Origin of the sequence: Microcoleus sp. CAWBG58 (assembly GCF_020883045.1) — a bacterium.
Classification (GTDB): Bacteria; Cyanobacteriota; Cyanobacteriia; order Cyanobacteriales; family Microcoleaceae; genus Microcoleus.
Genome location: NZ_JAHRFA010000037.1, coordinates 1 through 57,312, shown reverse-complemented (window position 1 = coordinate 57,312; position 57,312 = coordinate 1). Strand labels below are relative to the sequence as shown.

Annotated in this window: 57 protein-coding genes and 1 tRNA gene; 35 read left to right on the top strand and 23 right to left on the bottom strand. The window is 45.0% G+C overall.

The genetic code is table 11. From position 1 onward, the window contains the following. Positions 1-296: 296 nt before the first annotated feature. Entirely contained in the window at positions 297-431 is a 135-nt protein-coding gene (locus QZ918_RS17900; protein ID WP_293337254.1) for a hypothetical protein, read from the bottom strand. 172 nt (positions 432-603) lie between these two features. Next, the gene (locus tag QZ918_RS17895; RefSeq protein WP_293148863.1) at positions 604-840 is read right to left on the bottom strand and encodes a 2Fe-2S iron-sulfur cluster-binding protein; all 237 of its coding nucleotides are present in this window, start codon (positions 838-840) and stop codon (positions 604-606) included. A 156-nt stretch (positions 841-996) separates the two neighbouring features. Here QZ918_RS17895 and QZ918_RS17890 point away from each other — a divergent pair, with 156 nt between their 5' ends. Beyond that, positions 997-1,137: a hypothetical protein gene (locus QZ918_RS17890; RefSeq protein WP_293337252.1), complete on the top strand. Its 141-nt coding sequence runs from the start codon at positions 997-999 to the stop codon at positions 1,135-1,137. On the opposite strand, the gene cobQ is transcribed toward QZ918_RS17890, so the two are convergent. The 3 genes from cobQ to QZ918_RS17875 all read right to left on the bottom strand — a co-directional run bounded on the left by cobQ (position 1,134) and on the right by QZ918_RS17875 (position 4,541). Then, complete coding sequence (gene cobQ / locus QZ918_RS17885) at positions 1,134-2,600, bottom strand: cobyric acid synthase CobQ (RefSeq protein WP_293148861.1); 1,467 nt, start codon at positions 2,598-2,600, stop codon at positions 1,134-1,136. The two genes, QZ918_RS17890 and cobQ, sit on opposite strands and share 4 nt — an antisense overlap. A 9-nt stretch (positions 2,601-2,609) precedes the next feature. Beyond that, positions 2,610-2,732 (bottom strand): hypothetical protein, encoded by a 123-nt coding sequence (locus QZ918_RS17880; RefSeq protein ID WP_293337250.1) that lies wholly within the window; start codon positions 2,730-2,732, stop codon positions 2,610-2,612. Between the two features lie 237 nt (positions 2,733-2,969). Then, positions 2,970-4,541 carry a Ycf66 family protein gene (locus tag QZ918_RS17875; RefSeq protein WP_293337248.1) on the bottom strand — a complete coding sequence of 524 codons (1,572 nt, stop codon included), beginning with the start codon at positions 4,539-4,541 and terminating at the stop codon, positions 2,970-2,972. A 500-nt stretch (positions 4,542-5,041) separates the two neighbouring features. Here QZ918_RS17875 and QZ918_RS17870 point away from each other — a divergent pair, with 500 nt between their 5' ends. Together QZ918_RS17870 and QZ918_RS17865 are read left to right on the top strand one after the other, a co-directional pair. Beyond that, complete coding sequence (locus QZ918_RS17870) at positions 5,042-5,224, top strand: QAALIT motif small membrane protein (protein ID WP_293337246.1); 183 nt, start codon at positions 5,042-5,044, stop codon at positions 5,222-5,224. A gap of 490 nt (positions 5,225-5,714) precedes the next feature. Continuing rightward, positions 5,715-6,152, top strand: coding sequence for a DUF6918 family protein (locus tag QZ918_RS17865; protein WP_293148855.1), 438 nt, complete (start codon positions 5,715-5,717; stop codon positions 6,150-6,152). A gap of 38 nt (positions 6,153-6,190) precedes the next feature. Here the strand turns inward: QZ918_RS17865 and QZ918_RS17860 are convergent, their stop codons facing one another. The 4 genes from QZ918_RS17860 to QZ918_RS17845 form a co-directional block, all read right to left on the bottom strand. After that, positions 6,191-6,328, bottom strand: coding sequence for a hypothetical protein (locus QZ918_RS17860; protein ID WP_293337244.1), 138 nt, complete (start codon positions 6,326-6,328; stop codon positions 6,191-6,193). Positions 6,329-6,539: 211 nt separating this feature from the next. Further along, positions 6,540-8,120 (bottom strand): nickel/cobalt transporter, encoded by a 1,581-nt coding sequence (locus QZ918_RS17855; RefSeq protein ID WP_293337242.1) that lies wholly within the window; start codon positions 8,118-8,120, stop codon positions 6,540-6,542. Further along, positions 8,071-9,471, bottom strand: coding sequence for a tetratricopeptide repeat protein (locus tag QZ918_RS17850; RefSeq protein ID WP_293337240.1), 1,401 nt, complete (start codon positions 9,469-9,471; stop codon positions 8,071-8,073). The genes QZ918_RS17855 and QZ918_RS17850 overlap by 50 nt, the downstream gene beginning before the upstream one ends. Before the next feature lie 450 nt (positions 9,472-9,921). Then, the gene (locus tag QZ918_RS17845) at positions 9,922-11,136 is read right to left on the bottom strand and encodes a DUF4331 domain-containing protein (RefSeq protein ID WP_293337238.1); all 1,215 of its coding nucleotides are present in this window, start codon (positions 11,134-11,136) and stop codon (positions 9,922-9,924) included. A gap of 384 nt (positions 11,137-11,520) precedes the next feature. On the opposite strand from QZ918_RS17845, the gene QZ918_RS17840 reads away from it, so the two are divergent. The 3 genes from QZ918_RS17840 (at position 11,521) to QZ918_RS17830 (ending at position 13,425) form a co-directional block, all read left to right on the top strand. Next, positions 11,521-12,087 (top strand): sigma-70 family RNA polymerase sigma factor, encoded by a 567-nt coding sequence (locus QZ918_RS17840; RefSeq protein ID WP_293148847.1) that lies wholly within the window; start codon positions 11,521-11,523, stop codon positions 12,085-12,087. 170 nt (positions 12,088-12,257) lie between these two features. Beyond that, positions 12,258-12,815 (top strand): cupin domain-containing protein, encoded by a 558-nt coding sequence (locus QZ918_RS17835; protein ID WP_293337236.1) that lies wholly within the window; start codon positions 12,258-12,260, stop codon positions 12,813-12,815. 142 nt (positions 12,816-12,957) lie between these two features. Beyond that, entirely contained in the window at positions 12,958-13,425 is a 468-nt protein-coding gene (locus tag QZ918_RS17830; RefSeq protein ID WP_293337234.1) for a hypothetical protein, read from the top strand. Between the two features lie 167 nt (positions 13,426-13,592). On the opposite strand, the gene QZ918_RS17825 is transcribed toward QZ918_RS17830, so the two are convergent. The 4 genes from QZ918_RS17825 to QZ918_RS17810 form a co-directional block, all read right to left on the bottom strand. Beyond that, entirely contained in the window at positions 13,593-13,754 is a 162-nt protein-coding gene (locus tag QZ918_RS17825; RefSeq protein WP_293337274.1) for an NfeD family protein, read from the bottom strand. 67 nt (positions 13,755-13,821) lie between these two features. Then, positions 13,822-14,124: a hypothetical protein gene (locus tag QZ918_RS17820; protein ID WP_293337232.1), complete on the bottom strand. Its 303-nt coding sequence runs from the start codon at positions 14,122-14,124 to the stop codon at positions 13,822-13,824. A gap of 16 nt (positions 14,125-14,140) precedes the next feature. Further along, positions 14,141-14,572 (bottom strand): retropepsin-like aspartic protease, encoded by a 432-nt coding sequence (locus tag QZ918_RS17815; RefSeq protein ID WP_293337230.1) that lies wholly within the window; start codon positions 14,570-14,572, stop codon positions 14,141-14,143. A 36-nt stretch (positions 14,573-14,608) separates the two neighbouring features. After that, positions 14,609-14,923 (bottom strand): hypothetical protein, encoded by a 315-nt coding sequence (locus QZ918_RS17810; protein WP_293337228.1) that lies wholly within the window; start codon positions 14,921-14,923, stop codon positions 14,609-14,611. An 819-nt stretch (positions 14,924-15,742) separates the two neighbouring features. On the opposite strand from QZ918_RS17810, the gene QZ918_RS17805 reads away from it, so the two are divergent. Both QZ918_RS17805 and QZ918_RS17800 read left to right on the top strand, forming a co-directional pair. Continuing rightward, positions 15,743-18,310: a hypothetical protein gene (locus tag QZ918_RS17805; protein WP_293337226.1), complete on the top strand. Its 2,568-nt coding sequence runs from the start codon at positions 15,743-15,745 to the stop codon at positions 18,308-18,310. Further along, a complete protein-coding gene (locus QZ918_RS17800) occupies positions 18,307-19,104 on the top strand; it encodes a CBS domain-containing protein (RefSeq protein ID WP_293337224.1) in 798 nt (265 codons plus the stop codon). Before QZ918_RS17805 ends, QZ918_RS17800 begins: the two co-directional genes overlap by 4 nt. 342 nt (positions 19,105-19,446) lie before the next feature. Here QZ918_RS17800 and QZ918_RS17795 read toward each other — a convergent pair whose 3' ends face one another. From QZ918_RS17795 to QZ918_RS17785, 3 genes are all read right to left on the bottom strand, one after another. Further along, the gene (locus QZ918_RS17795) at positions 19,447-19,989 is read right to left on the bottom strand and encodes an acireductone dioxygenase (RefSeq protein WP_293337222.1); all 543 of its coding nucleotides are present in this window, start codon (positions 19,987-19,989) and stop codon (positions 19,447-19,449) included. Between the two features lie 69 nt (positions 19,990-20,058). Next, the gene (locus tag QZ918_RS17790) at positions 20,059-20,196 is read right to left on the bottom strand and encodes a hypothetical protein (protein ID WP_293148837.1); all 138 of its coding nucleotides are present in this window, start codon (positions 20,194-20,196) and stop codon (positions 20,059-20,061) included. Between the two features lie 169 nt (positions 20,197-20,365). Next, the gene (locus tag QZ918_RS17785; RefSeq protein ID WP_293337220.1) at positions 20,366-21,574 is read right to left on the bottom strand and encodes a NupC/NupG family nucleoside CNT transporter; all 1,209 of its coding nucleotides are present in this window, start codon (positions 21,572-21,574) and stop codon (positions 20,366-20,368) included. Positions 21,575-21,645: 71 nt separating this feature from the next. Here QZ918_RS17785 and der point away from each other — a divergent pair, with 71 nt between their 5' ends. The 6 genes from der to QZ918_RS17755 all read left to right on the top strand — a co-directional run bounded on the left by der (position 21,646) and on the right by QZ918_RS17755 (position 27,100). Then, positions 21,646-23,007, top strand: a complete 1,362-nt coding sequence (gene der, locus QZ918_RS17780) for a ribosome biogenesis GTPase Der (protein WP_293185585.1) — start codon at positions 21,646-21,648, stop codon at positions 23,005-23,007. Between the two features lie 405 nt (positions 23,008-23,412). Beyond that, the gene (locus tag QZ918_RS17775) at positions 23,413-24,408 is read left to right on the top strand and encodes an energy-coupling factor transporter transmembrane component T family protein (protein WP_293337218.1); all 996 of its coding nucleotides are present in this window, start codon (positions 23,413-23,415) and stop codon (positions 24,406-24,408) included. A gap of 336 nt (positions 24,409-24,744) precedes the next feature. Beyond that, on the top strand, positions 24,745-25,182 hold the full coding sequence (gene acpS / locus QZ918_RS17770; protein ID WP_293337216.1) for a holo-ACP synthase: 438 nt from the start codon (positions 24,745-24,747) through the stop codon (positions 25,180-25,182). A gap of 42 nt (positions 25,183-25,224) precedes the next feature. Then, positions 25,225-25,494, top strand: coding sequence for a transcriptional coactivator PipX (gene pipX / locus QZ918_RS17765; protein ID WP_293148828.1), 270 nt, complete (start codon positions 25,225-25,227; stop codon positions 25,492-25,494). 187 nt (positions 25,495-25,681) lie between these two features. Continuing rightward, on the top strand, positions 25,682-26,347 hold the full coding sequence (locus tag QZ918_RS17760) for a YggS family pyridoxal phosphate-dependent enzyme (protein WP_293337214.1): 666 nt from the start codon (positions 25,682-25,684) through the stop codon (positions 26,345-26,347). A 114-nt stretch (positions 26,348-26,461) separates the two neighbouring features. Then, positions 26,462-27,100, top strand: a complete 639-nt coding sequence (locus tag QZ918_RS17755) for a cell division protein SepF (protein WP_293337212.1) — start codon at positions 26,462-26,464, stop codon at positions 27,098-27,100. Between the two features lie 122 nt (positions 27,101-27,222). Here the strand turns inward: QZ918_RS17755 and QZ918_RS17750 are convergent, their stop codons facing one another. Further along, positions 27,223-27,411, bottom strand: a complete 189-nt coding sequence (locus tag QZ918_RS17750) for a hypothetical protein (protein WP_293337210.1) — start codon at positions 27,409-27,411, stop codon at positions 27,223-27,225. Between the two features lie 159 nt (positions 27,412-27,570). Here QZ918_RS17750 and proC point away from each other — a divergent pair, with 159 nt between their 5' ends. Next, on the top strand, positions 27,571-28,416 hold the full coding sequence (gene proC / locus QZ918_RS17745) for a pyrroline-5-carboxylate reductase (protein WP_293337272.1): 846 nt from the start codon (positions 27,571-27,573) through the stop codon (positions 28,414-28,416). A 16-nt stretch (positions 28,417-28,432) separates the two neighbouring features. After that, positions 28,433-29,032, top strand: a complete 600-nt coding sequence (locus QZ918_RS17740) for a hypothetical protein (protein WP_293337208.1) — start codon at positions 28,433-28,435, stop codon at positions 29,030-29,032. 394 nt (positions 29,033-29,426) lie between these two features. Here the strand turns inward: QZ918_RS17740 and plsY are convergent, their stop codons facing one another. From plsY to QZ918_RS17725, 3 genes are all read right to left on the bottom strand, one after another. Continuing rightward, positions 29,427-30,107 carry a glycerol-3-phosphate 1-O-acyltransferase PlsY gene (gene plsY, locus QZ918_RS17735; protein ID WP_293337207.1) on the bottom strand — a complete coding sequence of 227 codons (681 nt, stop codon included), beginning with the start codon at positions 30,105-30,107 and terminating at the stop codon, positions 29,427-29,429. 246 nt (positions 30,108-30,353) lie between these two features. Then, positions 30,354-31,673, bottom strand: coding sequence for a DUF3086 domain-containing protein (locus tag QZ918_RS17730; RefSeq protein WP_293337206.1), 1,320 nt, complete (start codon positions 31,671-31,673; stop codon positions 30,354-30,356). A gap of 59 nt (positions 31,674-31,732) precedes the next feature. Beyond that, the gene (locus QZ918_RS17725; protein WP_293337205.1) at positions 31,733-32,125 is read right to left on the bottom strand and encodes a DUF3119 family protein; all 393 of its coding nucleotides are present in this window, start codon (positions 32,123-32,125) and stop codon (positions 31,733-31,735) included. 416 nt (positions 32,126-32,541) lie between these two features. Between QZ918_RS17725 and QZ918_RS17720 the strand changes: the two genes are divergently transcribed. Continuing rightward, positions 32,542-33,120, top strand: a complete 579-nt coding sequence (locus tag QZ918_RS17720) for an RNA-guided endonuclease InsQ/TnpB family protein (RefSeq protein WP_293337204.1) — start codon at positions 32,542-32,544, stop codon at positions 33,118-33,120. Between the two features lie 37 nt (positions 33,121-33,157). Next, a complete protein-coding gene (locus tag QZ918_RS17715; protein WP_293337202.1) occupies positions 33,158-33,532 on the top strand; it encodes an RNA-guided endonuclease InsQ/TnpB family protein in 375 nt (124 codons plus the stop codon). Positions 33,533-33,568: 36 nt separating this feature from the next. Here the strand turns inward: QZ918_RS17715 and QZ918_RS17710 are convergent, their stop codons facing one another. Further along, positions 33,569-34,363: an MlaE family lipid ABC transporter permease subunit gene (locus QZ918_RS17710; protein WP_293148809.1), complete on the bottom strand. Its 795-nt coding sequence runs from the start codon at positions 34,361-34,363 to the stop codon at positions 33,569-33,571. 184 nt (positions 34,364-34,547) lie between these two features. On the opposite strand from QZ918_RS17710, the gene QZ918_RS17705 reads away from it, so the two are divergent. The 5 genes from QZ918_RS17705 (at position 34,548) to QZ918_RS17685 (ending at position 42,396) form a co-directional block, all read left to right on the top strand. Then, positions 34,548-34,835 carry a hypothetical protein gene (locus QZ918_RS17705; RefSeq protein ID WP_293148807.1) on the top strand — a complete coding sequence of 96 codons (288 nt, stop codon included), beginning with the start codon at positions 34,548-34,550 and terminating at the stop codon, positions 34,833-34,835. A 504-nt stretch (positions 34,836-35,339) separates the two neighbouring features. After that, positions 35,340-35,603, top strand: a complete 264-nt coding sequence (locus QZ918_RS17700) for a hypothetical protein (protein WP_293148805.1) — start codon at positions 35,340-35,342, stop codon at positions 35,601-35,603. Positions 35,604-35,903: 300 nt separating this feature from the next. Next, positions 35,904-36,305, top strand: coding sequence for a CO2 hydration-associated protein CupS (gene cupS, locus QZ918_RS17695; protein WP_194011615.1), 402 nt, complete (start codon positions 35,904-35,906; stop codon positions 36,303-36,305). 204 nt (positions 36,306-36,509) lie between these two features. After that, positions 36,510-41,627, top strand: coding sequence for a PAS domain S-box protein (locus QZ918_RS17690; protein WP_293337200.1), 5,118 nt, complete (start codon positions 36,510-36,512; stop codon positions 41,625-41,627). Positions 41,628-42,168: 541 nt separating this feature from the next. After that, entirely contained in the window at positions 42,169-42,396 is a 228-nt protein-coding gene (locus QZ918_RS17685) for a hypothetical protein (protein WP_293148799.1), read from the top strand. Between the two features lie 42 nt (positions 42,397-42,438). Here QZ918_RS17685 and QZ918_RS17680 read toward each other — a convergent pair whose 3' ends face one another. Continuing rightward, positions 42,439-42,615 (bottom strand): hypothetical protein, encoded by a 177-nt coding sequence (locus tag QZ918_RS17680; RefSeq protein WP_293337198.1) that lies wholly within the window; start codon positions 42,613-42,615, stop codon positions 42,439-42,441. A gap of 154 nt (positions 42,616-42,769) precedes the next feature. Between QZ918_RS17680 and QZ918_RS17675 the strand changes: the two genes are divergently transcribed. From QZ918_RS17675 to QZ918_RS17635, 9 genes are all read left to right on the top strand, one after another. Further along, positions 42,770-43,852, top strand: coding sequence for an amino acid ABC transporter substrate-binding protein (locus QZ918_RS17675; RefSeq protein WP_293337196.1), 1,083 nt, complete (start codon positions 42,770-42,772; stop codon positions 43,850-43,852). 286 nt (positions 43,853-44,138) lie between these two features. After that, positions 44,139-45,353, top strand: coding sequence for an amino acid ABC transporter permease (locus tag QZ918_RS17670; protein ID WP_293337194.1), 1,215 nt, complete (start codon positions 44,139-44,141; stop codon positions 45,351-45,353). Positions 45,354-45,461: 108 nt separating this feature from the next. After that, on the top strand, positions 45,462-46,070 hold the full coding sequence (locus QZ918_RS17665) for a hypothetical protein (protein WP_293337192.1): 609 nt from the start codon (positions 45,462-45,464) through the stop codon (positions 46,068-46,070). 19 nt (positions 46,071-46,089) lie between these two features. Next, positions 46,090-47,322: an amino acid ABC transporter permease gene (locus QZ918_RS17660; RefSeq protein ID WP_293337190.1), complete on the top strand. Its 1,233-nt coding sequence runs from the start codon at positions 46,090-46,092 to the stop codon at positions 47,320-47,322. Between the two features lie 347 nt (positions 47,323-47,669). After that, positions 47,670-48,422, top strand: a complete 753-nt coding sequence (locus QZ918_RS17655; protein ID WP_293337188.1) for an amino acid ABC transporter ATP-binding protein — start codon at positions 47,670-47,672, stop codon at positions 48,420-48,422. 394 nt (positions 48,423-48,816) lie between these two features. Then, the gene (gene uvrC, locus QZ918_RS17650; protein ID WP_293337186.1) at positions 48,817-50,943 is read left to right on the top strand and encodes an excinuclease ABC subunit UvrC; all 2,127 of its coding nucleotides are present in this window, start codon (positions 48,817-48,819) and stop codon (positions 50,941-50,943) included. Positions 50,944-51,239: 296 nt separating this feature from the next. After that, positions 51,240-51,310 (top strand) — tRNA-Gly (locus QZ918_RS17645). Positions 51,311-51,711: 401 nt separating this feature from the next. Next, complete coding sequence (locus tag QZ918_RS17640) at positions 51,712-52,389, top strand: actin-binding WH2 domain-containing protein (protein WP_293337184.1); 678 nt, start codon at positions 51,712-51,714, stop codon at positions 52,387-52,389. Positions 52,390-52,418: 29 nt separating this feature from the next. Continuing rightward, the gene (locus QZ918_RS17635; protein ID WP_293337182.1) at positions 52,419-53,129 is read left to right on the top strand and encodes a hypothetical protein; all 711 of its coding nucleotides are present in this window, start codon (positions 52,419-52,421) and stop codon (positions 53,127-53,129) included. Between the two features lie 169 nt (positions 53,130-53,298). Here the strand turns inward: QZ918_RS17635 and mutS are convergent, their stop codons facing one another. Beyond that, positions 53,299-55,926 carry a DNA mismatch repair protein MutS gene (gene mutS, locus QZ918_RS17630; protein WP_293337180.1) on the bottom strand — a complete coding sequence of 876 codons (2,628 nt, stop codon included), beginning with the start codon at positions 55,924-55,926 and terminating at the stop codon, positions 53,299-53,301. Between the two features lie 104 nt (positions 55,927-56,030). Here mutS and QZ918_RS17625 point away from each other — a divergent pair, with 104 nt between their 5' ends. The 3 genes from QZ918_RS17625 to QZ918_RS17615 all read left to right on the top strand — a co-directional run bounded on the left by QZ918_RS17625 (position 56,031) and on the right by QZ918_RS17615 (position 57,016). After that, positions 56,031-56,216: a hypothetical protein gene (locus QZ918_RS17625; RefSeq protein WP_293337178.1), complete on the top strand. Its 186-nt coding sequence runs from the start codon at positions 56,031-56,033 to the stop codon at positions 56,214-56,216. Between the two features lie 242 nt (positions 56,217-56,458). Next, the gene (locus tag QZ918_RS33125) at positions 56,459-56,659 is read left to right on the top strand and encodes a hypothetical protein (RefSeq protein WP_367275367.1); all 201 of its coding nucleotides are present in this window, start codon (positions 56,459-56,461) and stop codon (positions 56,657-56,659) included. A 141-nt stretch (positions 56,660-56,800) separates the two neighbouring features. Further along, positions 56,801-57,016 carry an acetyltransferase gene (locus tag QZ918_RS17615; protein WP_293337176.1) on the top strand — a complete coding sequence of 72 codons (216 nt, stop codon included), beginning with the start codon at positions 56,801-56,803 and terminating at the stop codon, positions 57,014-57,016. Positions 57,017-57,312 lie beyond the last annotated feature (296 nt).

Sequence of the window (57,312 nt, the reverse complement as noted above, 5' to 3'; positions counted from 1 at the left end):
ATTAGTTTGTAGTGAGGACTTTAGTCCTCAGAAATGCGGACTTAAGTCCGCACTACGAACCGATAAGATTAGTTTGTAGTGAGGACTTTAGTCCTCAGAAATGCGGACTTAAGTCCGCACTACGAACCGATAAGATTAGTTTGTAGTGAGGACTTTAGTCCTCAGAAATGCGGACTTAAGTCCGCACTACGAACGAATCTGTGGGTGACGATTGAAATATTTAAAACTGCGATCGCATTTCTGCACAGTAACACACCCTACTTGACAATTACAAGGCAGTCAGAAACAACGGCGTATCAGTCGCACACCTCGATCGCAATACCGCCATATCTCCCTTCCTCGGCCCAACACTTGACCCCTTCAATATAGCAAAGCTGGCTGGGATACTCTTCTTGAGTATCCACTACGACAGCCTCAACACCTCCATCCATGGAGTTGTTAAAAAATTGTACCTTGCGCCCTTGACTGTCACAGGCTTTGCTACGGCAAGTCGAACATACTAGACGGGGATGTCGATCCCAATATGGCGATAGGATGGAACAGATGGGACAGGGCTTAAATTGTCGATCGCTCATACAAAGATGCCATTAAAAAATATATCGATTACCAAGTCGGATCGACATACACATTAATTGTAACTTGCTTTTTCCCCGAAGGTATGCCGGAAATACAAGCACAAATCGCCTCCCCGTCATCAATTTCTACTTCACAAGCATGACAAGAACCCATCATACAACCAGTAGGAATAGAAACCCCTGCACGTTTGGCTACATCTAGCAAAAGCTCTCCCGCTTCTGCTTCGACTGTCACATTATCTGGCAAAAAAACAATCTTTATCATTTAATTTTCCCTTTTGATATAACACCATTTTTACCAAGTTTAGCTCCCCAAAAAATTGAGTTTTATTCACACGAACTATCAAGAACAGGTGCGTCGCTCTGAGATTTTTGGTACTTAGTTAGGTTTTTTTCATCGCGACGCACCCTACGACTTTTTATGGGAATTATCAAGCTTTTTCATGGATACGCACCCTACGACTTTCTGGTTAAAAAAAATGTCATTCAATTTATAACCTCCGCTCTAACAAACAACTGTCAACTGTCAACTGTCAACTGTCAACTGTCAACTGTCAACTAACCTAAAATATGCTTGATATCCAAATGCTTTTCCACTGTATCTGCTAGAGTTTCTAATAGAGTTTCTCTATGTTCTCGGTAATTCGGAATACCTGTGGGCAATGCACGGAGTCCCCGCTGTTGGCGCAAGTGATTTAACCAAGCCCGCCGCCAAGCTCCATTGTCAAATATGCCGTGCAGGTACGTCCCCCAAACTGATTGAGAAGTGTTGACAATTCCTAAAGTTGGATCGTCAAATAACGGTTGAGTCAAATCTGACTCTATCATCTGGGTTCTTCCTTGATGAATTTCGTAACCGGAAACTGGTAAACCCGGTTGAGGATAGTTAGATGTTACGATCCGCTGGCGGGCAATTTTGTTTGGTGCGATCGCAGTTTTCAAAGGCAATAACCCCAATCCTTTGAACTCTCCCTTTTCTCCCTCAAGGCCTTCTCTATCAGTAATACTTTCTCCCAGCATCTGAAAGCCACCACACACTCCCATCACTGTACCGCCAGCTACTAAGTAATTTTTAATCGCTTCTGCCATGCCTGTTTGGCGCAGCACCTGCAAATCTGAAATTGTAGTTTTAGATCCTGGTAAAATCACGGCGTCTGGATGGCCTAACGGGTCTTTGGGGCTGATATATTTGACAGTGACAGTGGTTTCCGATTCCAGGGGGTCAAAGTCGGTAAAATTGGAAATTCGGGGCAGCCGGATGACAGAAATATTCAAGTCGGTTTGAGAATTGGGAGAACGCCGATCGAGTAAATCGAGGGAATCTTCCGAGGGAAACACTTCATCTATCCAAGGAATCACCCCAACTACGGGGATTCCCGTCCTTTCTTCCAGCCAAGTCAAGCCCGGATCTAAAATCGATTTTTGGCCTCGGAACTTATTAATAATGAATCCTTTAATTAAAGCGCGTTCGTCAGGATCGAGCAATTCCAAAGTACCGATAATGTGAGCAAAAGCGCCACCGCGATCGATATCAACTACTAGCAAAGTCCGAGCATTCAGATGTTTTGCTACCCGCATATTAGTTAAATCGCGGTGTTTGAGATTGATTTCTGCTGGACTTCCTGCTCCTTCGCACACAATCATGTCAAATTCTTGACCGAGAAATTCTAAAGATTCCCGAATCACTTGCCAGCCGAGATCGAAATACTGCTCGTAATATTGAGATGCTCGCACATTTGCGATCGCCCTGCCCTTGACAATCAATTGAGAAGTCATATCTCCTTGCGGCTTGAGCAAAATCGGATTCATTTCTACCCAAGGTGCGATGCCCGCAGCCCAAGCTTGCACTGCTTGAGCATAGCCAATCTCTCCGCCGGCGGCTGTGACATAGGAATTCAGTGCCATATTCTGACCTTTAAACGGAGTTACCCGCCAGCCTCGCCGAGAAAAGATTCGACACAATGCTGCAACCAGTAAAGATTTTCCTGCGTGAGATGTTGTTCCCACGACCATAATTGCTTTCATAATATTAATTTAGAATGTAAAAACAGTTGACGGTTGACGGTTGACAGTTGGTAGGGGCGGTTGACGGTTGACGGTTGATGGTTGACGGTTGATAGTTGATAGTTGACGGTTGACCGAAGCAAACAGGAACAACGAAAAATTTAAAAGGAATAAGGAACAAGGAAAAATTTAAAATCTAGGATTTATAGCTTACAAAATTTGACCAAATAAATGGTTTTTTTATTGGCTCTAGGGGTGACAACGAATTGGTTTTGAGGGAAAACCACATTTGTCGCCACCCGCACCTAAGTCCTAAAAGGAAGAAGGAAGACAGAAGAAGGTAGAAGACAGAATTAAAACAATTCTGGTTTCTACCTTTTGCTTTTTGTCTCAAGATGACGGCCTATCTTCGCCGGATACATTCTCAGACTTCGATTCAGTGGCTGGTTTGGCCTGTTCAACTAAATCCGGTTGCGCTCCGTCAGACGAGGGTTTTTCTTCTGTGGATTCGATCGAGATTGTTGATACTGAAACCGTTTCTACCTGAACGCTCAACCCTGGTTCTCCGGGTACTTCTATCTCTACAGGCGGTGATGAAACGATTTCCACCACAGTCATTTCTAGAGATACAGCAGGGGCTTCTGCTTCCGTTACGCCTGCTGCTGCTTTGGGTTCACCAACCGCATCCGCAGGTGTTTCTTGAGCCAACGGATCTGTTTGGCTTTGTGCCGGCGATCCGTCGTCTAAAATCGAACTTTCCCCTATTTTGGCAGAATTCGCCGCAGTTTCTGTTGCTATCAACTCGGCCATTGCTTCCACATCGGTGGGAAACGCCACTGCTTCGCTGGTTTCGGATGCCACTTCGGCAGCAGCTTCGGCTAATTCTGATTCGAGAATCTGGTCGATATCCGGTGCAGGAATTGTCGTTACCTTAGATTCAGGAGATTCAGGTGCGATCGACTCAGGTGCCACTTTCGGCTTTGTCACCGGAGTATTTGCATCAGGCTTGTTTTTAGCCGCACCCCGTCCCAACATACCGCCGAGACTATTTTTGAGATTCCCGAACAGACTTCCGAAACCGCCTGATTTTTTAGCTGTTTTGGCAGGAGTTGGGTTTGCCGTTGGGGCTGCGGTTGCGGTTGCTGTCGCCGTTGGGGCCGCCGTTGTAGCATCAGACTGGGACTCTTTAGCCCTCGATCTCCACATCTGGTCAAAATCATCATCATCGTCATCATCATCAGCCTGCTTTTTGGCTTCTGGCTGAGCCTCTGCTGGCTCTACCGTTGGTGCAGCCGCAATTTCTGAAAATTCTAGAGGTGAAGGCAAAGGAGTGAAGTTGCTGGCTAATTCTGCTGGGGCTGGTGAAGTCTCAGCAGGAGCATTGTCAACCGAAAACACCGGTATTTCTGTAATTGCGGGTGCTTTTGAGTCGGGAGTTTTTAAGTCAGGGCCGATCGCACTTTCGGGAATGCTTTCGGGAATGCTTTCGGGAATAATCTCAGCGATTTGCCCAGTCGCCGGTTGTGCTTCTACCTTTGCCTGGCCCTGATTCGCAGGTGCTGGAACAGCATCAGCTTTTGGTTTGGGCGATCGAACAAACTTCGGTTTTTTGGCTGCGGGTTCAGGTTTCTTACCAAACAAACCGGATAAAGGCCCGCCCATCGCCCCAGCCAAATTCCCCGCCTGAGGAATCGGCGTTTGCTGGGCCACCGGCGCCACCTGGCGGCGCAAAGTCAGAGTTTCCCAGGCAAACCAGCCCAGCAGAGCCACACCCGCCATTTGACCAAGCAGGAGAGCACCAGTAATTCGCCCCGCACAAGTCCATAAAATTAACGCATAAAAAAGTCCTACCCCGCTCCAGGTAAAATCACTTTTCCGGTGAACCTCTGGAAAAAAGAAGGCCGCCATGTAAATACTAAAGCTGCCCAGACCGACCGCCAACGCCAGAATGTATGCAAGCATCTTGTCGGTACCTCCGCTGTGTCAAATAACTTCTACGCGCTAATTCTACCTTTGCGAGACACTCAACGGCTTCTTTCTGAAGGACAATTCCCGATTTGGAACGAATTTCGGCAAAGAATTTTGTACCGGATGTAACGGATTGACAGGATTTAAGGGTGGAATTCTGAGGAGCATCTCAATTTTTGCAAAAATATATTTTTTCTTTGAGTCCCTTCCTCGCTCGCGATATACACTTCGCTCTTCGGGGACAGCACTATAAAATGCAAAACACAGAGGCTCCCGAAGTCAGAGAAAAGAAACAAAAACCAATAACGAAGAAATCGCAGGCAATATTTCGCCTCTCCCCCTCTCTCCCTCTCTCCCCCTCTCCCCCTCTCCTCGATCGTGATATCTATCACTAAACTAGCGTTGGCGCGATCGCACCTGCGGTAGACGATGTTTTGTATGTTGTAGGTGTAACAGAAGTTATGCCCTAGGGCATATGTATGGGAGACAATGCCATGTGTGAAAAACTGTTTTTAGCAGCGAGCTTAACCTTATTAGTTCACATCTTTGCTGGAGTCGGCACTTCCGCGAAATTACCAGTAAATTTCGTATTGCGATCGAGCGATCGTCCGACACAAATCCAGAAACTTCCCTTGGTTAAAGTACCTGCGAGCTTCAAGTCAAACGTCAAATCCTAACGATCCGTGCCAAATAGTACGTGCAAGTGGGATTTATCGCAAGGCAGAGCCTGTCTAAAGTTTTTTTTTCAAGCTGTTCTCTTTTCTATTTGACTCTTCACAACTGATCGCTTTGTAGTAAGAACTTCAGTCCTCATTAAGACCTGCCAACAATAACGGAAGTGCTTGCTACAAACCCTAAATGAATAATGAGTAGCAGCTCCGATATTAATTGCCATAAAATACTCAACAAATCTCAACATCAAGTTGTGCAGTAAAAACCTTCAAACCCCAAAAAAATCTGTAATCCCGAGTAAAGCATCAAAATAGATCTACGATCGCGCTTGGGTTAATTTTTTTTGCGATCGCACAACCAGAAAGCAATTGCACTATCTGTGTTGTACAGAGTTTTGCTTCCGGGACTATCCGATCTGAAGCGTATTGATATATAATCGCCAGATGAAGCTCAAAGCTGATAACCACATAGACTGTTAAATCAAGGAAAGTGAAAATGGGACTTAGCGATATTCTTTTGAATGAAAACAAGAGAGACACTATTGTTGATGACTGTGTAAAGTTGATAGACAAACAAGTTGCAGCGGCACCGGGATTGGGCGGCCTTGCTCTGAAAGCTGCCTACTCTACCGTTAAGGGGATACGGGCTGACTATTGCGCCCAAGTCGTCGATCAACTTTTGCCCGAAATCTCGATCGCACTCGATCCAATGTGGACTGAAGCCGTAAACAATGGCAACCCAGTCGCATATCTAACTGAAAGAAAAGCTCAAGTAGCAGATCAATTGCTCCAAATCAGTGACAAAAAAGCCGAAAACAGCACCAGAGCAGTTGTCAAAGGCGCCTATGGCAAACTCCGCCCCTCCGCTAAGACTTACGTCGAAAACGGCATACCAGATTTAGCCGCAATTATAAATAAACATACCGCGAGCTGATGTTCAATAGGTGGGGATTTCCCGCCAATTGAATAAATCTACTCGTTACCAGCAATTCCTGGTAAAACAGCCGTAGGGTGCGTCGAAGAAAGAAAAATCCCTAAAAAAATATCGACAATCTCATAGCGACGCACTCCTACAAAAACACTCAAACAAAAAAACTTATTTTGTAGCATTACTTTGAAAAACTGGTACAGCGGTTCTCAGAAATATGAGGTACGTTGTTGGGCTTGGGCCCTCTTAGTTGATAGTTTAGTGGTTATATAAGCTGTCAGTCATACCTCATGTTTTGAGAAAAACTGGTATTACTTTATCAGATGCCTCAGTACAAAGATTTTTGATTCACAAAATCATCAAAGCTGACGCACCATAGCATCTTAAATTGTCTTATCCATTGCCAATTACCCACTGATTCGCAGCCAATATTTTTAAAATAGCCTCTCCGGTAATGCCCAGCCCCAAAAACATTACCACCACCGCGCTAATTGCAGGCATAAATTTGACTGCTGCAATCTGTTTCGGCAGTCTATCAAAATTCCGTTTGGCATAAACTAAGATTAAGCCGATCGCACTCAGCACCACAGCCAATCCCAAACTAAAGGCTACCACGAGCGTCATCCCCAGACCAACATTGCCCAAAGCCGACGCGCTCAACAGCATCACCAATGCGGAAGGACAAGGCAACAATCCCCCGGAAATGCCCAACACTAACAAGCTTTTCCAAGTAATCGGAGAACCGTCAGATCCTGGTGGCAAATGTGAATGAAGGCGGCCGTCTCCATGATGGTGGTAGTGCTGAGATATAGGTGGTTTGACAGGTTTAAATTCTCTTTCCCAAGTTCCCCTACTCAAAAGATTTACTGGTTCCTCAAGGTTCGTAGTAAGGACTTTAGTCCTTGGGTTTTTGCGGACTAAAGTCCTCACTACGAACCTGGTTTTGCGGACTAAAGTCCTCACTACGAACCTGGTTTTGCGGACTAAAGTCCTCACTACGAACCTGGTTTTGATTCTTTCTAAAAGTAGTTTGATGCCGATGATTGCTACTAATAAGCCTGAGATTAAACTCAGCCAAGGATCTAATTTTTCTGGATCAATTACGTTAGAAGCCAAAAGCGTAATTGCGCCGACAGCAAACACGCCCGCAGTGTGAGTAATTGTAGTTGTTGCTGCTAGAAATACAGCGTGTGCTGGAGTAGCCCGCGAACCCACTAAATAAGCGCCGACTATTGTTTTCCCATGTCCGGGGGACATCGCGTGCACGCATCCCCAAGCAAATGCTCCGAATACTGCTAGCACTAAACTCCAACCTGACTCCCAGATTGATTCTTTTCCAGCTAACAAAACTTCTCGGTTTTGTGGCGTAAATACAATGCTTTTGATAGCACCAGCTTCGACAATTGTAGCTTGACAGCTAGCTGTCGGAACTCCGGGCAAAAATAAATTGTATTTAATCCGCATTTTGTTGTTTTTTGAAGTTACGCTAGATTCTGGCCAGGTGTAGTTTAAGATTAAGGTGCTATGGGTATTGGGCTGCTGGATCGAGCTGGCACTCTTAGCTATTTCTAGGGGTTTTACTGTAACTAATCCTGGATTTTTGCTGTTGGTGATGCTAATTTCTTGACTAAAAAACTTTTCTAGTTCTGTTTTGTGATTCCTGACTTCTGCTAGTTGTAACTGTCCGTCTCGATTGTCGTCGGCGAATTTTGTTAAGCCGGTGGGAAAGGTTAATGTTATTTCGGTTTGCAAGTCGTTGACGATGATTTCGGCGACTGATAAGTCTGACCAGTGGGAGTAAGCTGGTTGGGTTGAGTTTGTACAAAATAGTAAAAGCGCGAGCGAAAAAAGAATTACATATTTTCGCATTTTTTGCCAGTTTTTGTGCATGGTTGGTTTCGATTTGATGTGTTTGTGGTTAATTTTAAAATTCATAACTTCCCAAACCCAATGCTTGACGAGATCGACTATCAAAACTCGGATCTATTTCCTTGGCTTTCTGAAAATAAGCGCGAGATTCCGCATCTTTTCCTAATGTTCGAGCGATCGCACCAGCCCGATAAAACATCCCGGAATCGCGAATTCCCGATCGCACAATGTCGGCCATCACTCGATCGGCTTTTTGCCATTCGCCAGCACTAGAAAGCGCCCAGGCGTAGATATCCAGAGTCACCGCATCCCTGCGAATTTTCACCTCTTCCTGCATTAACAGCAGCGCTTCGGCGACATCCTGCGATCGACCTTTTTCTAGCAGCAAACTCGCCAAATCCCTGCGGTGCCCGAAACCGCCAGAAACCTGTTCCTGTCGCAGCCCAGCTTCTGCTTTGTCGCGCAGTTTCGCCGAGGATCTCGCATCTCCCTGTAACTGCTTCAGCCTCGCCATACCGCGATCCACCAGGCGATCGAACACCGTCGCAGCCCCGCCAGAATAGGCAGAAACCTTGCTGTAAATAGCCTCTGCTTCCCGATAATTTCCCTGGCGCACCTCCAAATCCGCCAAATAAATCAGCGCTAGCGGGTATCGCGGAACCAACCGCAACGTTTCCAAAAATAGCGCTTTCGCCTGCACAAACTGCCCCCGGCGGGCGTAAAATCGACCCAAGAGCGATCGAACTCGCGCCGATCCAGCAATCTCTCCCGGTTCCTCCGCAGCCATTGCTTGCCGGTAATCCTGCAAAACCTCCGCGTCTCGCCCCTGTGACTCTCTCACTAACGCCCTTAATGTGAGAGAACCCAAGTTAGGAATCCGATTAACTAAGGCTTCTGTGGCTATACTTGCCTCACCGATTTTTCCGGTGGCTAAGTGAGATGTGATGGAAAGGGCGATCGCATCTTCATTGTCAAAACCCACCTGTTTCGCCAAGCGCAAAGCCGTAGCAAAATCGTGTTTGGCCTCGGCAATTCGAGCTAAAACTAGCAGCGCCCCTTTATTGTCAAAAGGCAAAAGGGCGATCGATCTTTGGGCGGCTTGTTCGGCTAATAAAAACCAACCACCCTCCCCAGTTACGCGAGCCATTTTCAAATAAGCACTCGCCAAAGCAGCCCGATTCAAACCGCTTTTTGAATCAACAGCCAATCGCTGCTGGTAAAAAGCAATTTCCTGCTGAATAGCTTCCTTTTGATTCGGATTGTTCCTCAAAGTTTCCGAAAACTGATAGCGGTAATTAGCATCGAGATTTGCCGTACTTTTATTAGCAATTTTTCCTGAGATTTCACGCAGATTGGGCAGCAAATTAACTGCGACAATTCCCACTATCGGCAGTCCGATGAGAATCAACCACCAGAAAAGATCGGATTTAGGTTTTTGTGATTTATTCGCTGTCATTATATTGTAAGGTGCGTCATTATTGGATTTAGCACGAAAAACTACGATTTTATTTGATAAGGTCGGCTCATGCTTGAGCCAAGGTACGTTGTTGCGCTTCAGCGCTCTTTATAAATATTAGGAAAGAGCGAAGACAGCGCAACAACGTACCTATTGTTAGGTTATTTTTCTCGGGTGCATCTAATTGTGGCAAGGGCGAAGGAAGCATTTCGGCACATAATTTATGAACCATAATCTGAGATTTACCGCCGAAATGCTTCGCCCCTACGAATATATTTGCAAAAAAGAGATGCTCCCGTTTCCTCGGTGATTGTAGAAGGTGCGTCGCTCTGACATTGTTGCTTTTTTTTCAGTATTATCGATAGCGACGCACCCTACAAATAACTTCAGCGCTCTTGATAAATATTAGGAAAGAGCGCCCAAGCGCAACTACATACCTATGACTATTAACTAATTCGGCAAAGCCAAATAAGGAAAATTCGGTTCTAACGGTTTGTGTCCCTGAGCCGGATTTCCAGGAGCTCCGTTATAAGAAACGTTATCGCTAGCCGGAGAACCCACCAAAGCTCCCAAAGTGATATCAACAACATCGTCCAAAAGCAAACGACCTCCGATCAAACTTCCTTGAGCATTTGCCGCACTACCGTAGCCGCTGGGCCTTGTGGTATCGATCCGCAGGACATCCGGTAAGAAAGCTTTGGCGATCGCATTTGCATCCACATTATCCTTACCGTCCAAAAGATCCACAGCATTCAGAGTAGCAACAGCTTCCTGTCGCACCGGAGCAGCAGCAGCACTCAAATCCAATCTCGGAGAAATAGTATTAAACGCTTCCAGAAACTGGGGAGTAACTATCAACGCCTCATTAATTCCCGGTCTCGCCAAACGCTCGAATTGTTTGAAACCGCCAGCTCCATCCCTCACAGAAATAGTTGACCAAACATCAAAAGTATTCGCGCCTGTTCCTGCTTGCAGAAATGCCTTCGGAACGCGCACCGCAATGGTATTGACGTTGTAGCCTTTAGCAAAGTCGAGCGCTTGACTGGCTGGCTTGAAACCTACTTTAGGGCCCGTTCCCAAAGCCCCAGCCCGGACTCTAAAAAATTGTTCCACATCAAAGAAAAACGGATCTTCCCGCAAACCTGCAAATACAGTTAAGTTAGAACCGCCCACAGGTACTGTATTCAAAACAGCATTAGAATTCAGCGGAGTTGTGGCAATTAAACCGCCATTAACCGTTGTCTTAGTAGTGGTTTGGGATCCGCCGCGCACAACAGTGATCGCTACCGCTTGCATACCTTTATTGTTAGGCGGACTGAAGGCAAACCGCAAGATAATATCGGCGCGTCCAGTCGGTGTAGAATTTACATCACCTACCTGCGTGATGTGAAATTGGTAAAGGGCTGTGGTGCTGAAATAATATTGATAGCGGGCTACAGACCGAGGATTTGAATTCATTGTAAAGACTAAATCCCCGTCCGCAGCGCCGGAGTTTTGATCTTTTTCGCGATAGACGTATAAGTCGGTTAAATTGACAGCGCGACCTTTGATATCGACTTCGCCGTCATCGTGGTCGGAAGCGGCAATTATCCCAGGAGTTAATACAACAATTAAAGCTGCTTCAATCGCTAATATGATTCGGCGAATTTTCTTGGTGAGTTTCACAGTTAGCACCTATCTTTTACTGAGATTTTTACAAAAATTAATCGCAAATAACCCACCTTCGCGGGTTTTACTTTGGTCGCAACAGGTTCAACTTGTTAACCTGTCGGGCTTTTGGGAGGTTGCTGAGCCTTCTCGTAATTGGTATACGAAGTTTTGGCTATTTTGGATCTGTACAGCAAGATTAGGTATGAAAAACTATGCAGAAGTGATAAACTGCAATATAAATCGGATAGATTACAATTCAAAGCATCACAGAATTAGCCCGCAAAGGCATACTTATGCTTGCATCCCCAATTGACTTACAGTTATGTTCTATAGTGATATACGCCGAATATTTAATTTTGGATCTGTACGCTCAAAACAAAATTTTTCAGGTACACTGAGATGACAGGGGAAAAGTTAAGTGATGAATCGCTGCTGTTAGTGCAGATTGCCCAGAAAGACCAAGCAGCATTAGCTAAACTGTACGATCGCTACGGTCGTGCAAGTTTCGGTCTCGCTTACAAAATTCTGGGTTCGGTAGAAGAAGCTGAGGAAGTTGTGCTCGATGTTTTTTCCCAAATTTGGCAAAAAGCAGCAACTTACGATCCCAGTCGCTCTCGTGCGGATACTTGGTTATTTATGCTTACCCGCAGTCGTTCCCTCGATCGCCTCCGAGTGTTGCAGCGAACAGTCCGCGCGGCAGATGCTTGTCTGGAAGATGCTAAAATTCCGTCTGCGCGGATTGCAGAACCGATGGAAGATGCAATACTTGAAGAACGCAGCGCCCAAGTCAGCGCAGCCCTAGAAAAACTGCCACCAGAACAGCGAATAGCGATCGAACTAGCCTATTACGAAGGATTGACTTGTGCGGCAATCGGCACTAAACTCGGTATCCCGACAGGTACAGTTAAAACTAGAATTCGGTTGGGAATTTCTAAGTTGCGCCAAACTTTGAGCGAAGAGTTTTAGATTGTCAAAAAAACAAAATTTAAATTGTTTAATATCGATCTAAACCTATGGCATCTCCAATCTTCCATCTTTAGTGCAATGGCAAAAACAAATCTAAAATCTAAAATCTAAAGTCTAAAATTGATAAGGCCGGAGAACAGATGGAAATGATGCCAGACGAGGAGTTTAATATGCTTGCAGCGCTTCAAGCTCTCGATACCCTCGATGAGTCAGAACGCAGCGCACTTGCCGAGAAATTGCAAGCATCCCCAGAACTTCAAAGCGAATTAGCGGCCTTTGAAACAGCAATTTCTGCGATCGCCTATACAGCCCCTGCCGTTCCCGTCGCCCCCGACCTCAAAAACCGCCTGTTGCAGCGCATAGCGGAATTGCCAATTGTGGCGTCGCCCACAGAGAACAATCCGCCATCTTTAATTGTGCGATCGCGCGATGTCAAATGGAGACCTTACTCAGTTCCAGGAATCTCGATCGGCAAGCTTTACATTGACAAAAAAAAGCGCCAAATTACTTGTTTGATGAGGCTGGAACCGGGAGTAACTTTTCCCCTGCACCGACACGCGGACTCGGAGGAGGTATTTGTATTAGAAGGAGACTTAACTGTAGAAGGGGAAGTTTGCTATCAAGGCGATTATATTCGATCGGTTCCCGGTTCCACGCATTCACCAGTTACAGAAGGGGGATGTTTGCTGTTAATCAAATCTTCCATAAATAACGAAATGCTCGTTTGATATCGACAATTAGGTTCGTAGTAAGGACTTTAGTCCTGACTTTCAGAGGACTGAAGTCCTCACTACAAACATCAAGATAGGTTCGTAGTAAGGACTTTAGTCCTTAAGCGGTTAAAAATCCCAACTAGATAAGGTCAATGCTATGCTAAATTACTGGCGTTTAACTGCTGTGATGTCCGCCGTTATTATACAAATTGTACCCAAAAGTGCGATCGCCCAAGAACGCGAAGGATGCTTTCTAGTCAACTCAGCCGGAAAAGTGATTAGCTTAAATGAGTTGTGCGCGCCCCAAGACTCGGGAGTCAAGCTAACAGGAGACGACGGGAAATTTATCGAAGACTACAAACGGTTAGCCAAAAACTACTCTCCCGACGCAACCGGTGCTTTACTGCAAGGAATCCAAAGCAATCCCAGTCAAAAAATTGCGGCCGCGAAAAGCATATGCGCCCAAGCCAAAGCGGGAGTTTCTCTGCCGGAATTTAAATTAAGGGCGATCGGGCAAGCTGGTAGTATCGAAAATCCCACGGCTAAAGAGAGTTTTCTCGCCGATGCCGATATTATCACCACCCTTGCAGGCAATCATTACTGCCCGGAATTAGCCAGCAAGTAAAATCAAATCCGTTAGTATCGTCCTGTATTCATCTCTCTCTTCTCTTTCTCTGTGTTCTCTGCGTTCTCTGCGGTTAAATTATTCCGGTACAGCCGGAATTGATATCAACACAAAAGTAGGGGCAATTAAGGAATTGCCCCCTAGAGGAAATTAACAACATTTTACGATCATTCCAGTGGTTCGACTAACTGAGTAATATTGTCGATACCAACCACACGAACGGTTTGACCGGGAACAAGAATTACTTCTTGCTTGCACCGTGCGGGCCAAGAAGTGGCCTGAAAATGAATCCGACCAACAGAATGAGGTCGAATTTCTTCCTCTACAATTGCTTCTTTCTCGAAGTTGTCAGCTAGGTCAACAGCAAGAACTGGCTGTATCTGAACCAGAAACAGTTTATTTAGGAACTATTTTAAGTTTAGCTGTAAACTTTACACCAAATTCCATGCCCAGTTCAAGTTCTGCTTCCCATGTTAAATTATGCTTTTCACAAGCTTGTGAAAACTCTTCATAAACTTTATCAACAAGTTCGCTCAAGTTTTCTATTACTTGTTCGCTATCTAACATAAACGGGGCTAGAATAACTTCTTCCTCTACAGAATCTGTGGATTCTACTTGTTCACTTTTTCCAATAAAAACGACCTTTGGTTGCAAAGATACTAACTTGAGTTTTTTTTCCGGTTCAGAAGTTGCAGACATTGGGCAATCCTAAAACTTAAGAGTAGACAAAAGCACGTTTGATCTTCAGGTGCTTTTTTGGATAGTCAATCTTCAGGACAATCAACTGAAGTACGTCTGCTCCTAATATACCAGCAATTTGATACTTGCTAAACATACCCGGTAAACTACCTACTAAAATATTTAGATTGAGGAACTGTATTGCACCTATTTCTAGGTTAACTGTTGCCGTGGAGTATTCAGCTTTACCCGTTACACCACTTGCTTTTACAGACTCTGAATCTACTTCTAGACCCATAATTTTTTTTACCGCAGGGATGATTACAGTTTGCTGCGCTCCCGTATCTAGAAGTAAGTTAAATGTATGATTTCTTTCTTTAGCGTTTATGGTCACAGGTATTACCCATAACTTAAGTTTATCGAAAGTTGGATCTCCGATAAACTCTTTTTCTACTAAAATTACAGCCATCGCCGATTTGGGTAGTATTTTAACTCTGAGTTGACCTCACTCAGTATCGTTATCAATACTACCAGTGTAGAAGGTATATAAATCGCCTTTGAAATCTTTAATTTTGTCTACCATTAAATCGATGGAGTTTGCGTACAACAAAACCTTCCCATTAAGAGGAAAACCATATCCATCTCTTTTGGTAATTTCTACAGTTACCCATTGCTTAGGGTATTTTTCAGCAAGTTCTTCTATTCTTAGCTCTTGGGGTTTTTCAACAACTTTGGTTTGCCCACTAGCAATCCTTTTCAGCAGTTGCGATCCAAGATTGAAGGCTCTTGCCACTAAATCTGGTGATTTGAGTTGTAGCATGGCAGGTAAGTTAATTTAATAAGTTAATTTAATCTTAATGCCACCTTTGTTTTGGTTTAGACCAGATGTAGGTGGTTTTTTATATTCTCGTACCTCTCTATAGTAAATGTCAACACCTGTATTAAATCTTTACATGTCTATAATTTAGACAACAAAACTTGTCCTTGACTCAAAAACAGCCCCATAAACGGGATGCGACCGCCTGCGATATTTTGTATTGAAGCTTTTTCAGTAAAAGTTCACAGAAATTTAAGCTGTGTTTGGATCCGGGTCGAGGAGGGGATTCAGAAAGTGCGATCACTACACATAGTGTCTATTTTATAGACGAACGCTACTGGTAAAGCAGGAACAGTCCACTGATTCCTGCGTCCATCAAGGATCTAAAGGACAACAAACAGGACGAACGCTACTGGTGAAGCGGGAACAGTCCACTGATCCCTGCGTCCATTTAGGATCCAAAGGACAACAAACAGCCTGAAACTGTCAGCCACGTGTGTATAAATGAAGTACAATCAATTTTCGGGTAGCATCCATCAGACCTCAGAAACTTGGAATCAAGGCGAACAGGGGGGTTAGAGCCCCTACTCCACAGCATTTTGTTTGTGCTTCACTCACTTCAATAGTCTTGATAATATTCATCACACAACAGATTATAGGTAATAGATTTATTGCAAAATAATTTTATGCTATGATTGTAGGTTTGGCTTAAGTGGAGCAGATTGCAGATTATAGCTGATTTTCAGGACTTTTTGCTAAAAGCAGCATAGAAAATGCTAAATCTTTAATTAAAACATAAATTTTTTTTGGAAGAGGTCTAATATGACCGGCTCACATCCCAGCCTAGAAAAATATGAACAGGAAGAAAATCGCTATTGGCAACAATTGCGTCAAGAATTTAATCGATATAAAAGCGAGCTAGACGTTACAAATGTAGAACTAGCAGAAGGTCTTGGCATCAGCCGCCAGCCGCTAGTATCATTTATGAATAACTCCAGCCATAAATTGCCAATTCGCAGGTCTCACCTGATGCGTCTGTGGGATTTTCTGACTGCGCCAGAACAAATTGAGCATAAAAATATTTCAGATGAAGCCAAATCTAACCGCGAACAATTGCGGGAAACTGGGGCCAATAGCTTGCTCAAAGCTGCGGGTTTTTTACCGAGTTCCACAAATATGATTTTAGAAGTAGAACCCAGCAGGCACCAGCAATTACAGCGAATTGCTTCTCGACTTTCTAATTTGCCATTTACAGAATTCACTGACTTTATTAAAATCACCGAAGCTATTGAAGATGAAATCGTAGCCCGGTACGATCGTGTTTCAATTGCTGACGAACAACCAGTAATTGATGGTTACGGATCTTTAAAAAATATAGACACGATTGTCAAGCAGTGGTGGAACGATCGCATTCACCATAAAAAACCGAGTAAAAAAATGCTACAGGCTCTTCAAGAAGCCATAACTAAACTCATAGCCTTAGGCAAATCAGAATTTAATAAACTAGAACTTTTTGAGCTATTTTTGTGCATATTAGAGAACGAGCAGACAGCCGACAAAATGAATAAATTCTTAAGAAAAATTAGGGTAACAGAATGCCAATTTAAAACCCTGACATTTTCTTTGGAAGAAGACACGGACGATCCAGGTATCAAGCAATTGTTAAAAAATGCAGGAATCCAAGCAGAAAGATGTTTGAGAGATGATTTATATCCCGAAATTTCTGATACAGCCATCGAAGTATCTGTCACCTGCAATTTTGGTAAAACAAATCAAAATGTATGCTGGCAATATAGCTCGTCTGGGACGTATTATGACAATATGCTCGCTGCTGTTGCTAGGGGAATGGGATATAGATCGAGTCTTAAACTTGTAGATCTTGCTTCGCGGTCATTAGGTAGAAGAGAAGTTACAACTAGATTGGTCAAAGCCTCAGCTACATTGAAGGATGAAGGCACAAACGATCGAGGTGAAAAATGTTATCAGGGAGTATGGATCGATCTAGATACGATTACCAGCATTCTGCAATCACTTGTTTTGGCGGTTCGGAGTTGGCTGTCTGAAAATCTGGTCGATGATGAGCTTTGTAAAAGTTATTACGAAGTGTGCGAAGCAATAGCAAACATTGAAAATAATTTAACTTACTGTCAAAAGTTAACGAGCGGTTATGTCTTTCAGATTGATCGCCGTTTGAACGATCAGTCTGTGAGAAGTTACTTAAAGGCGGCGAGCGACCAAATTCAGGAAATTCAAAAAAAATCTTTGAAAGCTTATCCTATTTTTAAAGATTTTTATGAAAGCGATTTAGATCGCCAATGGTGTATGGCTAATTTAATTTTAGCCCGCTCAGCTCACATTCAAATCAACATGACGGAGGCAGCAGAATTTTTGTCAGAAGTTAGATATTCCTTGAATGGAAACAGGCAAATATCCGAATATAAACCTGTGGTCATCATGTACAGGCTTGAAGAAATGTTGCACAGATTTTTGTCAGGAGATAGCCATTTTATACATGGAAAACAATGGCAATTTCCGCCATCTAGCTATAATATAAATGATTGCTTGGATGAACTAAAAAATCACATCAAAGAAGGAAATTTAAAGTACGGCAGTTATCCAGGACGTTTTGATTTTGATGTATATTTGTGTGCATCAGAAATTTTTACCTTATCGGCGAGATTAGATTTCTGCTCGGAATTAGAAAGTGTCGAAAAGCTAGGCAGGGCTGCTGAAAATTTTTTGATGGCAGCATACTGTTCCTCAAAAATTGGTTTGAGACTTAAAGCAGCTCACTTGCTCGCAAATGCAAGTCGCGTGTACTGTAGGTTAGGAGATGGCGATCGATCGCAAAATCTAGCAGATCTGACAGAAAACATCATTAAAGCTGAAATTAAGCCTACGGATGTGTTTAGCTATCAGGAAGCAATTCTCGCAGAAGTGAACATAGCCAGAGGTGAAAAACTTTTGCTCATTGATGGCTTATTTAAAAAAGCATTGACGATGTTTTTGATGTCACTAAAAGGTTCAATTTATTTAGGATTTACCAGACTAATTGCTCAAAATTTCTACAATATTGGTAGAGCGTGCAAACAACTCGAAACCTCGGATCTCAAATTTGCAATGCTGTTGAAAAAATCTTTTGACAAACAAGATCTAGAATTATTTGACGAGAAAAAAGGCTGGCAAAAGACTGAAGTTGCTACCGCAGCGATTCACTTTTTAAGTAACCTAGAGGCTAGTGCTGATTGGGAAACAATTGCTAAGCTATTCAAAGAGGAGGCTAAAAGTATATGGCATCAATGGTTTGCAGAAGCTAATCCCGGACAAGAAGGAAATCACCCGATCGAAGATGCGATCGACAATTATAAGTTTTTGTGCAGATTAAAATGAAACATTTAAAATCAAGTTCCGCCGATTTGCGGGATTTATTCAAAGACAGCATCACCGTTAAATATCTTGCGGAACCGCTAAAATCTGTGCCGGCGGGCGAAGATGCTGCTAAATTGCGATCGTGGATGGAAACGCGCGATTTTGACGTGCTCGGGATCGAGGAAAACGGGACGGTTTGCGGCTATATAGAACGATCGCACTTAATGACAGGTAAGTGTAGCGATTACCAGCAAATTTTCCACCCGTCGCAACTAATCGCCGCCTCAACTCCGTTGATGGAATTGCTACCGCTGTTGCGAGAAAAACCGAGATTGTTTGTCTTGGAAAGCAACCGCATCAACGGGATTGTCACCTGCGGCGATTTGCAAAAAGCGCCGGTGCGGATGCTGCTGTTTGGGTTGGTGACGCTGCTGGAAATGAACTTATTGCGGATTGTGCGGATCTACTTTCCCCAAGATTCGTGGCAAAAGTTGCTGAAGGGCGATCGTATTGTAGCAGCAAAACACCTGTGGGAATTGGGGCGATCGCGAAATGAGGCAATTGACTTAATCGATTACCTGCAATTCTGCGACAAGCGAGATTTAATCCTGACGAATGCCGAAATAGTCGATCGACTGGGGCTCAAATCCAAACGTTACGGGGAGCGTTTTTTGAAGTCAGCAGAAGCATTGAGAAACAAATTAGCACACGCCCAAGACTTAATCAACGGTTCTTCGTGGCCGGAAGTAATTCTTCTCGCCCAGGAAATAGAAGCGCTGTTGCAGCGATGCGAAGAAATTGAAATTTCTCTATGAAATAGCGAAAAGATCCCAAAAACATCCAAAGGTACGTAGTTGCGCTTCAGCGCTCTTTAGACTTATGAAATAGCGCAAAGAACACAACAACATCTAAAGGTAAGTAGTTGCGCTTCAGCGCTCTTAATATTTATAAAATAGCGAAAAAATCGCAACAATATTCTAAAGGTACGTAGTTGCGCTTCAGCGCTCTTTAGACTTATGAAATAGCACAAAAAGCACAACAACATCTAAAGGTACGTAGTTGCGATCTTTGCACTCTTGTCTAGATGAATGAGCGCTGAAGCGCAACAACATACCTAATACCTAAAAATTAGCTTTCATATACGTTTTATCTTCGACCTAGTTTTTAATTTTCAACTTCCTATTTGTATACTGAGGAACCCACCCTTGAGCACTGGTGTAATACTGTACAGCTTTCAAATACAACAACGGAGTCAGATAAAACCAATGTTCTGTATTAGGAGGCACTTTAATATATTCTTCAGCTTGCAACATTAATTGTACTTGAGAGCCGTTAGCATACACAAACCCAAAAACACATTCTCCAGCTAAAACGTGCAGAACTTCGGCATCTGCATGGGTGTGAGTGCGATCGCTTTGAGTCATCAGCGGATAAATCTGTGGCGAACCGGGATGCAGCACTTTTAAGTCGCACCACTGACATCCGTTGGCGCGCTTGAAGTATTCAAACTCGGTTTTAAATGCTGCGAGAATCTGCTGTTTTTCTGTGACATTGAGAATGTCTTGCAGTAGAATTTGTTTAACCGCAGGATTTTCCTGATTTGACAGGCGATCGAGCTCAATATTTAAAACAGCCAGTTGGCTGGCGATCGCCCCGATATCGGTATATGTCCTACCGTCTTCTAGTTGCAGAACAGCCATATTACATCACCTATTAATTTCGCTTAGAAGAGAATTTAGTTGCCACTTTCCATATACTGTTGTTACAGACTAAATTCCTGCTTGTTTTCCATAATAGCCGATCGCTAAAATTAGATGTTTTTCGTTATATTTTATTAAACATTTACCATAAAGAATTGGTTGAAAGCCCCAACCCCGAGCGGAAGAAATTACTATCCGACTATTCATTACTCCAATCTTCTTCTTTCTAGGTAGAGGTCGCTCTTAAACTGTCAACTGTCAACTGTCAACTGTCAACTGTCAAACATACTTTAATTGTCAAATTTTAACTTTTATTTAATAACCTTGAGAGTAGAGAGTTGGGTGCTTGTAGCGCACCTTACAAAACTCAAAACTTTTAAATGAGCATTCCAGCAATACAAGCAGTCATGAAACAGGCGACAGAACCAGCAATCATCGCCCTCACGCCCAACCGAGCCAAATCACCCTTGCGCGATGGCGCCATCGCACCAATCCCCCCAATTTGAATCCCGATGGAACCAATATTAGAAAAGCCACACAAAGCATAAGTCGCAATAATTACAGATCGTTCCGAAATCGCCTGTTGCTTCACCAATTCCATCAAATCCAAATAAGCAATAAACTCATTTAAAATCGTCTTCTTCCCCAAAATAACTCCTATTTTTCCACAATCCGCCCAAGGCACGCCCATCAGCCAAGCCACCGGAGCCATGAAATAAGAAAGAATCCATTCCAGTGACAACTGAGGCAAACTAATCAGCCCTCCAAACCAACCCAAAAGCGCATTAAAAAATGCCAACAAACCCAAAAAAGCTATCAGCATTGCCCCGACATTAGCCGCTAATTGCAAGCCATCGCTTGCACCAGAAGCCGCCGCATCCACGGCATTAGCATAAACCTGTTCCACCTCAATTTTTACCTCACCAGCAGTCAGGGATTTTTCTGTTTCCGGGTACAGCAATTTAGAAATAGCCAAAGCAGCGGGTGCCGACATCACCGACGCAGCAATTAAATGTTGAGCGGACACTCCAAAAGAAATGTAAGCCGCCATGACTCCGCCAGCAATTGTCGCAAAACCCCCGGTCATTACAGCGTGCAGTTCCGAGAGAGTCATCGTCGCTACATAGGGTTTAATTAACAGTGGTGCTTCTGTTTGTCCCACAAAAATATTAGCAGCACAGGAAAGAGTTTCTGCACCGGAAGTTTTCATGGTTTTAATCATGCCCCAAGCGACTGCCTGCACCACCCGCTGCAAAATACCGTAGTGATAAAGTAGGGTGATAAATGAAGAGAAAAAGATAATAGTGGGCAGGACTTTAAAAGCGATCAAGTGATCGGTAAATTTATCACCAAATACAAACTTTGCCCCAGCATCAGAAAAATTCAGAAATTGAGTGACTAAATCTCCCCAAAATTTAAATGCCACCAAACCCGGAGCAGTTTTGAGAATCAAAATTGCAAAAATTAGCTGCAAAGCAATTCCCCACAGTACGGGAGGCCACTTAACAGCCCGTCGATCGACTGAAAAGGCGTAGCACAAACCGACAAAAACTCCTAGCCCCAACACAGAAATAAGTCTTTCCATTTCAGTCACATTCCCTTATAATTAAAGATTAAAGCTCAAAATTACGGCGCAGCCTAATTGCTGCTACTTTTATGCCTCTACCTATAGTTGCTATTATTGGACGCCCCAATGTAGGCAAATCGACGATCGTCAACCGTTTAGCCAACAGCCAAGACGCGATCGTCCACGACGAACCGGGAATTACGCGCGATCGCACGTACAGGCCAGCATACTGGGGCGATCGCGAATATCAAGTCGTAGACACCGGCGGGCTAGTATTCGATGACGAGACCGAATTTCTGCCATTAATCCGCGAACAAGCAATGGCGGCCCTCGCAGAAGCCAGTGCAGCCATTTTTGTAGTAGACGGAAAAACCGGACTCACCGGCGGCGACGAATCCATCGCCTCTTGGCTGCGAGTGCAAAAAGTCCCCGTCATTCTCGCCGTCAACAAGTGCGAATCGGAAAATACCGGACTTACCCAAGCAGCAGACTTTTGGACATTGGGACTGGGAGAACCTTACCCCATTTCCGGGATTCACGGTAACGGTACCGGCGAATTGCTAGACCAATTAATGACTTACCTTCCCACAGAAGTAGAGCCAGAAGTAGATGAAATCAAAGTAGCAATTATCGGCCGTCCCAACGTCGGAAAATCCAGTTTGCTAAACGCATTTCTCGGAGAAAATCGCGCCATAGTCAGCCCAATTTCCGGCACAACCCGCGACGCAATTGACACCATAGTAGAACGCAACGGGCAAACCTACCGCCTGATCGACACAGCCGGAATTCGTAAAAAGAAAAACGTCGAATACGGCGCCGAATTTTTCGGAATCAACCGCGCGTTTAAAGCCATCCGTCGGGCAGATGTCATACTGCTAGTAATAGATGCAATTGACGGCGTTACCGACCAAGATCAAAAATTAGCCGATCGCATCAGCCAAGAAGGTCGAGCCTGCATCATCGTCATCAACAAATGGGATGCCATAGAAAAGGACAACGACACCATCTACGAGTACGAAAAAACAGCAAGAACTAAACTGTATTTCCTCGACTGGGCAGAAATGATCTTTGTCAGCGCCATGAGCGGACAGCGAGTTGAAAAAGTCATTGAATTAGTAGACAAAGCCTCCGACGAACACAAACGCCGCGTCGCTACCGCCGTCATCAACGAAGTCATAGAAGAAGCCACAACCTGGCACTCAGCACCAGTTACCCGCCAAGGAAAACAAGGCAAAATCTATTACGGTACCCAAGTGCGATCGCAACCGCCAACAATCGCGCTATTCGTCAACGATCCCAAACGCTTCACCGAAAACTACCGCCGCTACATGGAAAGCCAATTCCGCAAACACCTAGGCTTTACTGGTACACCAATGCGGCTGCTGTGGAGAGGCAAAAAAGTTCGCGCCAGCGAAGTCAGCACCACAAACAGAGCACTGCGCGTGAAGTAATTCCAGACTTGAGATTAAAGAAAAAACGCAGTTTAACGATCTAAGTAAATTGCGTTTTTTTATTTTCTCTTCCTTCCTTCTTTCTCTTTCTTCTTTCTCTTCCTTCGCGTCCTAGCGCTGACGCGCGGCTTCGCCTAAAGCGTCTTCGCGGTTCAATAAATTAGATCTCTTGTATCATCACGTCCCGTCGATTACCATAACAAAAACCGTTCGTAGTGTGGACTTTAGTCCGCAAAATGCTGCGGACTAAAGTCCACACTACGAACCTTATTGCGGTCAATCAGTTTGATACAAAAACCGCAGATATAAGGCAGATAAACACAGACAAACGCAGATAATTTCCAGATAATTTGGAAATGAATGCAATAAGTCTATTAATATTATTAAAAATCTCAAACCGACAACATGGATTTACTTCGCTCGCTCCCTATTGGACTTTATCTAGAACAACCCGTAACCTGGCTGCACCGGCTAGACTCCCGCGTCAAACTAGCCTGGTTGATGACATTTCTAATTGCGCCCATACTCGCCAATCCCGTTTGGCGGTTGATGCTAGTAGTAATGTTAATCGTACTGACACTAAGCGCAGCCATTCCCTTCCGTGTCTGGAAACAGCAAATGGGACTGCTGCTGCTATTCTGCCTTTTAGTATTTTGCCTCAGCGCGATCGCCCCTGACGCACTTCCATCAGAACATCGGCCCCGCATCCCCGCCGACGAATTAACCTTTTCCCAACAACCCGCAACCCTTCCACCCGCTCAGGATCCCAAACCCTGGTACAAACCTTTTAATTTAGGCTCAAACTCTCCAACCCAAACTCCTAAAGTTCAAACCCAAAATAAACTCCCCCAACCCACAAACTACAGTTACGTTTTATTCAAACAAGGCCCTGTTAAAATCACCCGCAAATCCTTAGATTTAGCTATCAACGTCAGCACTCTATTCTTTACAGTAATTTACAGCACCAACCTCTACCTGCTCACCACAGCCAGCGAAGAAATTACCGCCGCCATCGAAAACTTAATGCAGCCGTTGCGCCGCTTGCGCTGGCCTGTGACCGAAATTGCCCTAACATTAACCTTATCTTTGCGGTTTATTCCCCTAGTATTGGAAGAAATACAAAATTTAGTGCGATCGGTCAGCACTAGAGCGATAAACTGGAAAAAACTTGGATTTCGCCGCGCCGCTCAAGTTTGGTTGACGATTGCCGAGAGGCTGTTAGAAAACTTGCTGTTGCGAGCCGAACAAATAGCTAGTGCGATGAAAGTTCGCGGCTTTACCAGTCCCGATCGACACCGTGTAGAATGGCACCAGTTGCACTTCAAAATCCGAGACTGGATCGCCCTCGGCTGCTTGATCCTCCTCTGGAGCGCCCGCTTGGTTTGGGGTTGGGACAGTTAGTTAACAGTTGACAGTTGACAGTTGACAGTTGACAGTTGACAGTTTCCAACAATAATGCAGGTGTAAGCTGTTGAGCATTTAAAATGGTATTGTAGGGTGCGTCAATTTTAAGGCGTTTCCCATGTACGGTCAGTGTTGTAGCTGACGCACCCTACGTAAATAGTTAGTGGTTTAAATGCTCCACAGCTTACTTAGTCCTACAAAGCGCCTATCCAGTCAGTCATCCCCAATTCTTCAACTCTTCAACCTCAAATCTCAAATCTCAAATGGTACGAGATACTTCCACGCGATCGTCCTGCTAAAGTAATGGATGCAAATATTTAGAGATCCAAGACCTTGAACATCTATCTTGGGACAGATATCGTATATGTTCCGCGCATTCAATCTGTATTAGATCGATTTGGCGATCGCTTCCTAGAAAAAGTTTACACCCCGGCAGAACAAAGAGACTGCGGACAACTAAATTCTCAAGACAGCAGCATTAAAGGTAAAATGAACCGAGTTTCCTGCAATCAACTAGCGGGGCGGTGGGCAGCAAAGGAAGCTGTTGTCAAAGCTCTAGGCACAGGATGGCGCGGAATACGGTATCCAGATGTCGAAATTCGGCGCTCCGAAAACGGCGCTCCTAACGTGCAACTGCACGGAACCGCCGCAGCACAAGCCTCTGTTTGGGGAAATTGCCAGTGGCAGTTGAGCCTCAGTCACGATGGAGACTATAGCATGGCTACCGCGATCGCCCTTTGCACCCCGCGATCGAGCGAAACTAAAATCTAAAATCTAAATCTTTAATCTAATGTCGATCGATTGTGAGAGTGAATGACTACCGAAACCTACCTGAATCATCCAAACTTTGGCCTCCTCTTCAGGGTATCCCAGGTTGAAGACAGCCAAGAATTATTTACCACCCTATACGCCCAGCGCCTATTTTTCTTAGTAACCAACGGCCCTGGTGGCCTCAGATTCGATCCTATCAGTCGATCGGACGCTCGCCTCATGGTCGAAATTCGCCTGCGAACCCTCCGTCGCAGCGGTCAATATCAAGAGTACGACCAATTGCAGGCCATTCACCAACGCACCTTTCAATAGCCAAAATTGGTAATCGGTAATTGGTAATTGATATAGCGCTTCTCAGAAAAGTAAGGTATGCCCTATGCCCTATGCCCTATGCCCTATGCCCTATGCCCTATACCCTATGCCCATGAGTCCCTCATATTTTTGAGAAAGGCTATATCGTCTTAATTGTCCTGCCCTCCTGTCAAGAGCGTTGAGTACCATGACCATTGCCTCTCGAATTAACAGCATTCGCCAACAGTTGCCAGAATCAGTGCGGTTAATTGCCGTTACCAAACAGGTACCGGCTGATGCTATCCGCGAAGCTTACGACGCGGGAATCCGAGATTTTGGCGAGAGCAAAGTTCAAGAGACTGCCGAAAAACAAAGCCAATTACAAGATTTGCCGGATATCAACTGGCACTTGATCGGTCACTTGCAAGCCAACAAAGCAGCAAAAGCCCTAGAGAATTTCCAGTGGATTCACTCTCTCAACAGCTTAAAACTGGCTCAGAGGATTTCGCGCATAGCTGGCGAAATGTCCTGCTCCCCGCAAGTCTGCCTGCAAGTCAAAATATTGCCAGACACCGACAAATACGGGTGGAGCATCCCAGAACTGCTTGCCGACCTCTATGAACTCAATAAATGTGAGCATATCAAAATTCAAGGTTTGATGACAATACCTCCGCTGGGATTAGATGACTCGCAAATCTTAGAATTATTTAAGAGCACCCGCGAACTTGCTGATAAAATCCAGCAGCAAAATTTGCCCCGGATTTCAATGCAGCAGCTCTCCATGGGGATGTCGGGAGATTATCATTTGGCAATTCAAGCAGGTGCTACTATGGTACGGCTAGGACAAACCTTATTTGGCTCTAGGAGGGGATAAATTGTTCAAATCTTCTGATAAGCACAACTTAGGTTAAATATAGAGTAGTTAACGACCCGCGGCTAACCCGCAACGCGAGTATAGTCGGGGCAGCACAGTCGTAAAGGAGCTTCAATGGTGAACATTTTTTCTAAGCTACGAGATTTTGTAGGCTTCAACAATGAGCCTGAATACGATTACGAGTACGACGAAACCGAAAGCGAACGCTTTGCGAACGCCTACCAACCACCTGAACCAAACGCTGCCGCTTCTGCTGCTGCGATCGCCGCAGCAGAAGAAGAACGCCGCCAAAATCGCAGAATGCGGGAGCGGTCAGTAGTAGGATCGACAGGTACGGATGTTGTTGCACCAACCGGGGGAGTAGGATCAGTAATGAATAATGTGATTGGAATGCCTGGATCTATGAACGGGATTTCGGAAGTAGTAGTAATGGAGCCGCGCACTTTTGAAGAGATGCCGGCAGCAATTCGAGCTCTTAAAGAACGCAAATCTGTTGTTTTGAACCTAACGGTGATGGATCCAGATCAAGCGCAAAGAGCTGTGGACTTTGTGGCGGGCGGTACTTATGCCCTTGACGGTCATCAAGAGCGCATTGGCGAAAGCATTTTCTTGTTTACGCCTAGCTGCGTGCAAGTAAGAACTCAGTCTGGTGTGGTTCACGAAGTGCCCCCAGCCCAAGGCCGCCCGCGCCCTGCTGCGGCTGCTCCGGCACCGACAGTCTGGCCGGCCGAACAAGCTCAAATGGCTCAGTAGTCAGTTGACAGTTGACAGTTGACAGTTGACAGTTGATTCCGAAAGCTGTTGGCTGTTGACAGTTGACTGCGAAAGTTGTTGACAGAAATTCATTCAAAAAACCAGTATAGTAAGGTGCGTAGTTAGTTGACAGTTGACAGTTGACAGTTGACTCCGAAAGTTGACAGTTGACAGTTGACAGTTGACTCCGAAAGTTGACAGTTGACAGTTGACAGTTGACAGTTGACAGTTGACAGTTGACAGTTGACAGTTGACAGTTGACAGTTGACAGTTGACAGTTGACAGTTGACAGTTGACAGAAATTCATTCAAAAAACCAGTATAGTAAGGTGCGTCGCTACTAGATGAGAAATGGAAGTTTTAGATAGTCGAAAGCGACGCACCCTACAAACAACGCACTGTTAACAAATAACAAATAACCAATAACCAATAACCAATAACAAATAACCAATAACTAATAACTAATAACTAATAACTATGATAAAATTTGGTACGATCGGCGGCGGAGTAATGGGAGAAGCTCTCTTATCCCGCTTGATAGCACAAAAAGTTTATTGTCCCTCAGAAATATTGGTGAGCGATCCGCAACCGCAACGGCGCGAATTTTTGACGGCAACCTACGGAATTGGCACAACAGCCAGCAATCTAGAAGTTGCTACCGCTACAGAAGTGCTGTTTTTGGCGATTAAACCGCAAATTTTTGAGAAAGTAGCTTTGGAATTGGCCGTGGCGATCGATCGCCCACAAGCAAATAATGGAGAAACAGCTAATTCTCAGCCAGAAGCTGCGATCGTGTCAATTTTGGCGGGAGTGCCACTCAGCAAGCTCGAAGCAGCGTTTCCGGGGCGAGCAGTGCTGCGGGTGATGCCAAATACTCCGGCAACGGTGGGGGCGGGCATGAGCGCGATCGCCCCGGGGAAACTGGTGCAACCGACGGATTTAGAATTAGTCAAGCGGATGTTTCAGGCCGTGGGAGAAGTGGTAGAAGTGCCTGAAAGTATGCTGGATGCGGTGACTGGCCTTTCGGGTTCCGGGCCAGGTTATGTTGCGATTTTTATCGAAGCATTGACAGATGGCGGTGTTTGTGCAGGTCTGCCGCGGGCGATCGCCTCTCAATTAGCAATCCAAACAGTATTCGGTACAGCGAAGCTATTGCAAGAAACGGGAATGCACCCAGCAGAATTGAAAGATAGGGTGACAAGTCCCGGCGGTACAACGATCGCCGGAATTGCTACATTAGAAAGTAACGGATTTCGCTCTGCTGCGATCGAAGCAGTCAAAGCAGCTTGTTTGCGTTCTCAAGAATTGGGTAAATAACAACAAAGAATTTAAAATGGCTTACAGCGAATTCAAACTGAAGGAACTTGTTAAGCAATTTAACTTAACTATCGAGGAAAATCAAGATTTATTTGCAGATATATCAGAAGTAGAATCTAGTGAAATCCTGAAAGTTGCCTTGAAAGAAAACGCAGCATTAGCAGTAGATATCAACACCGAAAAAGCTCGTTCCGAACTGATTATTGCACCAATTTTACTGGAAGTTAGGCGGCAGTTAAATTATCAAATTGGTTTATTTTCCGGTTCCGAGTTTAATGTCGCTCCCGAAAAAGGATTAAATGGAACCTGCGATTTTTTAATGAGTTTGTCAGCGGAACGCTTGTTTATCAGTGCTCCTGTGATTACCCTTGTGGAAGCTAAAAAAGAAGATATTAAGGCTGGTTTCGGGCAGTGTGCAGCCGAGATGTTAGCCGCTCAATTATTCAATGAAGAAGAGGGAAATCAGATTCCGGTTATTTATGGGGCTGTGACATCGGGTACTGTGTGGAGATTTTTGAAGTTAGAGGGACAGATTGTGTCTATTGATGCGATCGAATATTATCTGAGGGATGTGGGAAAAATTTTAGGGATTTTATTAAGCGCTATAAGTAGGTGAGCGCTAAAAAACACAACTAGATTAAGAAATGTAAATCGCTAAAAGGCTTATATTTAAAGCGTTTCTGCTGCTACTTTACATAAGTTTACGTAGTTTGGTTTGATTGTGCCTACCTACTTAGCTTCAATAGATAAGGGGTAGGCACGGAGCACTACCACCCTAAAAATTTTGTGAATCATTCAGGATTGCTATATGCTGTGGAGCATTTAAACGACTAACTATTTACGTAGGGTGCGTCAGCTACAACACTTACTATACATGGGAAACGGCTTAAAACTGACGCACCCTACAATACCATTTTAAATGCTCAACAGCTTATGATAAATATAAGAGGGTTCGCATCCCAAAAATGTCCGCGAACTTTTTTGGGAAGTGCTATAAATCAAACTAATTATCACTCGCTGGCTGCTGTTTCCAATTTCTGCCCTATTTTCGGTTCCGTACCGTTCAAAAGCCGCTGAATGTTGGTGCGGTGCCGCACGATTACAAATACGCCGCCCGCAAGTCCAAACAATACATAAGCTAGCGGCTGATGTAAAGCAAACATCAATCCAGAAACGCTCATTGCACCGATAATAGAACTTAAAGAAACAATTCGCGATAGGGCAAAAACTATTCCGAAAATTCCGAAAGTTCCTAAACCTGCTGGCCAGTACAAACCGAGTAAAACTCCCAAACTGGTAGCAACGGATTTGCCACCGGTAAACCCCAGCCAGATTGATTTACTGTGGCCTAAAACTGCAAATAAACCGGCTAAAGTTGCCATCCAAGGAATGACTGTTGCTGTATTTTCTAAATGGGCGCCGATCGCGAGCTGGCTGGTAAAATCTAGAGAGTAGATGTAACGGATCAAGACGATCGCACTTACGCCCTTCAGCACATCAACCAGCAACACCGCCAACCCCGGCCCCTTTCCCAAAGTCCTGAGTACATTAGTCGCCCCCGTCGAACCAGAACCTACTTCCCGAATATCAATCCCCAGCATCCATTTACCCAAAGCGTACCCAGTTGGAATCGAACCCAGCAAGTAAGCTGTCATTAACAGTACTGTATTTAAACTTAACCACACACCCATAATAAATTCCCTCTTTCATTACTTACTTTTGAGGACTAAAGTCCTCACTACAAACTTAACGATAATGATTTAATCTCCAGCCCTGTGACATCTCCCTAAATTAATTTTTAGTTATTGGATAGCAAGAAATTAAAACTAATTTCAGAAGATGTCTTTTCTTCCTTCTTCTTCCTCTTTCCTTCTTCCTCCTTCCTTCTTCCTTCTTCCTTCTTCCTTCTTCCTTCTTCCTTCTTCCTTCTTCCTTCTTTAAAAATCCTTAGAAGTCGTCAATGTTTGCGGATCGGAAGCAAAGGCCAACCACAGCGGAAATTGCAGCATCGACAAACTGATTAAATCCTCAGTTTCATCAATCAGAATTAACGGCAACTTACCATCTCTCACCAGTCGATCGGCTTTTTGAGCCAAAGCCTCCGCAGACTCAAACATAATAATGCCACCTTCCGGGCCAAAATCGGTGCGAGTAATCCCCAAACAATCCTGCAAACCCCGGCGCCACTCACCCAAACGTTCGGGACTGTTCGCGAGCACCAACGTCCGCACCCGCGTGCCGTAGACGCTTCTAAGTACAGAAATAATTGTCGAACTAATCAAGATATTTTGCAAGCGCGAACCCATAGTTCGCAATGCACCCCTTCCTCCTTGGGTGAAAAACCAGTTAGAAACTCGTTCGGCGTGGATGGGTTCAAAAGTGCGCCGGAGTTGCCAAGGCGGGCCGTAATAGTCGGGGAGAGTGCGATATTGGTCTAGGGTACGGCGAATTTGTTTGGCTTGTTCTTGAAATCCTTGTTCAGCAAATCTGGGATTTACCGGGGAAGAGGATTGAGATTCCTCAACAGAAATTTGCTTGGAAGTTTCTTGCACCGGCGGCGTCATATCTAAGAGTTCGGCGGTAGCTGCTAAATCCTGCAAACTGCCGACTAGATAGTCTTTGAAACCTTGAACTCTGATTGCTAAATCTTGGGAAACTCCAGCGAAAGTAGTTCGCATTTCCTTTTGAATTCGATCGCGCCTGCGTTCGAGTTTTTCTACTTCAATTTGCAGGGCTTGTTTGCGATGATCTAGCTGTATCAAGCCGTCTTGTACCAAACGCCCTATTGATGCTTGAGCCTCGCCCAACGCTTCTAACGCCTTAGCTTTGTCAGCTTCCAAGGTGGCAATTCTGGCGGTCAAATCTTGTTCTTGCTGTTGCAATGCTTTGACTCTATCTGCCAAACTTTCGGTAACATTTTCTGCTACGGGCGTTACCGTTTCTGCGGTTGCTGTTGGCTGGGAGTCTGTTTCTGGGGAACTTTGGCCGATCGCACTTTCAGATTCGCTATCCTCAGTTTCTGGCGAACTTTGGGCGATTGCGGGTGCTTCGTCCACCACAGGGGTGATTTGGGGATTTTCCTCGTCCCAGGGGTCTATTTCGGGAGGAATTTGCGATGTGAGATCGTTTTGGGCGATCGACAATTCCTGTATTTGAGATGGCAATAGGTTTTCCGTCTCATTCACGGGTAGAGTTGGTTCGCCATCAGCGGCTGGTTGCGATTGCGGTTCTTTGGTTGGAGATTCGTCTGAATTCATGGGAAATTTATTCGGCGTGGGGCACAGAAGAAGTTAAAAATTTAAAATTAACAACTTGTTTAGTCTTCACGGGGACAGCGCTGTTCTAAGCAGGTCTGTAGCATTTTACGATCGAACAGAACCGGCAGAAAGTGAATACTGTTAATTTCTTTGAAGTAGAACAAAATTGGCACTGCGGGCCAAAATATCCGCCAATTTTGCCATTCTCGGTAAGGAAACTGGCGAATTAAGTTGGACGATCGATAAATGTCCAAATCCGTTGGAGTAAACTGTAGTCGGATAGTGGCGGCTTGGTACATCAGAAACAAGCCGAACAGCGAAAGCGGCAAACTCACCCACTTTTGGACGAACAGCAGCGGTACAGAGGCCAGTACCAGGACTAGGGGAATCGCATAACTCGGTGCAAGTTCGATCGTATCTGTGGGTGCAGTCCCAGAGGTAGTTGTAGTCACGGGTTTAAATCAAGGGGTAGTTAAAGGAATATTGCCCATTATTCATATTTTATCTATTTCCTAGCTTACCAAAGAACTGGGTCTAAAGCCCCGTCCTTTTAGGACGGCTTTTCCTCTTTGAGTTTATCAATCCAATCCTCGATAAGCTGGGTCATTGTTTTTTCCTTCTGCTTGGCAATTCTCCGTAACTTTTCTAGCCGACTCACCGCAACCCGAATACTTAATCTTTGTTTAATCATTTGGCTACCCGATTGCTACCCACCATGATATCATGGTTAGCATGAAAACATTGAAGTTCAAGCTATATCAAAGCAAGCGGAACAGACACCTCAAGCGAAGCATCAATGCTGCCGGGGTGATCTACAACCATTGCATTGCACTTCACAAACGGTACTACCGGATGTGGGGCTCTTCCCTTGAATTGCAGCAAACTTCAAAGTCATATCGCCAAACAAAGATCGCGTAAATCTTTCTGGCAACAAGTGGGTTCTCAAGCTGTGCAGGATATCTGTCAACGCATTGAGAAGGCATACCAACTGTTTTTCAAGCATCACAATAAAGGCGTTAGACCTCCTGGTTTCAAAAAAGTCCGCAGATATAAATCATTCACCCTTAAGCAAGCCGGCTACAAATTATTAGGCGGCAATCGAATTAAGATTGGGAATCGCGTTTATCAGTATTGGAATTCTAGAGAAATAGAAGGGAAAGTTAAGACGTTAACCATAAAACGGACTCCTTTGGGAGAGTTATTTATGGTTGTAGTCGTTGACAGTGTTAAAGAATCTGAAATCAAAGTCGAGACGAGTAGAACCGCTGGCTTTGATTTCGGCTTAAAGACGTTTCTCACCTGCTCTGACGGTTCCAAGATTGAATCACCGCAATTCCTAAAACAGTCCCTCAGTGCTATCAAGAAAGCAAATCGTCAGCATTCCAAAAAACGAAAAGGCTCTGCCAATCGAGAAAGAGCAAGACTTAATTTGGTTCGCTTGCCATGAGGACGTAGTAAATCGTCGCTCTGATTGGTTCTGGAAATTGGCTCGCGAACTCACTGATAAGTTCGACGTGCTGTGCTTTGAAACTCTGAATTTAAAGGGAATGCAGCGACTTTGGGGACGTAAAATCTCAGACATTGCATTTGGTAATTTTCTCCAAATTCTCGAATGGGTTGCCAAAAAGAAAGGAAAACAAGTAGTTTTTATCGACACTTGGTATCCATCTAGCAAGACTTGTTCTCATTGCGGACACGTTCTGAAAGAGTTGGATTTGTCAGTGAGACAATGGCGTTGTCCGTCCTGTCAGAATGTAAACGACAGAGACGAGAACGCTGCAATAAATATTTGTGCGGTTGGGGCATCAACCGTTAAGTTAGGCGATGTTAGACAGGCTATGCCTGCAATTGCTGTTTGATCTTAGAATCCCCTCGCCTTCAGGCAGGGGAGTATGTCAAAGGCCTTTGAGCACGCTAGAGCCAGTACCCTGAAACATCAGCCAAGTCAGGAAAAAGTTAACAATAAAAATAGCCAGCAAAGCCGTCACCACCGCTGTGGTAGTCGATTGGCCGACGCCTTTGGCGCCGCCGGTAGTCGTCAAACCCCAGCTAGTGCCGATGACAGCAATCAAACCACCGAACACAAAAGCCTTAATAGCAGCGCTGCAAATGTCCCACAGACTCAGGAAATGGCGGACTGATTCTAAAAACACATTTTGAGAGATGCCGTACATTGTCGTCGCAATCAGCATCCCGCCGGCGATGCCCGTGACGAGGGACAAGATTGTCAGAATTGGCAGCATCAAGCAGCAAGCTAAAACGCGGGGAATTACTAAATAGTCGATCGGGTCTGTTCTGAGCATCAGCATGGCATCTATCTGCTCTGTGACTTGCATCGTGCCGATTTCCGCAGCAAAAGCCGAACCAACCCGTCCCGTCACGATTACGGCTGTTAGCACCGGGCCGAGTTCGCGAGTCAAAGACAAAGCCAAAACGCCACCGACGACATTACCCGCACCGAGGTTAATAAACTCCCTGGCTACCTGAACCGTAAATACCATGCCGACAAAACCCGCAGTCAGCAAAGCAATCAGCAGCGATTCCGGGCCGACTGCTGCCATTTGGTCGAGGGTGTTGCGACGGTTAATTTTGCGAGTTAGCAAGTGCAGCATGACTTGGCCGCCCAATAAAATGGCTGCCAGTAACCGCTGACTCCACAAACTGAGGCTTGATGGTGTAGTTGTGCTCAAGGGATTTTGACTGTAGAACAACTGCAAAAATGAAATCTATCTACAAATCTTAAACAAGTTTCTTCTCTAAGATTTAAGATTTCTGACAGAATTGGCCACTGAGGGCGATCGCTGCCTATCGTAGAAAAGGACAAGTTTATTTTACTTGCACCTTTCGGCAGTTTAGCTGAATTTACTGACTGTTATGAGCATCTTTCCTAATTTTATTCGCTCTTTACTGCTGACCAGCCTCCTGAGCTTTGTCGCTCCCTTATTGTTAATCGGCGCGGGATTGACTAGCTTTTCGTTGATCGGTCTTGTGCCTGCTCTGCAAGCAGTCGGTCGTTCTGGAGAAGACCAGATTTTGCAGTTCTTAGCCACTTTTGGCAGTGGCTGTCCTCTCCAGGGATTTTTGGTGATTGGCCTAGCTTTTAGTTTAGTGGGTGCTTTGTTTGATACCTACGCTTCTTATCAGCATTCACGGTGGGGTTAATGGTGTTTCTATTTGAAATCTGGGATTTGAGATTTTATGTAGGGAATTCTCGATCGCGCATCTAAAATCTCAAATTGTTGGGTTGCTGTGCATCGAATCGCGCCCCCTCCAGCGAAACAGTCTCTATCGAAGCTCCTCGTCCTTTGATTCAGCAGTGGAGTCAAATCTCAAATCCACTGACTTCGCCCAAAAACGGATATTTGCTTTCCCACAGGAGTCGTGGAGAGCGAAAATTAGAGAGTTCAGTTCCAGCTACCAGATTCATCATTAGAGTTAATTCTACAATCTCAAATCGTTTGGCTACCTCAGCATTAACTAAGTAAGTCGGTACGAAAATTCATAACTATGTCCGCAGCGAGCGTAACGCAGTGAAGTGAAGCATAAGTCCTACGGACAGGCTTCGCCAACGCAAGGTTTTTGTAGGCTTCATACTTTGTTACACAGCTCGGTTTATTTGCGCCTACCTACTTATCGATCGAATGCGTCTACAATCCAGAAGAAAGATTGCCTTATGTTCTGGCATTTAAGGACTGTCGCGATATCGGGTGGACTGTACGCGATGAAGAAGAAGTTGGCGAACTTGAAGCAGAATTTTTAGGAATTTCTTTGGGCGAACCGGAACACCGCAAGCCTGCTGTAATTACTACAGACATTTTTGAAATTTCAATTTTGTATGGCAGTTTTAGCATTCATAAGGGAGAGGATTTAAATTTGGAAATAGCAGAATTAGAAACGGAGGTTTTAGTATCACAAGCAACCGCAGTCTAGTAGCAATTTAAAAGTATTGCGCCGTTAAAAAGTAAATTGCTTAGTAATTTTATGTGTAAAATAACCATTATTAGGTTCGTAGTGAGGACTTCAGTCCGCAAAAAAAGAGACGACTGAAGTCCTCACTACGAACCTGGTTGGAAAAGGTTCATAGTGAGGACTTCAGTCCGCAAAAAAAGAGACGACTGAAGTCCTCACTACAAACGAATTACCAATTTTTTAACAAACATAGTAGGTATTGTTGCACGCATCAGTTTACGATACTTAATAGAACTTTTTTGCCAAACGAGGTAGAACCAAATGCCTGATATTGTTGATATTGCCGTAGGTGCGGGTTCGTTCCAAACCCTGGTAACTGCGGTGCAAGTAGCAAATTTAGTAGATGCGCTCAAAAGTCCGGGCCCTTTCACTGTCTTTGCACCGACTGACGATGCTTTTGCGAAATTGCCACCGGGAACTATCACAACCCTAGTGCAGAATGTCCCCCAACTGAGCAGGATTTTGATGTTTCACGTCGTCTCCGGCAAGTTTATGAAGGCAGATTTGGCAAAACTCGGTTTTGTTACTTCCTTAGAAGGTTCGCCGATTAAAATTGATTGTTCAGACGGTTTTGAGGTGAAGAATGCTACTGTTGTCGCGGCTGATATCGAAGCTGACAACGGTGTCATCCACGTCATCGATAACGTGATTTTAATGGGATAATTTCGCCTTTAAACCTCGCTGCTGGAGCGAAGCAGGTGCCTTGCGGTGTCGCTTCGCTCCCGATCGCGCTTTTGGTTTTTTAGCAATTAAAAGTTATATAAATATAAAAAAGTTGTCTTTTCGCCTGATGTATTTTAAGATGATTGTTTAAAAAACTTTGAAGATGAATAATTATAATATAAGGAAACCAGTGTGGTGAGCACTATGCAAATCCTAGCCGCCAGCCTCAAGGCCAAAGTCCGCCAGCGTACCTTGGAACTGCAAGTTCTCAACGAACTTACGGAGAATGTACAACTTGCTGCGGTTGCTGATGAAATTTGGTCTGCTTGTCTGGCACATCTCGGGCGCCTGATTCCTGCTGAGACGATCGCACTTTTAACTCTACCGGACGATCGCATCTACCTGCAACACTTACACCCGTTAACTGAATCGGTCAAATCTGAAATAGCAGCCTGCTTGCAAGCTACTCGCACCCAATGGCTGGCAGGAAGTCGAGACTGGGCGTACAACATCGCTGGCCCGCCAATTGCTCAGTTTAAGTCGGTGTTGGTGGCACCGGCTAACCCGGAGGACAGTGAAGAATTGTTGGGAGTATTTTTCATCGGTGCAGAGCAGGGAACTGCTTTTAATTTTGAACACCTTTGTTTGCTCCACACGGTCGCTAAAATTTGTGTTAAATCGTTAATTACTTTAGCAGCTAAACAGACGGATGTCAAGGGAACTGTTCAAAATAATTTTGCTCTAGATGCGGAAAGCCAAGAGCTATTGTTGCGGGCTTTAATAGACAGTATTGACGACAGAGTGTTTGCCAAAGATCGAAATTTTAGATACATTTTTGTCAATCAAAGTTTTGCTGCATATTTGGGGAAAAAGGTTGAAGAAATTATTGGCAAAGACGATCTCGAATTAGGTTTCTCAGAAGCAGCAGTATTTGGCGATCGCCACGGCTCAATTAGGGGCATCCGCGAGGACGATCGAGCTGTGCTGGGGGGGGAGACGGTTCGCAATCCCTACCAGGCGATCGCCTTTACAGGTGGCAAACAGCAGGTCTTTGACACGCAAAAACTGCCCCTGCGCGATGCGAAAGGCAATATATTTGCGATTTTGGGCATTTCTCGGGAGATTGCTCAATGGGAGGCGACAGATGAAGCCCGGAATCAAAGCCAAGCCAAACTGCAAAAAATTACTGCTAGCGTACCCGGTACGGTATATCAAGTTGACTTGCATCTAGATGGCTCGATAGCCTTCTCGTTTGTGAGCGCGGGCTGCCGAGAATTGTATGAAATAGAACCGGAGGTGGCTCAGCAGGATATTCGTGCAATTGTTGACATGATTCATCCCGAAGATAGAGATGATTTTCGGAACTCGGTAAGGCTGGCTGCGGAAAATTTGCAGCCTTGGCGGTGGGAAGGTAGAATTATTACCCCCTCTGGAAAACTTAAATGGATTCAAGGGGCTGCACAACCGGAAATGCAAGGATCGGGAGAGATGGTTTATTATGGCTTGTTCACGGATATTAGCGATCGCAAACAAGCTGAGTTAAAACTGCAACTTTATCAAGAAATATTTTTAAAGTCCAATGATGCGATCGCCATTTTAGACCCGCAAGGCTATTATTTGGAAACTAATCAAGCTCACACGGCTTTGCTGGGTTACAGTGCATCAAAATTGTGGGGTAAAACTCCTGCAATTCATACGGGAGAAGAGACATTTGCATCGGTGCTGCAAATATTGATCGCAACAGGGAGTTATCGAGGCGAAATGAGCTGTGTTAAGGATTTGCAAGGGGGAATCTTTGAGGTGGAACTTTCGGCTTTTGCGGTTCTCAATGATGCTGGGGATGTGGTTTGTTACGTCAGCGTCAAAAGGGATATCACCGAACGCAAGCGAGCTGAGGAAAAACTCAAACTTTACCGAGAAATCTTTTTAAACTCCAACGATGCGATGGTGATTATCGATGCTGATGGGTTTTTCCTCGAACAAAATCGCGCTCACCAATCGCTATTAGAATATACAGACGCTGAATTAGAAATAGAAACGCCGCCGCTGGTGGCGGGGGAACGCTTTTCTGCGATTTCCAAAAGTTTAGCGAAAACTGGAACTTTTCGGGGCGAAATTACTAACTTTACTAAAAAAGGTCGCACGCTGGCGATCGAGGTGGCGGCATACTCTGTAATTAACAACAGCGGCGATATAATTTGTCACGTCTGCGTTAAGCGCGATATTACCGAACGCAAAAAAGGTGAAGAAGAACGACAAAAATTTGTGTCGCTGATTGAAAATAGCAGCGATTTTATCGGTATGGCTACTCTCGAAGGTCAAACGCTGTTTGTTAACGAAGCCGGTCAAAAACTGGTGGGTATAGAGAATATGTCGGAAGTGCTTGATACCGAGATCTGGGATTATATAGGCGAAACTTTTAAACAGGAATTCAGTCAAGAGATTTTGCCAATAATTGTCAGTCACGGCCAGTGGCAAGGAGAAGGTCAAATGCAGCACTTGCGTACTGGAAAAAGTATTGATGTTGTGATGAATGCTTTTCTGGTCAAGCACCCTCAAAGTAGCGAACCGCTGTGCTTTGCTGCGGTAATTCGCGATGTTACAGAACGCAAGCAAGCTGAAAGAATGCTGCTGGAACAAGCAGAACAGGAACGGCTGGTTTCGGCGATCGCCCAGCGAGTGCGACAGTCTCTCAACCTCACTCAAACTCTGAGCACGGCTGTACAAGAGGTACGGCAATTACTGGCAACCGATCGCACGGTAATTTATCGTTTTGATTCCGATGACACAGGGATTGTGGTTGTCGAATCTGTAGGATCTGATTGGATGCCTATGCTGGGCAGAAAACTTCAGGAAAAATCTTTTGGGGAAAGTTACAAAGCGATGTACCGCGCTGGCAAGATTCAAGCAGTTGAAGATATTTATAATGCTAATTTGAGCGAGATTCACCGAGATTTACTGGTGAAATTGCAGGTAAGGGCTAATTTAGTTGTACCAATTTTTATCGGCGACGAAAGTCAGGAATTAGCAATAGAATATTCGCCAGAAACTCCTAGAATTAAGTCGCAGATCGAGAGTTTGGACAAGCGTCAAAATCGGTTGTGGGGGTTGCTGGTTGCCCACCAGTGCAGTGCCCCGCGCGCTTGGACTGATTCTGAGGTGGATTTGCTGGGAAGGTTGAGCGTGCAGTTGGCGATCGCCATTCAGCAATCTACTTTGTTCGAGCAAGCGCAGCAAGCCCGAGAAGCCGCTCTGGAAGCGTCTCGAATGAAGTCACTATTTTTAGCAAATATGAGTCACGAAATCCGCACTCCGATGAATGGAGTGATGGGGATGACAGATTTGCTGCTGAAAACAAATCTTACTCCCGAACAGCTAGACTTTGTGCAGACGCTGAAACTCAGCGGTCAAAATTTGCTGTCGATCATTAACGATATTCTTGACCTTTCTAAACTGGAAGCAGGAGAAATGCGCTTAGAAACCATCGAATTTGACCTCAGTATCTGTCTGGATGAAGTGCTGGATTTGTTGGCAACTCCCGCACAAACTAAAGGTATAGAATTGGTGGCGTTGATTGATACCGACGTGCCGCTGCAAATTAAAGGGGATGCAGCGCGATTGCGGCAAATCCTCACTAATTTAATTAACAATGCGATTAAGTTCACGGAAGCAGGAGAAATAGTAATTGAGGTTTCAACTGGCAGGATTCCTGGGATATTGGCAGCCAGCGACGACCAGAAAAAATTAGAGAGTATCCAACCATTAAAACTAGGAATCAATCGCTCGCTGTTCCTGCTGTTCAAGGTCACAGATACAGGGATTGGGATTGCTGCCGAAGACCAAAAAAAGCTGTTTAAATCTTTTAGTCAAGTTGATGCTTCTACTACGAGAAAGTACGGTGGCACTGGTTTGGGTCTGGCTATTTCTAAGCAGTTGGTGGAGCTGCTAGGGGGTAAAATTGGTGTGGAAAGTACCCCCGGTAAAGGATCGAGTTTTTGGTTTACTGTGCCGGCACTTAAGGAAAATTTAACTGGGGCTGGGACAGCGTGCTCAGTGAATTTGCAAACGGTGCTGGCGGGGCAGAAAATGTTAGTTGCTAGCGACAAGCCCACAGTGCGAAAAGTGCTGCTGAGAATGGCGGTTTTGTGGGGGATGGAAGTTGATGAGGTTGAGAATGGTTGGATGGCGATCGCATCTCTGTACAAAGCTGTCAGCATAAAATCCCCTTACGATATCATTTTGGTTGATATTCAGTTGCCGGAAATGGTGGCGGGAAGTCTGGAACGTTTGATGATTGCTGAGCCGGCAATGCAGCAGACGCATTGGGTGGTGCTGACTTCAATTACTCAGATATCGGAGGCTAAACGTTTGGTAGATATTGGTTTTAGCGGTTATTTAACTAAACCTGTGAAAGCTCACCGGCTGTTTGAGTGCTTGGTAAATGCGATCGCCCCGGGTGCAGTGGTTGACTCGCGGCTGGCAAATTCAACGACAAATCCAGACTCCCCTACAGACAACCGGGAGTTAGCTAGCCTAAAGATTTTGTTAGTTGAAGATACTCCGATCAATCAAAAAGTTGGTCTGAATCAACTCAAGGTTTTGGGATGTGTGGCGGATGTGGCAAATAACGGCGCTGAGGCGCTATCGATGCTGGCTATCAAAAAGTATGACATTGTGCTGATGGACTGTCAGATGCCAGTTTTGGACGGTTACGAAGCTACGCTGGAATTGCGCCGCATGGAAGCAGCAGGCACTGCTGCTGGAAAGATGGAACCCGATCGCAAGACGGTGGTGATTGCAATGACGGCAAATGCTTTGAAGGGCGATCGGGAAAAGTGTCTGGCGGCGGGCATGGATGATTATATTAGCAAACCTATTTCCATCGAAAAGTTAAAATCTGTACTAGAAAATTGGTCGGTACAGTTAAAAGTTGAAATTCCTCAGTTTAAGGGTGAGGAAGTCCAAAACTCTGCTTCGGATCTAGAATGCGTAGTCGATATGGCACGCTTGCACGAAATTGCGGGCACTGATTTGGACTTTGAGCGGGAAATATTGCAAGCTTTTGTGGTGGATACTAGCAGTTATTTAGAATCTGCTAAAAGTGCGATCGCCTCGCGAGACATGGAGACACTGGCCCGCCGCGCGCATCAAATTAAAGGTGTCAGCGCTACGGCGGCGGTGCGGTTAATGCCGGAGATGGCTGCTCAGCTTCAAACTCACGCCGAATCCAACGATTTGGAAGGCGCCACCAAAATCATCGCTGAATTAGAAATAATTTTAGCGGGGGTTCAAAAGTTGGTTGCTGCTGAATTATCTGGTTAATCGATCAATTTTCTCAGGACTAAAGAAATCCTGGGCGGTTGGAAACCGCATCTACACAAACGATGTCCGCCGGACGCCGACTAAGAAATATGGAATTTGAGAGAATGTGCGTGCGATGGCTTACGCCCCGCTACGCTACGGCTCTTCAACCCGCTCCCGTCGGGTTTTGTCTGTGTAGACGCGGTTTCAACCGCCGGGTGTGCGATGGCTTACGCCCCGCTACGCTACGACTCTTCAACCCGCTCTCGTCGGGTTTTGCTTGACAAGACGCGGTTTCAACCGCCGGGTTTCTCAAATCCTATGTAAAGTTTCTTAATTTTTTATCAAGATATTTATCTGTATGTGACGAGATTGGGAATTCTTATAACATCTTGTGTGTTGTAGCTTTTGACACTACTATATTAAGTTATTGTGGTCAAATATAAAATAATCATTAAGCCGATGACAAGACGGCTACTTTTCGTCTATCGGCTTGAAACACTAAGACCAACTCATCACCCAGCCAGCCCACTAAGTGCGTATTTACGCTCAACGAGGTTTTATGACTCCAGTCATGTTACGCCAACTCTGGTCTTTAATTGAAACCACCCAAGCGACTCTGTTAGTCAATTTGGACGATGCCACCCTGGTACAGTGGCTGCTGAAGCAGTTGAAGATGAACTCTGCGCTCAATGGTAACGAAACAGATTTGCTGAACGAGTACATCGAGTCTCGGCTGTCGCTAATCCGCGATTTAGCCGAGCAGCGCCTAGCACCAGAGCGGTTCTAAGCGCATTAAATCAAAATTGGATAAATATTGTAGGCAAGATTTTCAACAGTTGACAGTTGACAGTTGACAGTTGACAGAAGGAGAGCGACCTCTACCTATAAGTCCGAGTATTGGAGTAATGAATAGTCTGATTTTAATTTCTCCCTCAAAGGCGGGCGGGCTTTCAACCAATTCTTTCTGGTAAGCAAGATTGTAGGCAAGATCGCGCGCAGCGGGCAAAAAAAATAGGCGGTAAGTCGGTGCGCTTTTCAGGGTGCGACACTGGGTTGAGAATGGTTAATTTGAAACGGTGGGTGTTCTAGATTGCCGATCGCAACAGTTCTCGACACTGACAAGCTAGGATCGTCGAGAAAGTGTTCTACTGGTAAAATGTATGCGTAAATTGGGATTTCTGTTGCTAGCAAGCGTGTTGTTTGTGGCACCGCTGGCATCTTGTAGGGATCGATCGGCACAAGTCGGACAAACACCAGCCTCGCCTGCGGGAAACGCGCCACAACAAACTTCGAGCCGGATAGATACAATTGTCAGCCGCGGTAAACTAATTTGCGGCGTTAGTGGCGAACTACCTGGTTTTAGCTTTGTAGACGAAAAAGGCAAATACTCCGGCTTGGATGTAGATGTTTGCAGGGCCATCGCTGCGGCTATATTTGACGATCCCGAAAAAGTCGAATACCGAAAGCTCAACGCCAAAGATAGGTTTACAGTTTTGCAGGCCGGAGAAATCGATATTCTCAGCCGAAATACCACCTACACGGCGAGTCGCGACAGCACTACCGGCTTGGAATTTGCCCCAATTATCTTTTATGACTCTCAAAGCATCATGGTCAAAAAAGATAGCGGCATCAAAAGCTTAAAAGATTTTGCGGGCAAATCTATCTGCGTGCAGACAGGTACGAGTACCGAACAAAATTTGTCCGACCAAATGCGAAAATTAGGAGTTAAATACACTCCTGTGGTGTTTGAAGATGCGAATACTACCTTTGGCACTTATCAAGAAGGTCGCTGTCAAGGTGTTACAGCCGATCGATCGCAACTCGTGTCGAAGCGCACAACTCTACCGAATCCTGAGAATAATGTTGTTTTGCCGATCGTAATGTCAAAAGAACCGTTAGCCCCAGCGGTGAAAAGCGGCGATCCTAAATGGTCGGATGCAGTGAGATGGATCGTTTTTGCGGCGATTGAAGCTGAAGATTTGGGAATTAATTCAGGAAATGTAGACCAAACTGTGGCAAGCACTACAGATCCAAGCGTCAAACGTTTGCTAGGAAAAGAAGGAGATTTAGGTAAAGGTTTCGGACTCCCCAACGACTACGCCGTCCGCGTTGTGAAGAAAGTCGGGAATTACGGCGAAATGTACGATCGCAACCTCGGCCCAAAAAGTACACTTAAGTTAGACCGGGGTCAAAACAAACTCTGGAAAGATGGCGGTTTGCTGTACTCGCCACCCTTCCGCTAACCAAAAAGTTTGTAGTTGCGGTTGTGCCCAGTTGTCTCCGCAACTACAAACCAAAAAATCAACTTAAACAAAGGCAAGTAGTTGCGCTTTAGCGCTCTTAGGTACGCAGCCGCGCTTCAGCGCTCTTAGGTACGTAGTTGCGCTTCAGCGCTCTTAGGTACGTAGTTGCGCTTCAGCGCTCTTTGGTACGCAGCCGCGCTTCAGCGCTCTTAGGTACGTAGTTGCGCTTCAGCGCTCTTTGGTACGCAACATACGCAACAGATTTAATCAAAATAATATTTAAGCTATGAACACAGAACCTAAACCGGACAAATCCGAGAAATCATCCAAAATTAAAGATATATCAACACTGCTGCGAGACGATCGCTTCTGGAAAATAGCCGGACAGGCGATCGCCCTAATTTTAGTAATAACAGTCATCGCCATTCTCTGGGACAACCTCACCGCCAATTACGCGCAACTGGGGATTGCATTTGGATTTGACTTTCTCAATTCCCAAGCATCCTTCGACATCGGCGAAAGTGTAATACCCTACAGTCCGGAAAACAGTTACAGACAAGCTTATTTTGTCGGATTACTCAACACGCTGCGGGTAATGGGTTTGGGAATTGTTTTCGCAACAATTGCAGGTTTGACCGTAGGAATTGCTCGCCTTTCCGACAATTGGATCTTGCGTAATTTAGCAGCTTTGTATGTGGAGATTTTGAGGAATACACCCTTATTGCTGCAATTATTTTTCTGGTATTTTGCAGTGTTCATTTCCATGCCAAAACTGGAAGACAATCAACAGATGCGCGGCCCGATTTACTTGACAAATCGGGGTATTGCTGTACCTTGGCCGGCGCCTTTGCCAGGTTTTGAAATTTGGTTGATTTTGCTGACTGTGGGAGTTTTGGCGGCGGCGGGACTGTGGATGTGGCGGGCACGGGTGATGGTGGAAGAAGCTAAGCCGGGAAGACAGTTGTTTTGGGCTCTAGGTGCGATCGTCCTGAGTGCAATTTTAGCTGGGATTATCACCCAAAATCTACCTTTGGGCCTCGATTTTCCGCGCGTGACACCAGCATTGCAACTCGAAGGAGGATTAAAACTAACTCCAGAATTTGCAGCCTTGGTAACAGGACTCAGCTTGTATACTGGCAGTTACATTGCCGAAATTGTCCGCGCCGGAATTCAGTCAGTCTCGCGAGGCCAATGGGAAGCAGGAAAATCTTTGGGACTGAAATCTGGAACCCTGATGCGGATGGTAATTTTGCCGCAAGCTTTGCGGGTGATTGTGCCGCCGTTAACCAGTCAGTATCTGAATTTAGCAAAGAATTCGAGTTTAGCCGTGGCGGTGGCTTATCCCGACGTTTACTTTGTGGTGGGTTCTCCGACGCTGAATCAGACCGGAAGGGCGATCGAAACAATGATAATTATCATGGCAACATATCTTACCATTAGTTTGATAGTTTCTCTGTTTATGAATTGGTACAATCACAGTGTACAACTCAAGGAAAGATAAAAAACAGTTGATAGTTGTAGGGGCAGTGCCCCCGTGCCTGCCCTCTTAGTTGACAGTTGACAGCGAAGTACAAAGTTAAGTTGATTATAATTTGGAACTCAAGTTGAAATGACTTACAGAGATTTTAACTTAAAAACAGTAACCCAAAAATTCGGTTTGACGATTAGCGATCGCATCAATATGTTCTCTGCCGTGCCAGAATTAGAACCAAGTTCCTTACTTGTAGAAATTCTCAAAGAGAACGTAGTCATTGCCTTAGGCAGCAATACTGACAAGTCTCGATCGTCCATGATAACCGCACCGATTTTAATCGAACTTAGAAAACTGTTGAACCATCAAATTGGTCTTTTTTATGGAATAGATTTTACAGTTGATGCCGAAAAAGGATTAATTGGAAATTGCGATTTTTTGATTAGTCGTTCTTCATCCTTATTAATGCTTACCGAACCAGTAATTGCGATCGTAGAAGCACAAAACGAAGATGTTAATGCAAGCTTGGGGCCGTGTGTAGCCGAAATGTTGGCAGTTAGAATATTTAACGAAGGTGAAGGCAACCCAAATGCAACAATAAATTATGGGGCTGTTACTAACGGCCAAACCTGGAGATTCTTAAGACTCAAAGAACAAGTAATTGAAATTGACTTGACAGAATATTACCTAACAGATGTCAATAAAATATTAGGAATATTAGCAAGTGCAATTCAGCAAGCCATCTAAAATCTAACATCTAAAATATATGGAAACTTCCCCCGTACTGCCGCCCCCAGCCACCGAATCGCCCACCCCTTGGAATTGGGCGCGCAAAAACCTATTTAGTACCTGGTACAACAGCATTCTGACAGTATTTTGCTTAATTGTCGCCTTCCAAACAGTTAAAGGAATTATCGTTTGGGCAACTACAAAAGCTAAATGGCGCGTGTTAGAAGCCAACTTGCCACTATTTTTTGTGGGCAGATTTCCCAGCGAATCCTACTGGCGGCTGTGGATAGTAGCCGGAATAATTGCCTTGTTGGGAGGTTTAACTTGGGGCAACATTCAGCGAGATGAACGTCTTTGGAATCCGCCTACACTGATTTTACTGGGTGGTGCCGTTGTTGGTGCGGTCATTTCGCCGATCGACCTTACCTCTCGTTTTTACCTGCTAGGCAATATTATCGCAGCCACCGCCAGCTATATCGCTGGGCGACAAATTAACCCTAACCCCCCCCAACCCCCCCTTAGTAAGGGGGGGCGAGGGGGGGTTAGCTGGATGCCTGCAATTTGGACTCTTTCCTTCCCAGTAATTCTGTGGCTAATTAAAGGCGGATTGGGTTTGACAGAAGTCTCGACAAATGACTGGGGCGGTTTAGTGCTGACGCTGTTTTTAGCAATTATTAGCATTGTGCTGTCGTTTCCCTTGGGAGTATTGCTCGCCCTCGGCAGACAAAGTTCTTTGCCAGTCGTCAAACTACTGTCAACATTGTACATTGAAATTGTTCGCGGTTTGCCATTAATTGGCATTTTGTTTTTAGGTCAAGTCATGCTGCAATTATTCTTACCGCCCGAATATCCCAAATTAGATAGAGTGATTCGGGCGATCGCCGGATTAACATTATTCAGTGCCGCCTACTTGGCGGAAAACGTGCGCGGGGGCTTGCAGGCCGTACCCAGGGGACAAATAGAAGCAGCAAGAGCGATCGGGCTAAACACACCCCTACTGACCATTCTGATTGTACTACCTCAAGCACTGCGAACAGTCATTCCGGCGATCGGCGGTCAATTCATCGGATTGTTTATGGATACATCCCTGCTTTCGCTATTTGGAATGTTAGAATTAATCGGCATATCCCGCGCAGTTTTAGCAAATCCATCATATATAGGCAGATACGCCGAAGTTTACATATTCGTCGGCCTCATTTATTGGGTATTTTGCTATTCAATGTCACTAGCCAGCCGCAAAATTGAAAAAAGTCTAGAAAAAAGTCATTAGTCTGTAAGGGCGGGTTCACCAACAAAATATAACTCCCAATCCAAATATAAACCCGCCCCTGTCCCAACCCAAATATATATAAACCCCATCCGCAGTCTGTAGGGGCGGGTTCACCAACAAAATACAACTCCCAACCCAAATGTATATAAACCCGCCCCCACCCAACCCAAATATATATAAACCCCATCCGCAGTCTGTAGGGGCGGGTTCACCAACAAAATACAACTACAAACCCAAATACATATAAACCCGCCCCCTCCCAACCCAAATATATATCAACCCCCTCCGCTGAAGCAGTCAACAGTCATCAGGCAATAATTATCCGTCATTATTTAAAGGACAAAACTATGCAAGATACACTAACAGTTCCAGAAACAGTAATCGTAGCAGAAAACGTCCACAAATGGTACGGACAATTTCACGTACTGCGCGGCGTCAGCATGAACGTCAACCGAGGCGAAGTCGTCGTCGTGATGGGCCCTTCAGGTTCCGGGAAATCGACGTTTATCCGCACTTTTAACGCATTAGAAGCATACCAGCAGGGTAAAATCACGATCGACGGAATCGAACTTTCCCACGACTTGCGAAACATCGAAAAAATTCGCCAGGAAGTAGGAATGGTGTTTCAGCAATTCAACCTATTTCCCCACCTATCAGTTTTGCAAAACGTCATGCTAGCACCTGTATGGGTGCGCCGCTGGCCGAAGAAAAAAGCAGAAGAAGTAGCAATGCAACTGTTAGAAAGAGTCGGAATTTTATCCCAAGCCCAAAAATATCCCGGACAATTATCTGGCGGACAGCAGCAACGGGTTGCTATTGCACGTTCCCTAGCAATGCAGCCGAAAATCATGCTATTTGACGAACCGACATCAGCATTAGATCCGGAAATGGTGCGGGAAGTTTTAGATGTCATGCGGAATTTAGCGAAAACAGGAATTACAATGGTAGTAGTGACTCACGAAGTCGGATTTGCGCGCGAAGTTGCCGATCGCATTGTATTGATGGACGGTGGCGTTTTAGTGGAAGAAGCAAGCCCGGAAGAGTTTTTTCAGAACCCGAAAGAAGAACGCACGCGCAAGTTTTTATCTCAGATATTGTAAACGGAACTTACGTCATTATAGGTTCGTAGTGAGGACTTTAGTCCGCATCCAGAAGACTAAACTCATCGTTAAAAACATTAATAGGTTCGTAGTGAGGACTTTAGTCCGCATCCAATCAGAAGACTAAACTCATCATTAAAAACATTAATAGGTTCGTAGTGAGGACTTTAGTCCGCATAAAATCAGAGGACTAAAGTCCTCACTACGAACTATTTTTTGTGATTGATTCGCTTGACCCAGATAACAGCGTTACAATAGTAGATATATAGCCTTTATCAAAAAGGTGAGGTATCACTGACAGCTTACATAACACCTTAAACAAAGGGGGCTCGCATCCCAACAACATACCTAATCTTTCTGAGAACCACTATAAGTCATAAAATCTCAAATTTATATGCCGTCCACAAAAACCCTGCCACTAATTAAAGATGCAGAACGCCTAGAAAGCCGCCTCAGAGAAATTCCGGCAGTTCCCGGTGTATACTTAATGCGCGACGAGAGCGATCGCATCCTGTACATCGGCAAATCCAAAAAACTCCGAAACCGAGTCCGTTCCTACTTCCGCGAAAGCCAAAACCTCAGTCCTCGCATCGCGATGATGGTACAGCAAGTGCGCGAAATCGAATTCATCGCCACCGACACAGAAGCCGAAGCTTTAGCATTAGAAGCCAACCTCGTAAAACAGCACCAACCTTATTTTAATGTCCTCCTCAAAGACGATAAAAAATATCCTTATTTGTGCATAACTTGGTCGGAGGAATACCCGCGCATTTTCATCACCCGCAAACGTCGGCCGGGTAATGCAAAAGACCGCTACTACGGCCCCTACGTCGATACAGGCGCGCTTCGCAGTACGCTGCATTTAATTAAGCGGATTTTCCCCCTGCGACAGCGCCCTCAACCGCTGTTTAAAGACCGTCCCTGTCTCAACTACGACATCGGCCGCTGCGTTGGCGTTTGTCAGGGGCTAACTTCGCCGGAGGAATACCGAAAAATTATTCAAAAAGTGGCGATGATTTTCCAGGGAAGGACTCAGGAATTACTGGATATTCTGGAACCACAAATGAAACAAGCTGCGGAAGATTTGAACTTTGAAACGGCGGCCAGGATTCGCGACCAAATTAAAGGTTTGCAATCTTTGAGTGCTGGTCAAAAAGTGTCTTTACCTAATGATACTGTTTCCAGGGATGCGATCGCCCTGGCAGCAGACACGCAGCACGCCTGCATTCAATTATTCCAGATTCGTGCAGGTCAATTAGTCGGCAGACTGGGCTTTATGGCGGAGATTCCCAGGGCGGGCACGGGGGCACCGCCCCTACATTCCGGGGAAGAAATACCCAGGGCGGGCACGGGGGCACCGCCCCTACATTCCGGGGAAGAAATACCCAGGGCGGGCACGGGGGCACCGCCCCTACATTCCGGGGAAGAAGAATTATCTCAACATTCTCTTACCTCCCCCCCTTACCAAGGGGGGGAACGAGGGGGGGTAGAAGCCGGGGCGATTTTGCAGCGAGTTTTGGAAGAACACTATCAAAATGTCGAAGCCGTAGAAATTCCCAGCGAAATTTCTGTGCAGTACGACTTACCAGAAGGCGAAATATTAGCAGATTGGTTGAGCAATCGCAAGGGGCGAAAAGTGACTATTTTGACTCCGCAGCGCCAAACTAAGGCAGAGTTAATTGAGATGGTGGAACGGAATGCTGAGTACGAATTGGCGAGAATGCAACGATTGAGCGATCGCAATTCTCAAGCAATGCAAGATTTAGCCGAAATTCTCGATTTACCAGAAATGCCACACCGCATAGAAGGTTACGATATTTCTCACATTCAAGGTTCGGATGCGGTAGCTTCCCGCGTCGTATTTATCGACGGTTTACCAGCCAATCAACACTACCGCCACTACAAAATTAAAAATCCTGAAATTAAATCGGGTCATTCTGACGACTTTGCTAGTTTAGCAGAAGTTATCGGCAGACGATTTAGGAGCAAAGAAGCAGAAAGAAACAGCAAGAAGCAAGATGAATTTAGCAAGTTACCAGATGCGGAAGCAGTCAGTAATTTGTCTTCAGTTTCTCCTAATATTGCTGACAAACCGGATTTGATTATGATAGATGGTGGCAAAGGTCAACTGTCAGCAGTTGTGGCTGTTTTGCGGGAGATGAATTTGCTAGATGAGTTGCGGGTTGTGAGTTTGGCGAAGCAGCGAGAAGAGATTTTTTTACCGGGGGAATCTTTGCCGCTGCCAACTAATTCCGAGCAACCGGGTGTACAATTACTGCGACGGGTGCGGGATGAGGCGCACAGGTTTGCTGTGAGTTTTCACCGAGATCAAAGAAGTCAGAGAATGAAGCGATCGCGCTTAGATGAGATTCCCGGGTTGGGACACCACCGCCAAAAACTATTGTTAGCGCATTTTCGGTCGATCGACTATCTGCGTTTAGCGACTCCCCAACAGTTGGCAGAAGTTTCTGGGATTGGCCCGCGTCTGGCGCAGCAAATCTACGACTATTTCCATCCGTAAAGCCTTTAGTAGCGTGGAAGAGGGGATTTGGGGGGGGGATTTGGGGGCGATCGGGCTTACCAGAAAGAATTGGTTGAAAGCCTCTGGCTTGGGCGTAGAAATTAAAATCAGACTATTCATTACTCCAATCCTCTGACTTTTAGGCAGAGGTCAACTGTCAACTGTCAACTGTCAACTGTCAACTGTCAACTGTTGAAAAGTCCCCATTCAACCGCTTTCAGGGAGAACTTGAGAAATTTTGCACGGGCCTATTGCAATTCTCAGAAGCTTGTGGTATGTTTAGGTTCTGTGTGAATGCGGGTGTAGTTTAGTGGTAAAACTTTAGCCTTCCAAGCTAACTATGCGGGTTCGATTCCCGCCACCCGCTTATTAAACAAAAAGCCTCAAACTAACGACAAATCAACGGTTTGGGGTTTTTTATTGCCGATTTTTTGGCTGGGTGGGGCGTCAAAAAGACTAGAAATTGGATACAAATTGACGACAAAACGACCAAACTGAGTATCAAGTGACTGCCCGATCGCCCTTTTTGAACACAATTTGAATACAATTTGAACACAATTTGACTAGAATTTGACTGTAAATATCCAGCCGACAGGCAATAGCAGTAAGGTGCTGTGTGCGTGGAACCCTAGATAATGGGAGTTGTATGAGTCCTGTATCTGGAAGAATAATGAGTTAACATAGAGTGCATCCAGTTGGCAAGATTGTCGATCGCACTCAGCTTGAGCTATGACTGATTCGGAGTCGCATCAGTCACAAGGAGAACCCGTGAAATATTTTTCAGTAGTAATGTATTTGCTGCGGGAACGGCAACAGTTTCTCGAAGAAATTCGCGAAGGTGTCAAACTCAAATCTAAAATTTTTGGTTTGTTAATTTCCAGTACCATATTTTTTGGTATTTACGGAGCGATATTAGGTGCATCTAGTACGTGGATGCAATGTCTGGTGTCAGCAATCAAGCTGCCAGCGCTTTACTTACTGACGCTGATTATCTGCTTTCCCACACTGTATTTTTTTAATGTCATGTTTGGTTCAAAACGAACTTTTGAACAGTATTTGACATTGTTGATGACAGCAATGGCGATGATTAGCGTTTTGCTGTTTGGATTTGCACCTGTCAGCCTATTTTTTCTGATCAGCAGTACCAATTACAGTTTTTATCTGCTGCTAAATGTTGCTATCATGGCAGTCACAGGATTTTTGGGGGTAAGCTTCATTTATCAAGGAATGCACTTTCTGTCCGAACAAGATGCCGAAGGCAAAGACATCAGGCTAAATATTTTGCGCTTCTGGTTGGGACTGTATGCGTTTGTGGGCAGTCAGTTGGGATGGACGCTGAGACCGTTTTTTGGGGCGCCCGGACAAGCTTTTCAACTGTTTCGAGCCCGAGACAGCAATTTTTATCTGAGTCTGTGGGATTCAATTAGGTCTCTGGGAGGATTTTAATTAATGCCAATTTAGGGAGATTTGCCATAGTGATACAAGCGGATTTGGATGAGTTAAGAATTCCTGAGAAGGAGTTGGAGGATTTGAGCGGAATAGCTTTGAGCGACGGTTTTTCAGGGAATTTTTATCACCCTGACACACTCCGGAACGGTAAAAAGCTGTTTGCTTTTTTGTTGCATGAGTTGCTGATATTTTGCGTAACACTTGTTGTCTCTCTGCCTGTTGCTTTGTTGGCGAACAGACATGACGTTAGTTCAGCTAGCGATGCAGAAATATTTGTCCGGGTTTTACAAATGACTTTGGGTTTGTCGCTGGCAATTACTGTTGCTTGGAATGTCTATCAATGGCTGAAGGCAAAACCTTTGGCAACGCTGGCGGGTCTCTTGGAGGAAGTTGAGAAGTATCATGAAGTGATTAAGGCTTTAGATATTATCGATCGCCTAACGGCTGCTGGCAATTTACAAGCCAATTTAATTAACCGACAAGATGCAATTGAGGCCTTAAAGATTACTAGAGAAAGTTTAGTTTGTGCTTTAAAAACAGAGAAAATTCTCAGGGAAAATCATAAATTCATTGGTCGCCGTTACGAGTTATTTGCTAATATTGAAAGTAATTTGGCTGCTTTGATGGCGCTGGATGTGAGCGATCGGGCGAGCGAATACGGGCGGTTGCTAAATGAAGCCCTGGAAATTGGGATGAGCGTTCACAAAGAGGTAAGAAAGTTGCAAAATGGCAAATGAATTTAAATTACTGGTTCGTAGTGAGGACTTTAGTCCTTCAGGTTCGTAGTGAGGACTTTAGTCCTTCCATCTGAGTTTTAAAGGACAGGTTCGCAGTCAGAAATTTAGCCCTTAAATCAGATTTTTTAAGGACTAAAGTCATTACTACGAACCGTTTTTGATAACAAATTTAATCGTCAAAGATATCCAACTGTTGTCCCTCAGACTCTTTTTTACCATCTTTTTTAACACCCTTCCGCAGCCCGATCGCAATTTTGCTATGTTTCTCAATCTGCTTCATCACCTGTCTCGCCCTGTCAATCACCGACGGCGGTAAACCAGCCAACCTCCCTGCTTCAATTCCGTAGGACTTATCAGCACCGCCGGGGTGAACTTCGTGCAAAAATACGATTTGATCTGGCAATTCCTTCACCGTCACCTGATAATTTGCCACATTATCCAAAATAGAAGCTAACTCATTTAACTCGTGATAGTGAGTCGCAAAAATCGTCCGCGCCCGAATCTCGCTTGCTAAATATTCTGCCACAGACCAAGCAATCGAAAGGCCGTCAAACGTCGCCGTTCCCCTGCCGATTTCATCCAACAAAACCAATGATTTCGCCGTCGCGTGATTGAGAATATTTGCAGTTTCGTTCATTTCCACCATAAACGTAGACTGACCGGTTGCTAAATCGTCCACGGCGCCGACTCGGGTAAAAATGCGATCGCAAATTCCCAAAGTCGCAGCCTTCGCCGGGACAAAACTGCCCATCTGCGCCATTAACTGAATCAAACCAACCTGGCGCAAATAACAACTCTTGCCGCTAGCATTCGGCCCAGTTAAAATAATTAAATCTGGGCGACTTAGCCCTGCTTCCCGACCCAAAAAAGCCGAATTCGGGACAAAAAATCCCGGCGGTAAAGACTTTTCCACCACCGGATGACAACCTTCAATAATTTTAATTTCCCGACTTTCTGTCATCATCGGGCGACAGTAATCTTGATAAACCGCTACTTCCGCCAAACCGCACAAAATATCCGCCGCCGCCACCGCGCGGGAAACGTTGCGAATAATTTCGGCGTGCTCTCCTACTTCGGCGCGCAATTTCGCAAAAATATCGTACTCCAAGTGATTTAAATCTTCCCGCGCCGTCAGAATTCGCACTTCTCTTTCTTTTAATTCTTCTGTGCTGTATCGTTCTTCATTGGTGAGAGTTTGCTTGCGGGTGTAGTCGTTCGGTACTTGGTCAACTTTCGATTTGGTAATGCTGATGTAATAGCCGAAAGCTTTATTGTAGCCGACTTTTAAATTAGAAATTCCAGTGCGTTGCCGTTCGTTAGCTTCTAAAGTGGCAATCCATTCTCGATCGGCTGATGCAGTGTCGCGCATTTGATCAAGCATGGAATTAATGCCCGATCGAATCAAACCTCCTTCTTTTAAATGAATCGGCGGTTCGTCAACTAAAGAAGCGTGAATTTGAGTTGCTAATTCTTCTAAAATGGGCGGGACATTTTGCAGCGCTTTTAAATAGGGCGAGATTCCTTCAGTTGCGATCGCCGCCAATTGGGGTAATTTTGAGAGAGAATCAGCTAAAGCGACTAAATCCCTGGCGCTAGCGGTTCCAGAACCGGCGCGCCCCGTGAGTCTTTCGATGTCGTAAATTTGGCGCAGCAACTGCTGCAAATCTTGGCGCAGGGGATTATTTTCTACTAATTCTTGAATCGTATCGTGGCGGGCGCAAATACCTTTAATGCTGAGCAAAGGTTGCAGCAACCAGCGGCGCAAAGCGCGGCCTCCCATGGCGGTGCTGGTTTTGTCTATAGCCCACAGCAGCGAACCGTGAAACACGCCATCTCTGACTGTTTGAGTGATTTCGAGATTGCGGCGGGTTTGGTAGTCTAGTGTCAGAAAATCGGTGAGAGTGTAAGTGTGCAATCTTTGCAAAGCAACTGCTTTTTCTTTTTGAGTTTCTTCGAGATATTGCAGCAACCCTCCGGCGGCGCGCACTGCGAGGGAAAGGTGCGCGCATCCCATCCCTTCGAGCGATCGCACTTTGAACTTTTGCAGGATTCGCTGTTTGGCTTCGGACAAAGTAAACGGGATTTGCGATCGCAAAGAATAGCAAAACGAACTTGGCAAACAATCGGGTAAATGCTCGGATTTCTCTCCCGGCCTCAACATCGTTACCAAATCCGGCGCATTAGTCGGAACCAGGACTTCCGAAGGCTGCAAGCGCAGCAATTCTAGGGTTAATTGTTCTAAACTGTCGGCTTGAGTAGTAACGAATTCTCCTGTAGAAATATCAGTATAAGCCAAACCCCAATGTTCCCCAGCGATGACGACTGCTGCTAAAAAGTTATTTTGTCGGGGCTTGAGCATTCCGTCATCCGTCAAAGTTCCGGGAGTGAGAATGCGGGTGATTTCGCGCTTGACTTGGCGGCCTTCGCGGGCGGCGATCGAGGCATCTTCAACTTGATCGCAAACTACTACAGCATAGCCTTTTTCTACTAACTGAGAAGTATAGCGATCGAGGGCGTGGTGCGGCACTCCTGTCATCGGCACTCGACCGATTTCTTTGCCGCTTTCTTTGCTAGTGCAAACAAGTTCTAATTCCCGCGAAATCGTCACGGCATCTTGAAAAAAACACTCAAAAAAATCTCCGACTCGAAACAATAAAAGTGCGTGGGGATACTGTTCTTTCACTTCCACATACCGCTGCATCATCGGCGTCAGCTTGGTGAATTCTAGTAGGCGGTGGTCGGCATTGCGGATATTTTCTTGATTGGGGTCTGTTGGGCTAGATGCAGTGTAAGGCATAAAAGGCGATCGATAAATTTTGATCTTTAACAACTGTAGCGCAAGCTCGGCTTTTAGTTATAGCTAATGATACAATTTTTGACGATTAATCCTCCTCAAGCAGGGTGCGCGATTCTCAAGATGCGATCGCAGTTATATGGTTCGTCGTGCCGTTCGTAGTGCGTCCTGGTGTCCGTTCTTATCCTGCGGACACCAGGACGCACTACAAACTGCTTTATAGCGGACACTCCCGGCGCACTACAAACTGGCGATCGCCAAAAACAACCTCAGCCATCCTTGTTAGCTGTTAAAACAATAATCCTAAATCTATTGCAATTTACGCTGGGATAAACTCTACCTTTTTTACAACTTAAAACAGCCGAAAGATAGATTTAAAAATTATACCTCGGATAGAGAACTGCCACATTTTATATCCTTAAAATTAAACAATACAGCCAATTGATTTAGCTGCGGAGTAAATTTAAGATTTAGCATCAAAAATCTGGGAGTTAACTAGAGGAGAACACAATACAGAATACCCGAACCCCTGCAAATGGCCACCGCCAAAGCCAAAACCATCAACTACGAAGCCTGTCGCAAAGGTGGCACAGTGTCAATTACCGGCGTTTACGGCGGCTTTGTTGACAAAGTGCCCTTAGGTGCAGCGTTCAACAAAGGATTGACCATGAAAATGGGACAGACACACGTTCACCGCTATTTGCGCCCTTTGCTCGATCGCGTTCAAAAAGGCTAAATTGACCCAACCTTCGTGATTACCCACCGCATGAAATTGGATGAAGGACCCGACACTTACGAGATTTTCAAACACAAAAAAGATAACTGCATCAAAGTTGTTCTCAAACCATAACTCACCATTAATTCACAAGGAGAAACTATGCTTTTACAAGAAAAAGAATCCGGCGACTTGATAGAAATCATCGATATCGAGACTTTAATCAGCCCTACCCAAAATCAAGTAGCGGGACGAATTCAAGCTGGTGAAGAAGAGCAAGATCCGGCACATTTTGAGAAGGATAAATTAGTTTTCCCCTCCGGCGAAGTTCTGCCGCGCTGCTGGACTGAGGAAAATTATAAAGCTCAAGTTTCGTAGTAGGGACTTCAGTCCTTGATTGACTCATTAAGTCCTGGATGGAACTGTCATCTTAATCAAGGTATGTAGTTGCGCTTGGGCGCTCTTTATAATCTTAGGAAAAAGCGCTAAAGCGTAACAACGTACTAATCAAGGTATGTAGTTGCGCTTTAGCGCTCTTGATAATCTCCGGCAGGGGGAACGCATCTTATTGAAGACTGTTCGCCAGTCGTGAGTATATTTTGAGATAAATTCACCATGCTTAGAAGCTACAGAGACGCTTTATAATGAATTTTGTAAGAAAACAGTCATTGATT

Bases quoted from the DNA above. Each gene is read 5' to 3' on its own strand.
- QZ918_RS17900 (WP_293337254.1), bottom strand. From the start codon at position 431: ATGGATGGAGGTGTTGAGGCTGTCGTAGTGGATACTCAAGAAGAGTAT.
- QZ918_RS17840 (WP_293148847.1), top strand. From the start codon at position 11,521: ATGACAGGGGAAAAGTTAAGTGATGAATCGCTGCTGTTAGTGCAGATT.
- QZ918_RS17670 (WP_293337194.1), top strand. From the start codon at position 44,139: ATGAACACAGAACCTAAACCGGACAAATCCGAGAAATCATCCAAAATT.
- QZ918_RS17675 (WP_293337196.1), top strand. From the start codon at position 42,770: ATGCGTAAATTGGGATTTCTGTTGCTAGCAAGCGTGTTGTTTGTGGCA.
- QZ918_RS17895 (WP_293148863.1), bottom strand. From the start codon at position 840: ATGATAAAGATTGTTTTTTTGCCAGATAATGTGACAGTCGAAGCAGAA.
- QZ918_RS17870 (WP_293337246.1), top strand. From the start codon at position 5,042: ATGTGTGAAAAACTGTTTTTAGCAGCGAGCTTAACCTTATTAGTTCAC.
- plsY (WP_293337207.1), bottom strand. From the start codon at position 30,107: ATGGGTGTGTGGTTAAGTTTAAATACAGTACTGTTAATGACAGCTTAC.
- QZ918_RS17815 (WP_293337230.1), bottom strand. From the start codon at position 14,572: ATGGCTGTAATTTTAGTAGAAAAAGAGTTTATCGGAGATCCAACTTTC.
- QZ918_RS17755 (WP_293337212.1), top strand. From the start codon at position 26,462: ATGGTGAACATTTTTTCTAAGCTACGAGATTTTGTAGGCTTCAACAAT.
- QZ918_RS17875 (WP_293337248.1), bottom strand. From the start codon at position 4,541: ATGCTTGCATACATTCTGGCGTTGGCGGTCGGTCTGGGCAGCTTTAGT.
- QZ918_RS17775 (WP_293337218.1), top strand. From the start codon at position 23,413: ATGGATTTACTTCGCTCGCTCCCTATTGGACTTTATCTAGAACAACCC.
- QZ918_RS33125 (WP_367275367.1), top strand. From the start codon at position 56,459: ATGGCCACCGCCAAAGCCAAAACCATCAACTACGAAGCCTGTCGCAAA.
- mutS (WP_293337180.1), bottom strand. From the start codon at position 55,926: ATGCCTTACACTGCATCTAGCCCAACAGACCCCAATCAAGAAAATATC.
- QZ918_RS17785 (WP_293337220.1), bottom strand. From the start codon at position 21,574: ATGGAAAGACTTATTTCTGTGTTGGGGCTAGGAGTTTTTGTCGGTTTG.
- QZ918_RS17800 (WP_293337224.1), top strand. From the start codon at position 18,307: ATGAAACATTTAAAATCAAGTTCCGCCGATTTGCGGGATTTATTCAAA.
- QZ918_RS17705 (WP_293148807.1), top strand. From the start codon at position 34,548: ATGAGCATCTTTCCTAATTTTATTCGCTCTTTACTGCTGACCAGCCTC.
- QZ918_RS17890 (WP_293337252.1), top strand. From the start codon at position 997: ATGGGAATTATCAAGCTTTTTCATGGATACGCACCCTACGACTTTCTG.
- QZ918_RS17615 (WP_293337176.1), top strand. From the start codon at position 56,801: ATGCTTTTACAAGAAAAAGAATCCGGCGACTTGATAGAAATCATCGAT.
- QZ918_RS17685 (WP_293148799.1), top strand. From the start codon at position 42,169: ATGACTCCAGTCATGTTACGCCAACTCTGGTCTTTAATTGAAACCACC.
- uvrC (WP_293337186.1), top strand. From the start codon at position 48,817: ATGCCGTCCACAAAAACCCTGCCACTAATTAAAGATGCAGAACGCCTA.
- cobQ (WP_293148861.1), bottom strand. From the start codon at position 2,600: ATGAAAGCAATTATGGTCGTGGGAACAACATCTCACGCAGGAAAATCT.
- QZ918_RS17655 (WP_293337188.1), top strand. From the start codon at position 47,670: ATGCAAGATACACTAACAGTTCCAGAAACAGTAATCGTAGCAGAAAAC.
- QZ918_RS17805 (WP_293337226.1), top strand. From the start codon at position 15,743: ATGACCGGCTCACATCCCAGCCTAGAAAAATATGAACAGGAAGAAAAT.
- QZ918_RS17860 (WP_293337244.1), bottom strand. From the start codon at position 6,328: ATGCTACAAAATAAGTTTTTTTGTTTGAGTGTTTTTGTAGGAGTGCGT.
- QZ918_RS17830 (WP_293337234.1), top strand. From the start codon at position 12,958: ATGCTAAATTACTGGCGTTTAACTGCTGTGATGTCCGCCGTTATTATA.
- QZ918_RS17795 (WP_293337222.1), bottom strand. From the start codon at position 19,989: ATGGCTGTTCTGCAACTAGAAGACGGTAGGACATATACCGATATCGGG.
- QZ918_RS17835 (WP_293337236.1), top strand. From the start codon at position 12,258: ATGCTTGCAGCGCTTCAAGCTCTCGATACCCTCGATGAGTCAGAACGC.
- QZ918_RS17665 (WP_293337192.1), top strand. From the start codon at position 45,462: ATGACTTACAGAGATTTTAACTTAAAAACAGTAACCCAAAAATTCGGT.
- QZ918_RS17740 (WP_293337208.1), top strand. From the start codon at position 28,433: ATGGCTTACAGCGAATTCAAACTGAAGGAACTTGTTAAGCAATTTAAC.
- cupS (WP_194011615.1), top strand. From the start codon at position 35,904: ATGCCTGATATTGTTGATATTGCCGTAGGTGCGGGTTCGTTCCAAACC.
- QZ918_RS17730 (WP_293337206.1), bottom strand. From the start codon at position 31,673: ATGAATTCAGACGAATCTCCAACCAAAGAACCGCAATCGCAACCAGCC.
- QZ918_RS17690 (WP_293337200.1), top strand. From the start codon at position 36,510: ATGCAAATCCTAGCCGCCAGCCTCAAGGCCAAAGTCCGCCAGCGTACC.
- QZ918_RS17850 (WP_293337240.1), bottom strand. From the start codon at position 9,471: ATGACAGCGAATAAATCACAAAAACCTAAATCCGATCTTTTCTGGTGG.
- QZ918_RS17820 (WP_293337232.1), bottom strand. From the start codon at position 14,124: ATGTCTGCAACTTCTGAACCGGAAAAAAAACTCAAGTTAGTATCTTTG.
- QZ918_RS17865 (WP_293148855.1), top strand. From the start codon at position 5,715: ATGGGACTTAGCGATATTCTTTTGAATGAAAACAAGAGAGACACTATT.
- QZ918_RS17810 (WP_293337228.1), bottom strand. From the start codon at position 14,923: ATGCTACAACTCAAATCACCAGATTTAGTGGCAAGAGCCTTCAATCTT.
- QZ918_RS17660 (WP_293337190.1), top strand. From the start codon at position 46,090: ATGGAAACTTCCCCCGTACTGCCGCCCCCAGCCACCGAATCGCCCACC.
- QZ918_RS17790 (WP_293148837.1), bottom strand. From the start codon at position 20,196: ATGAATAGTCGGATAGTAATTTCTTCCGCTCGGGGTTGGGGCTTTCAA.
- der (WP_293185585.1), top strand. From the start codon at position 21,646: ATGCCTCTACCTATAGTTGCTATTATTGGACGCCCCAATGTAGGCAAA.
- pipX (WP_293148828.1), top strand. From the start codon at position 25,225: ATGACTACCGAAACCTACCTGAATCATCCAAACTTTGGCCTCCTCTTC.
- QZ918_RS17760 (WP_293337214.1), top strand. From the start codon at position 25,682: ATGACCATTGCCTCTCGAATTAACAGCATTCGCCAACAGTTGCCAGAA.